This window comes from Nostoc favosum CHAB5714, assembly GCF_020829495.1.
Lineage (GTDB): Bacteria > Cyanobacteriota > Cyanobacteriia > Cyanobacteriales > Nostocaceae > Nostoc > Nostoc favosum.
In genome coordinates, this window is record NZ_JAIVFQ010000017.1 from 1 (window position 1) to 57671 (window position 57671).

The window sequence follows — 57671 nt, forward strand, 5'->3', positions numbered from 1 at the left end:
GTTTGCTCGTTTCCTCCATGTTCTCCTCTCTTGCCTACGGCATTGGTCGGAGAACTGTCGTCAACTCACTCGCATTCATCCCACACTCCTAAGAGTGAGATGTGGGACTTCTGCTCAAAGAGTTAAAAAACTAACCAAACTCTCGTTACGAAATCTGGGGTACAATACCGCCTTACAGTCTTTGAGATGATTATCCCAATTTCAAATATGCGTCTATTTCGAGAAAAAGAATGGTTATTTAGTTTACTGGTAATATCTCTAGTTCTATGGCTGATATTTTTAGGAAACTCCCCTTTACGAGATTGGGATGAAGGTACTGTGGCACAGGTTGCCCGTGAAATTTGGCGTGCCCCACTTGGTTCAATGCATTGGCTTTTCCCCACCTTGGGAGGTGAACCTTATCATAATAAGCCACCACTGATGCACTTACTAATTGCTTGGACTTACTCTATCGGAGGCGTGAATGAGTGGACAACACGTCTACCGAGTGCAGTGTTAACTGCTTTGGGAGTACCTTTACTTTACTTGGTGGGATGTTTGCTTTTTAAAGAAAGTTTATCAGCTTTGTTTGCCGCTTTAGTTTACTTAACGATGTTGCCTGTGGTGCGTCACGGAAGGCTAGCAATGCTAGATGGTACAACTATTACCTTTTTCTTGCTTTTGTTGTTTTGTTTGCTAAAAGCACGTCAGAATCGTCAGTATGCTCTAGGTGTGGGATTTTGTCTAGGGTTGATCGCTTTAACTAAAGGGATGATAGTTTTGCCGCTAGGGGCGATCGCTTGTTTATTCCTAATTGCAGATCGGCAGTTTGCTTTGTTAAAAAGCCCCTATTTATTAGTGGGAATGTTTTTAGGAAATGCGCCTGCGATCGCTTGGTTTGCTGCTCAATGGCAGCATTATGGCGAAAATTTCTTACAAGTTAATTTTCAAGCACAAACTTTTGATCGCCTTACACAATCTGTTGAAGGTCATAGTGGGCCTCTCTGGTACTATTTAATTGAGTTAATTAAGTATAGTTTTCCTTGGCTATTATTTTTTCCAGGTGGCTTTTATTTAGCTTGGAAAAAACGTCATACTACCTGGGGTAGCTTAATTATTATTGGCACAATTGTTTACTTAGTAACTATCTCTTTAATGAGAACTAAACTGCCGTGGTATATTATGCCTGTATATCCATTTTTAGCTTTGGCAATTGGTGCTAAACTTAGCGAAATTTGGCAGTATGGTCATTTTAAGGTGCGAATTTTGACAATATTTCTGGCTATTATTTCTATTGCTGGTTTAGGAGGTTGTGTTTACTTTTTTATTAAAAAAGAACCTATTTTAATAGTCATGAGTATTGTTTTGGCAATAAGTATGGGCATCGCAGCCTGGCTAGTTAAACAGCGCGATCGCAACTTTATTCCAGTGTTATTTTCTGGGATGTACTTAGTTTTAGCACTGTTGATGAGTTCGCAATCATGGATTTGGGAATTGAATGAAGCTTTTCCAGTTAAACCAGTAGCGGAATTAATCCGGGCAAATGTTTCACCAGGAACACAAATTTATACTTCTTTTGCTTATGGGCGTCCTAGTTTAGACTTTTATAGCGATTGCAAGGTAACTGCTGCAACTGTGCCAATTTTACAAAAAATGTTATCTAATAAATCTTATTTGCTGTTAGACAATAAGGCTTTAGAGCAAATCAATTTAACTGGTAGTAAAATTCTAGGAGCAGCTAATGGATTTACACTTATTAGCAAAAACTAACAAAACAGAATTCACCAGTAACTATGTTTGTTTACTACTTGTCATGGTGCTACAAGCCTTCATTTGTTACTTGAACAGTGGATTGACTAGATTGGGCTAGATAGATACCCACTAAAACTACAGCGAAAGTCATCCAGTCAAACAAACCTACTTGTTCTGAAAAAATGAACCAAGCGAAAATGGAAGCCAAGACTGGATTGAGGAGAAGGGTAACGGCGACGACGCCTGAGGAGAGTCTGCTGAGGCTATAAGTCAAAAGTCCCTGACCCAACACTTGGCAGAAGAGAGCTTGAAAAATGATGAAAAACCACCCCATCCAAGAATAGGGAAACAATCTCTCTTCGATGAATGGGAGAATAGGCAACAGAAACATTGTAGTCACACCACAACGCCAGAGCATTATGGTTGCGGTAGTAAATCGGGTTTGGAGTTGTTCTATCAGCAGCAAATAGGTGGCAATAAAAATTGCGGTTAGAAATGCTAGCGCATCACCAAGTATTTGGTCAGTTGCAAATTGCATCTTATGAAGTTCAAAGGCGATCGCTCCTAAAAGGGCTATGACCATACCAATAACAAATCTGTTATCGAAGCGCCGACCTAATAACAGATACCCAGCCGCAGCAACGAATAAGGGATTCAAATTAGACAGTAAAGCCACGTTAGCAACGCTAGTTTGACTCAGCGACCAAGCCCACAACAACAGGGAGGTCGTTGCAGCACTTCCCATTGCCAATAACAGCCACACGTCCTGTTTTGTAAAAGGCTTCTTTTCTATAGGTTGATGATCAGGTTGTTGGCGGCGCAAAGCCTCAAGTCCATTCCACAGCCCAAAGACGACTGCGGCGATCCAACTGCGATGAAATCCTACAGCATTTGCACCAATTTCTTGTTCGCACAATTTTGCCAGAGATGGTGCCAAAGATATGGGAATTAGGGCAACAAATAATGAGATAGCTCCTAATAAAGCTGGTGTTTCAAAGAATTGTTGCTTTAGTAATGACAGTTTGATCGTCATACTTTTAACGAAAGTGTTAACTATAGTTTTGACTGATTCCTGAAACGGCAAATTAACAGCAGCTTGGCTAGATATGGCTAAGTATAAACCCATTAAAACTACAGCAAAACCTACCCAATTTGAGAAAGTTAATTTTTCCGAAAATATTACAAGAGCGAAAATGCCACTAAATACTGGCTCTAATAGATGCACTAAGGAGACAACCACAGAGGAAAACTTGGCAAGGCTATAGGTCAAAAGCCCATGACCTAAAACTTGGCAGATCAGGGCTAGGGAAATCACCCAAAGCCACCCACTGACTGTAGAGGGGAAAACCTGATCTTGAGTGAACAAAAGTATGGGGAAGATGACTAAAGCCGCGATCGCACTGATCCACAACTGGATTGTGGCGGGAGAAAATTTGGTTCGTAATTTTTCTACAATTAGCAGGTATCCACTTAAGAAAACCGCAGAAACGATCGCAGCAAAGCCTCCTTGAACTTCGTCTGTGGCGATTTGCAGTTCCTCAAATTCAATAGCGATCGCTCCCCCAAGCGCAATGACCATCCCAATTAGGAATTGGCGCTTCATACCCTGACGAAATAACAGCCACACTCCTAAGCTAGTAAATATAGGGGCAAGGTTATGCAACACACTAGAAATCGCAACGCTAGTTTGAGTCAGCGACCAAGCCAAAAAGACTAAAGTGGCAGCCCAAAGAATACCAGCGCCTAGCAATAGGCATAGATCCTGACTGGTGTAGGTCTGCTGTTCTACAGGTTTTTCTAAGGAGAATTGCTGCCGTATTGCCTTGTATCCATGCCATACCAAGAAGACCACACTAGCAAGCCAAAAGCGATTAAATACAGTGGCACTGGGGCTGAGTTCAATTTCGCTCAATTTCATAAAAATAGAGCCAAAAGAAATGGCACCTACACCTACAAATAATGAAGCGATCGCTATCTTCGTTTGATTGGATACATTCATTAGGAAATTTAAATATATAGATCAAACCCTCTAACCAACCCAACGCTCTTGGGCAAATCCTACAGCTATTTTGGCTAGTAGTGTCACAAAAGCGCCCAATATTAAATATCCCTGACGAGGATGGCGAGATAGCAGCACACCAATGGCTATATTCAGAGGCACTATACCATAGGCGAGGCGGCTCAAGGAGATAGTACCTCCAGAAGCTAGGAGCAAACCAATACCGCAAAAGCCATAAATAACTGTAACTGCGGTCAATTTCGTGTGTAAGCGCCACAACACATAGCCACCACCTAAGACCATGAATAAGTTGAGCAAGTTATTGATCCACTCTTCACTTGCCAGAATCAACAACAATAAGACTAAAGCATAAAAGCCATAGAATAATTTCACAGAACTAAAACGTTGACGGAAACGCCATAAAAGATAACTACTAGCAACAATTACGCCAAACAACAACAGATACCAGGGATCTTGAATCCCGCCAGAGGGGTTTTGAACCCAACCATATTGCCAATTTTTTGTGCCAACTGCAATTTGCATCAGCATATTTAACCAACCTTGCCAATCAAACCCCAGAGTTGGTCGCCATCCGCGTTGTGCTTCGATAAAAGCTAAAGGGTTACCAAAATAAATCGCACAATACAAACTGAATAGAAGTATGCCAATGGCGGTAGTAAAACCAGCTATATAGGCAATGGGTGGTCGGCGTTCTTTCCACGCTGCGATCGCAAATGCTGGAATTAGTGCCATACCTGTAGGACGTGTTGCTGTCGCCATCGCGCCCCAAAGCGCAGTCCAGCCATACTGCTTTTGATCAAACGCCCGCAAAGCCGATGTACTCAAAAACAAATAAAGCCCCTCTGTGTAAATCACGCCCGTAAACATGGAAGATGGATACAAAGAAACTACAGCAGTCGTCCACTGCGCTGCATTGATCCCATAATTCTCTTTGATCCAAAAGTACAAACAGTAAAGGGCTGCGAAAAATGCCAAGTTGTTGACTAACGTACCGGCTAACTCAAACGGCAAGCCCAGTTTCATCAAAACCCAAATGCTTAAGGGAAACAGGGGAAAGAAGGCAAGATTGTGTTGCTTACCGTCATTCACAAATTCATATCCAGAAGTAGCGATCGCTCGGTAATGCATACTATCCCATGCATCAACAACCCCCCAGCCAAAACGGGGCAAAAATTCTTCTGCTGGTAACGGTAGCTTTGGCGCAACCAGCAACATAGCAGTGCAGATGAATATTCGACTGGCAAGCCATATTACTGCTGGAAAAAGGAAATCATTTTTCCATAAAACTTTTTTTATAACTATCTGAACTTTAACCATAAGCTTGAGTGCTTCAACAAACTCCTTTATATATTTTTTTACATATAGCTGCAACACAGCAATTTATGAGTAATATTTTGCATATTAAATCTTCCACCAACATCATTAACAAACTGGACAGATTATCAATTAATTAAAATTATTTCTTATTTGGTTACTTTTGACAATTTTTTCCTAATTTATCTTTAAAAAGATACTATTTATAAATACAATTTTTGTCTAGTTATATGAAAGTTGAGCAACTTTAGTACTTTATGGCTAGCAATTTATCGAGTTAAAATTAACGGATTGGGGCTAGCGCAGTGAGGAGGACACAGGTAAATTTTCCTTCTTTGCGTCCTTTCCTTGCGTCTCCCCCTCCCCGTCATCAGTGTATCGATTATAGTGATTCCTGTTATTAATGAGTCCCCGGCAATTTATAGTGGGAGTTGTCTGTAAATCCTTAAGCAATTGTGAAAGCGATTACTCTTGTTGGTTCCACTGGTTCTATTGGTACTCAGACTTTAGATATTGTCACTCAGTACCCAGATCAGTTTCGGATTGTGGGATTGGCAGCTGGGAACAATGTAGAGATGTTGGCTGCTCAAATTCGGCAGTTTCGACCGGAAATAGCAGCCATCTGCTCAGAAGATAAATTACCAGCGCTCAAAGAAGCTATCATTGACCTCGATCCCCAACCGATTCTACTGGCTGGTGAGGCGGGAGTGATAGAAGTCGCTCGCTACGGTGATGCTCAAACCGTTGTCACTGGGATCGTTGGTTGTGCTGGTTTGCTACCCACGATCGCAGCTATTGAAGCTGGTAAAGATATTGCCTTAGCGAACAAAGAAACCCTGATTGCTGGGGCCCCTGTGGTTCTACCCTTAGTTGAAAAACATGGTGTAAAACTACTCCCTGCCGATTCCGAACATTCCGCAATCTTTCAGTGCCTCCAAGGTGTGCCAAAGGCAGGCTTGCGGAAAATTTTGCTGACTGCATCAGGTGGGGCTTTCCGGGATTGGGATGTAGAAAAGTTAGCAGATGTAACCGTTGCTGACGCTCTTAAGCATCCTAATTGGTCGATGGGGCGTAAAATCACTGTAGACTCTGCTACTTTGATGAATAAAGGACTGGAAGTAATTGAGGCTCACTTTCTCTTTGGCTTAGATTATGACAATATCGAAATTGTCATTCATCCCCAGAGCATTATTCACTCGCTGATTGAACTGCAAGATACTTCAGTTTTAGCCCAACTTGGTTGGCCAGATATGCGCTTACCTTTACTGTATGCTCTATCTTGGCCCGATCGCATTTACACCAACTGGGAACGACTAGATTTAGTCAAAGCTGGAAACTTAACCTTCCGTGAACCAGATCACCAAAAGTATCCTTGTATGCAGTTAGCTTATGCTGTGGGTAAAGCTGGTGGTTCGATGCCAGCTGTGTTAAATGCCGCAAATGAGCAAGCTGTGGCTTTATTTTTATCAGAAAAAATTCGGTTTTTAGATATTCCCCGGTGTATCGAATGGGTGTGCGATCGCCATCAAAATGATAACCGTTCTAATCCCTCTTTAGATGACATTTTGACAGCAGATAAATGGGCAAGACAAGAAGTTTTAACAGTGACTGAAAAGTTAGAAACTCAGTCGCGGATAATTTCTCTGCGATAAAAACCTTTACCCAGATACCCAAAAGGCAGATTTTCTGGCTTTTGATTAATTCTTGTTTAGCCTTCAGCATTAGGCTGAAGGCTAACAGCTAAATTCATTTTTGTCCATCCTCTGCAATGCGTTGTTAGCCTCTTTCTCTGAGAGAGCTATTGATTAACTAAAGACATTTGTCTTTGGCTTTTGTAATAACAAAACAATTCCTAAAACCGGAAGAGTTAAAGCGATTAAATGTATTACTTGAAACAATGTTAAATTTGTTACAAATTGTGCTGAGAAATATACCCTGATGATTGTCTGAATAATATGAAAAATATACCAACTATAGATCGCAATTGTAATCCATTTTGCCCACACCTTTTCTTGAAATATTCCAACTATTGTGGCAACCGCCACTAAAGCAGCGATCGCTGGAAAAAATATTGCTGTCAAAGATATCTCGCTACCAGCAGTATTATTTCGAGCTATTAGAATCCAAATTATTGCATTAGCTACACAAGCTAGGGCAATCAACCCTAAATATACTATGCTGTATAACTTTCCAACTTTGGTATAAATTTTGGTTACCATACACTCTATTCTGAGCCTTTTGATTCTCACAAATCAAATAGCGTTACTGTATCGTTACAAAAATATAACTGTTTTATAATGTAATTATTTATACAAAAACATCAATAAAAAATCTTTTTAAGAATTCTGCCAAATTGCCAAATAAGTTGCCTCTTATCTGAATCATTGCCTCCTTTTCAGGTAATATGGCATTGGTACAGTTAAAAAATCTTACCTTTAGTATCTATTCCAAATTAGGTCTAATAGCTTTAGTACTAATAATTTTTACTTCAGATAAAAACTTCCCCTTTCTGAATAAACGCCTTGTCAGGTAAGGGCTATTGTTAAGGAATTTCTACATTATGATTGCTACGTTGATTGTAGCTTGGATTATCTTCATAATATTGTGGAAGTTGTTAAAAGCAACCGTGAGTAGTGCATTAACTATTGCCGCAATCCTGATTTTATTAAACATTAGTTTTGGCATTACCCCACAAGATATTTGGCATCACATAATGCAGTTTACGCAAACTATATCACAGTTTCAAAACGGCAAGTAAAAAATTAAAAATTCACCTTTATGAACGAAGGTGAATTACAAAAAATGAATAAATAAAATTTACAACATTGAAGTAAATTGCCTTTTTAAGCTTTGTTAGTCAATTTTTATTTAATGCTGAAATTTTAGCCAGTGCATCCTTAACACTCGTCGGCAACTGACGCATAATCTTCCCTCTTTCGCGATCTAAAGCTACTAAAGTCACCTTGGCAGTGACGTACAATTGTTGTCCATCAGTTGAGACAATGGCATAGTCCCAATTGATTCGGACACCAGTCACCTCAGCCATGCGCGTTTTTACCAGCACTGATATGCCCAATTGAATTGAACGGTGATAGCGCACCGACAGTTCTACTACTGGTAAATCGCAACCTATAGCGACTAAATCAGCAAATTCAATCCCTATAGATCGCAAGCATTCAATCCGCGCTTCTTCCATCCAAGCTAGATAGGAACCGTGCCAGACAAGACCGGCATAGTCAGTGTGGTGGGGTTGCACTCTGACAGGATATTCAAACCAATTCCCAAATTCATTAGTTGATGGATTGTCAAGGGCGCTGGTTGGTGTTAGTTTTGGTTGGCTGGGTTTTTCTTCTGACATCTTCAAATTTCTCAGTACCTATAAATTTTCCAAATTATTGAATAGCATAAAAATTAATTGCGTTGCCGGACTTATTGATTTAATATTTACCTTCCGAGTATAGGGAGTGTTTTGTTATGCAGCTTAATCTCCGGTATGTGAGTGTTGTTACTTTTACTCTACTTAGTTTACTAGGTTTTGGGATGGCATACCCAGACAATAACCAAGTAAGCAAAAATGCAAGGTTGAGGTACGACTCTGGAGAAAAAGCTCAAGCTTTATCCAAGAATAATCAACTCTCAGAAATTACAAGGCTCAACGAAGAAGCTATCAAAGAATCTCGGCAAGGTCAATCAAAAGAGGCGTTGCAGACATTACAAAAAGCATTAGCCATCAGTAGAGAACTTGGAGAGCGCTCTTGGGAATGGCGATCGCGTTAACTTTAGAAATGTCGCCACTTGGTCACTCCCCCATGTGGATTTAGTAGTGTTGAGCGCCTGTGAAACCGGCTTGGGACGCAAGTTAGGTAACGGTGAGGAAATTTTGGGCTTTGGCTATCAGATGCAACAAACCGGCGCAAAAGCTGCGATCGCCTCATTGTGGTCTGTAGATGATGGTGGTACACAGGCACTTATGAGCGTTTTTTATAATATCCTCTCTACTGATAAGTTGACTAAAACTGAAGCTTTACGCCAAGCTCAAGTCTCATTAATTACTGGGGACTCGAAGGTAAGAAGTCATAATGTCCCCGTTGCAGCAGTTAGTAATTTTAGTCACCCGTACTACTGGGCATCCTTTATTTTGATTGGCAATGGACTTTAACTGTTTGCCTGATGTGTCAGCGAGAAAATTCATTAAAAATTCATAATTCATAATTGATAATTCATAATTGCGTTATATTAAGTAGATTTAGATCCAAGCAAAACGGGGTTGCTTGCTTGATAGTTGCAGGTTAAAAAAACCTGCCTTTTAATTATGAATTATGAATTAGTAATTACTAATTATCTTGTGCGTTTTACCAACCTTCCAGCTAAAGGCTCAGAATCCGGCTCGTGAGGTTTTGGCAGATACAAAAAAATATGCGACGGCCCAGCCACGAGCCAATCACTTAATGGTAATGGAGAATAGGTAAGAGCGATCGCTAACTAACCCACCATTACCAATTACCAATAATCAATTTCTAATTTGCCATCGACCTTTGGAACCTTAATACTTCTTGGCAAGAGTTTTAGAGCCTGTATCGGTTTGCATAGATTGCTTGACAAGATCAGCCAGTTCATCTAACTGGCTAATTGCCTCTGCACCTTCTAGCTTCATTAATTCGCGGTCATCCCGCATTTCCGTCCAAGTAATCCCGTAATCGGACACCAAAAACCGAATCAGGTGGTTATCACCCAAGCTAACCATAAACGATGCACTATTCATTTGGTCGCCACAGGTGTAACAGGATGCAAGATACCCGCGCCGCTCTAATACAACCGCCAAGGCTTGCAGGTTCATTACCAAGTCTTGGACGAATTGTCGATGTTGATGTGCTAGTCTCAGAAACACTTTTGTCCTCCAGACACCACAGTAATTTGAGTTTCTTTTATATTTTCTTTAGATTTTCTCATCCACTGGTATTGTAAACTATTCAATACAATTACCAGACAGATGATATTGAGTCGTTAATTGACTACCTTGTTTAGGGTAGTAGATCAGGTTTTTGAGCGCCGTATCAAACTATTCAGTTTGCAAATTAAAAATCTCGGACAGAATTGCTAAATTTAACTATATCTTTATACACTTATGTCGGGGTAGATTCTTACAAGAAGCGATCCGCTTTAAGAGTAACTTAAATCTAGCACTAGTCAACTACAGAAAAGTTACATATTTCGCTTTTATTGGCGACGTGCAGCCTAAATGAGTGTTATTAGAAGCTATAACGTAGTTTTACATCGTTATAGTGTCTTTTTTAGATGTTTCCTCTGTTCTCTTTCTAACGTAGATTTTGGTATAGACAAAGAATTAAGTATACCAAATTCGCTCCTCCTGTATATATAAAGTTGAGCAGATAACAGTACAAATTTCATATTCAGTACTATAAGCAGGTTAGTTATAGTTCTTTATACAAACTTTACGTAATTAATAGACAAGTGTGTAGAATCCACAATGGATAAACTCAACACTGACAATACCTAAACTCAGCAGAGAAATGTTGCCATTTAGGCAATATTATTTTCAGCTATTTTTTCTACATACCAGCCATGTGCGCTTAACCTAATTACTTCTGCTCTTTCTCCCCTTGCTTGCTTGGGGGATGGTCATGATGGAGTGTGGAATCTGTTTGCAGAAATTGGCAGCACCGCACATCGGCAGGAAATTTTAGACTGGTATCACCTCAAAGAGAATCAATACATCGGTTGGTGGGTCGCTCAAACGCCTGAAAGCGGCAGAGATATTTCTTTGGCATTTTGGCATTTTCTCATTCCCTGGCTGATAACCAGAGAATAAGAAAATCCTAACTTGCAGCTAAATTGCCCCAACCAACGTAGGGTAATTTTGCAGCCGTTACCCGAACTTGGTCAGCATTGGCTACCAACTGACCGCAAGCGTCCCAAGTTCCAGAAATAAATGTGCTTCTTGTCCCTTCACCGATCGCAACTGGGGCGGTGTAATCACCAATTTGCACTTGCAAGGTTTCCAAATTCACTGTCACGGCGGCTTGGGGATTGGCAGCGACTAACTCTTGCAGTTGTTTAACAGTAACAGCATCGGCTGTCACACAAGGTATGCCCATTGCCACACAGTTACCAAAAAAGATTTCGGCGAAGCTTTCACCGATTAAAGCTTGGATTCCCCATTTTGCGATCGCTTGGGGTGCGTGTTCCCGTGATGAACCACAGCCAAAATTTCTATTGACTATTAAAATATTCGCCCCTTGGTACTGGGGTTGGTCAAAGGGATGTTCACCTTTAAGTGCTGTCCGGTCATCGATAAACGCACCTTCACCTAACCCATCAAAGGTAACGGCTTTCAAATATCGCGCGGGAATGATGCGATCGGTATCTATATCATTGCCCACTAAGGGTATGCCACGCCCTGAAACTGTTTTAACTTCACTCACCATAAACTTAAGTTCTTACTTGAATTATTGAAATTTCTCCATTCCCCTCCTTGCTTTTGGGGTGGGGTTACAGCAACTCGCGTACATCAGAGACTTCGCCTTTAATCGCAGCAGTGGCGACCATTGCCGGACTCATTAATAATGTCCGACCGGAAGAGGAACCCTGTCTTCCTTTAAAGTTGCGGTTGGAGGAAGAAGCGCTGATTTGTCTTCCTTGTAGCTTATCGGGGTTCATAGCTAGACACATAGAACATCCTGGTTCCCGCCACTCAAATCCGGCTTCCTGAAAGATTTTATCCAGTCCTTCAGCTTCCGCCTCTTCTTTCACCCGTTCAGAACCAGGGACAACAAAGGCTTTGATTCCTTCTGCAACGTGGCGACCTTTGGCTATTTTCGCCGCTTCTCGCAAATCAGTAATTCTGCCGTTGGTGCAACTCCCAATAAAGCAAACATCTATTTTAGTGCCCTTGATGGGTTGACCAGGATATAAATCCATGTAGCGGTAAGCTTCTTCAGCAATAAATCGGTCTTCTTCCAGCAGCTCTTCTGGTTGAGGCACTGACTGGTTAACACCGATACCTTGACCGGGAGTAATCCCCCAGGTGACAGTAGGAGAGATTTCCGCAGCGTTGAATAGCACTATATCATCGTACTGGGCATTAGCATCGCTCTTGATGGAATCCCACCAAGCCACTGCTTTATCCCAATCTGCATTTTTGGGTGCAAAATCTCTGCCTTTGAGGTAATCGTAGGTGACTTGATCGGGATTGACGTAGCCGCATCTAGCACCGCCTTCGATCGCCATATTGCAGACAGTCATCCTCTCTTCCATATTCATTTGTTCAAATGTCGTACCTGCAAATTCGTAAGCATAGCCCACGCCACCTTTAACACCAAGTGAGCGGATGATATGTAAAATTACATCTTTGGCGTAAACACCAGGGTTGAGAGTGCCGTTAACTGCGATTTTGCGGACTTTCAGTTTGGAGAGAGCAAGGGTTTGGGAAGCAAGAACATCCCGGACTTGGCTAGTACCAATACCAAATGCGATCGCACCAAATGCCCCATGACTGGAAGTGTGGCTATCTCCACAAGCGATCGTCATTCCTGGCTGAGTCAGCCCAAGTTCTGGAGCGATCACATGAACTATACCCTGACTACCAGAACCGATATTGTAAAAAGTTATGTTATTTTCTTGACAGTTACTTTCGAGCGCCTGAATCATTTCTTCTGCCAAGCTATCGGCAAAGGGACGCGCCTGGTTTTCTGTAGGCACAATATGATCGACTGTGGCGACGGTACGCTGTGGAAACAGGACTTTTAGACCCCTCTCGCGTAACATAGCAAAGGCTTGGGGACTGGTGACTTCATGAATTAGGTGAAGCCCGATAAATAGTTGCGTCAGTCCTGAGGGAAGTGTACCAACGGTGTGTAAGTCCCAAACTTTATCAAACAGGGTACCTTTGCTCATACGTCAATCAATATTTCAAGAGTCCGGTCTTAAATAGTATCAAAAAAAAGTCTCGGTTTTGGCAGATCACTTAATATTACTTACACCTTTGCCCTCTTATTTCTCTGTGCCGCGCCAGTTGCTACAACGGGGGGAACCCCCGCGTCGATATTGCTGATGTGCTGCTAGCGATCGCTCGTCGTGTGAGTCAAAGTCTGGATAAAATTACTTTGGAGTCACCCAACAAGTTTAATGAGTTGCTGCAAGGTGCTTGGAAGGTCTTAAACTCCGAGGTGACGGCGGGAAAACTTAAGGTTCCGGTGCTTGGTGATGTCAGTTTATCCGCAGATAAAATGTTAATCCGGTTTTGGCAGAGGCGAGAGAACTACAGTGAGAAATCAGGGAACCGAAAAACAATTAGATTATGAAACCAGAAACCAAAAATGTTTTGTTAAAAGCTTACGCACAATTGCACCAAATCACAGAAGAATTGTACTCAGCCTCAGATAAAGCTGTAGAAAACAACGATTTTGAGGACGCTAGCTTACTCGCTAGCAGAGCAGATAGACTTTATGAAGAGATAGAAAATTTAGAGATTGTAATTTCAGAACAGGAGGAAATATGAAAACAATCCAAGAGTTAAAGACTCGTATTCAAGAACTCAGTAAACAAGCTGTTGAATTTAGTAGAAAAGCATCTGAAGTGTGTTTAAGTGACCGTCAGCAAGCCAAGTATTTTAGACAGCAAGCAAGAGAAGCTAGCAAACGCGCTCAAGTATTGATACAGGAGTTAAAACGCCAGGAAGTTTAATTTTGCACTCTAGATTTACGTCAGCTTATGACAAACTCGCAACCACCAGAAGATAACCATGTAAACAGCGATGTCTACGACGGGCTATTCGGCGTCGCTCTCTGAAACAATTAGCTTGGCGATCAAATCCTCCGTGGGACAGTTTAAGCTGATTTTGGCACGGTGTAATTATGCTAGAGAGCGCGATCGCTTAATCTCCAGATTGCGGGAAATTTGTCAAGCTGAAATTCGTGTTTTGGCGGTACAGCAATCCAACAGGACTCTTTATACTGCCATTCAGGAAGAATTCGGCGAAAAAATACCAGCCTGTGTGATGGTTGTGGGTTTGGAATCAGTGCAGAATTTATCTGTGATGTTAACTTCTGCGAATCAGGTGCGGGAGGAGTTTCGCAAGAATTTTGCTTTTCCCTTAGTGTTGTGGATTGACGATGAAATCTACAAACAACTAATACAGCTTGCGCCAGATTTGGAAAGTTGGGCAACTACGAGAAATTTTGCCATATCAACACAGGAATTAGTAGATTTTATCATCCAAACCGCTAATCAATGGTTTAGTAATAACTTAAAATTTAGCGTAGATGAATATATTAAACTGGAAAATAAGTTAGAAGCAGCGCAAAAATATTTACTCAAAAAGCCAGATGTTTATAATTTAGAAATTCAAGCAAATTTAGAATCTTTGTTAGGTTTTATCAAACAGATAAATAATCAAAAAGATTCGGCGTTAGAGCATTATCATAAAGCTTACAAGCTTTGGCAGGAAAGTAATAATTTAGAACGGCAGGCAAAAATCCCTGACTTTTCAGGCCATGTGGAAAACCTAACCCCCCAGCTCCCTTTCCTATTAGGGAAGGGGGAGAATTCAAAGCCTCTCTCCTTGCAGGAGAGAGGTTTGGAGAGAGGTTTTCCAGATCCTCCTATGAAAAGGCAGGCAAAAATCCTCGCTGAAATAGGCTTTTAGGAAAAAGTGGGGAGTGGGGAGAGTTAGAACCTCAACGTTCAGCCTTTGAACTCGGAACTTCGACCTCTGAACTCGGAACTTCAGCCTTTGAACTCGGAACTTCGACCTCTGAACTCGGAACTTCAGCCTTTGAACTCGGAACTTCGACCTCTGAACTCGGAACTTCGACCTCTGAACTCGGAACTTCGACCTCTGAACTCGGAACTTCGACCTCAAAACCTCAACGTTCGACTTTTGAACTTGGAACTTCGACCTCAGAACCTCAAAATCCCCACTCTGTACAGACGCTATTAATCGCGTCTCTCCCCACTCCCCACTCTCTCCTCTCCCAACTCCGCAAAAACGAACAGCACAACCTCCGCACAGTACTAATTTTTGATCAATTTGAGGCTTCTGGCAGTGGTGACAACACCATCAAACTCTGGGATGTCAGACAGGCAAAGCCATCAAAACCCTGACTGGGCATAGCAGTAGGGTCAGTAGCGTCGGATTCAGCCCCGATGGCAAGACACTGGCTTCTGGCAGTGGTGACACCTTACCCTTTTCCCCACTTCTGCAAGAAGTCTAATATATGAAATAGACGAAATAGATAATCACAAGGTGGAAGGATGGCATACAGCGATTTTAGTCTCGCTAAGGTGAAAAAGAGTTTTGACTTAACACTTGATGAAACTCGTAATTTATTTGCTGATACAAAACCTGTTACACCATCAGAAACTCTCAGGACAATTTTAATAGATTACATTCCTTTAGCAACTGCAATTTCAACCGAAAAAGCTAGGTCAGAGTTTTTAATCGCACCAATACTGGCAGAGGTTAGACGCTTCTTAAATAATAAAATCTCACTGTTCTCTGGAAATGAATTTAATGTTGATGCAACTCAAGACTTGCAAGGCTTTTGCGATTACATTATCAGCAATTCCCAAGAGCAATTATTTATTTCTGCTCCGGTAATGTTTATTTTTGAAGCGAAAAAAGAAGATATTATCGGTGGTCTGGGTCAATGTGTAGCGGCAATGATTGCGGCGCAGTTGTTCAATCAAAATCAAGGTAATGAAGTTGGGCGAATTTATGGCTCGGTTACTAGTGGAACTAACTGGAAGTTTTTATTTTTAGAAGAGACGACTGTTTATATAGATTCGACTGAGTACTATATTAAAGAAGTTGATAAAATTTTGGGTATTTTGTTGCAACCTTTTCAGCCTGTTTTAACTGCTGTTTGAATGTATAGCAGGTGATGATATAACTTACCTGGTCACGGTTTAAAATTTGTTGAAAAATAAGAGAAGTTAGAAAACTCGTCCACCATTAACACTATTCAATTGATATGAGTCTATATTGTTTAGTTCACGGTGCCTTCCAAGCCACTTGGTGTTGGGATTTGCTAATTCACTACTTAGAAGCACAGGGTCACAAAACTGTAGCAGTGGATTTGCCAATTGAAAGTGCATCTGCTACTTTGTCCCAATTTGCAGATGTAGTAATTCAAGCGCTGCCAAAAACTGATGATGATATTGTCCTAGTCGGTCACTCAATGGCTGGTACTATAATTCCCCTGGTTGCAGAAGCGGTAAAAGTGCGTCAACTAGTGTTTGTGGCTGCGCTACTCCCCTATCCTGGAATCAGTACACTCGACCAATTTTCTCATCGTCTTGATTCTGATACGCTCAAATCATTTAATTACCAACCAAAAGAGCCAAGTATACTCGAACAATTCCACGATGAGCCTGATATGTATGAACCAGCTTCCGTAGGGAAAGATTATTCAGACGAAGCAGTATTAAGGAATTTTTTCTTTCATGATTGTCAACCAGATGTAGCACAGTGGGCAATCTCGAAAAGTCGTTCGCAACAATCTATGGCATATATGTTTGAAACGAATCCTCTAAAAGCTTTGCCGCATGTTGAGCGTAAATATATTGTTTGTACCAATGACCGAATAATATCTCCTACATGGTCACGCTATGCTGCACGCAAGCGCTTAGGAGTTGATGCCGTTGAGCTACCTTCTGGACATTGCCCACATCTGTCTCGTCCTGACCTTCTTGCTTCAGTATTACAGCAGTTTTCATGTATTTGAACCACATCTGTTGTAAGGGTAAAGCGCATTGCTAAACCCCTACCGCGTGGTCTATTTACCTGAAAATAGCTGTAACTAATGATTAATTGTTTGAGCAGTTTTCGCTTGGGTCAATTGTTGGCATGTGCAACGCCGATATTAGTAGCCGCTCAATTAGAGATTGTCAATCCATTTAAAAAAGGCTAGAAACCGCATCTAAGCTGTCTCTAGCCTTTATTTACTTAATGGGCAGTACCAGACTCGAACTGATGACATCCTGCTTGTAAGGCAGGCGCTCTACCAACTGAGCTAACCGCCCTTTTGTTCAATCCTTAACTAATATAGCAAAAGATTTCGCATCGCGCTAGTAGTTTTAAGAAAATCTTTTTTTCTCTTATACTGACTCAGTATTCAGTTACTCAGCACTGGCTCAACGCCCCGCTATCGCTAACAGGATTTAGGATGCCCTCTGGTCGGACGCACGATCGCATTACTATGTATGCTCTGCCATTCGTGGCGGGCGTTACTTTCTGGCAAACTCGCAGTAGCAATGCAACTTTGTTGGTTGCAGGCGGGTTTCTCTTTGGCGGGCTGATGTTTGGCCCGGATTTAGATATTTACTCTGTGCAATTTCAACGCTGGGGTTTCTTGCGCTGGATTTGGCTACCTTATCAAAAAAGTCTCCGGCATCGTTCTTTTTTATCCCACGGGCCGATTATTGGCACGATTGGGCGGATACTTTATCTGGGGTGTTTGCTTGCTATCTTGGCAATTTTCGTTTTGGCGATCGCCGAAAGGTTATGGAATCTAAGCTTTACTTGGCAAGATTTGGGTGGAACTGTGGGGCGATCGCTCGTGCAATACAATACTGAATATATCGCCCTCTTTTTGGGTTTAGAACTCGGTGCAATGAGTCATTCTCTGAGCGATTGGGGGGGTTCGGCTTATAAGCGTTTTAAAAAGCAGGGGGTTCGGGGGTTGCTTCCTAGTGGCAAAATTAAGAAGCGGAAAGTGAGGGGTGGTAGTCGTCGGGCGAGAGTGAAGAAATAATTTTTTTTAACGCAAAGGGACGCTAAGGGAAGCGCAGAGGTACGCAGAGGTATGGAAAAGGTAAATGAGAGTTTGGCGGCGTTGCAGGAGTTGATTGAGGTGGTGGCGAAGTTGCGATCGCCTGATGGTGGTTGTCCGTGGGATTTGGCTCAAACTGCCCAAACGCTGACGCCTTATGTGATTGAGGAAGCTTATGAGGTGGTGGACGCGATTAAGAGTGGGGATAAGGGTGCGATCGCACAGGAGTTAGGCGATTTATTATTACAGGTGGTATTGCAAGCCCAAATTGCTAGCGAATCTGGGCAATTTTCTCTCAAAGAAATAACTCAGGGGATTTCCCAAAAGTTGATTCGCCGTCATCCCCATGTGTTTGGTGATGTGTCGGTTGCCAGTGTGGATGAGGTGCGGCAAAATTGGGAACAAATCAAGGCTGCGGAAAAGGGCGAAGCATCTCCAGAGGCGCAAAAACTTAGTGCTAAACTCGGTCGTTATGGGCGCACTCTTCCCCCACTGACGGCAGCAATGAAGATTTCCCAAAAAACTGCGGCGATCGGGTTTGAATGGGAAAATATTCAGGGCGTCTGGGATAAGTTTTATGAGGAGTTGGGCGAGTTTCAACAGGCTTTAGCTGAGGAAACACCAGAACGGCAAGAAGCAGAATTAGGCGATTTACTGTTTGCAGTTATTCAGCTAGCCCGTTGGCATAATCTTGACCCCAGCACCGCTTTGCAAGGCACAAATCAACGATTTGTCCAGCGATTAGAAAAAATGGAGGCAGTTGTTGACCGTCCCCTTTCTGATTACAGTTTGGATGAGTTAGAAAACTTGTGGCAACAGGCAAAAGCTCAACTTGCTCAAAAAGGGAGTGGGGAGTAGGGAATGGGGAATGGGGCATGGGGCATGGGCATAGGTTATTCTCCTTGTCCTCTTATCTCCCCCAGTTTTTTTCTTCTCTACAAGACGCTGCGGGTACAATTTTGAATTTTGAATTTTGAATTTTGAATTTTGAATTGATTTCTCCCCACTCCCTTCTTCAAGATTTTTCAGCATCGAACCACTTATCATGTAGCGATTGATAAGTGCCATTTTCTTTGAGATTCAGCAACGCCTGATTAATTGGTTTGCGGTAGGGACTGTTGTTAGGCAGAATGATGCCGTAGCTTTCTTCACGCAAGATACTACCAACAATCTGTACTTTCCCTTTGCCTTCGTTGGCAGCATAGAACAGAAGTACAGGCGCATCAAACACCACAGCATCAGCTTTTTTGGTTTGCAGAGCATTGTAAGCTTGCTCAATTTTGGTAACTTCTAAAACTGAAATCTTATGTTCTCGCACATATGCGGCGGCTGTGCTACCCGCAGTTGTGGCCACTACCTTGCCGGATAAATCGTCTATACTCTTGATATCACCCTGAAGCTGTTGTATTGTCAATAAGGTAGTCGCGCTGGCTGTAAAGTAGGCGGCAAAAAGTACTCCGATGAACATCCAGACAATACCTACTAGGCGTCCCAGTACTCCTTTGGGCATTTCATCCGCTTGGGTTGCTAATGTGGCAGCTGCCCACCAACAAGCTTTGAAAATGCCGGGAAAGTATGATTGGGGAATCATCCCATCTTTATGATGGCGCTCAGATAACCAAATAATGTGGCCTGCTACGACAATTAACACTAGAGCAACGCCTATTACCTGCAAGAGCCTAGTAGAGAAAAATAATTGCAAAATATTTGGGAAGGCACTGTTGTTGGTTTCTGAGTTTCGTACCATAATTTGCAGCCCCCCAGTTAAAATGGGTAATGAGAAATCAAAATTCTGCTGGCGTTCGGCTGTAATGGAGATAGCTGCAATTCCCAAATTAGCTTTGTTGTCTTTGATAGCAGTAAGCAGTTCCGGCACAGAGGAATATTCAATAAATTTAGACTCTACACCTATTTGGTTGGCGATGCTACGCCAGAGGTCGATGCTGAATCCCGATAACTCACCTTTGTTTAGTATCACAAAGGGCGGTATAACTCGTGTAGCTACTAATAACGTTTGTTGGAGTTGTGGTTTTTGGGCTAGTCCTGGGGATGTCATTAACAATAATGCCAGAATCCCACCTACTAATCCTATGCAGGTATACAGTGCTAAGGAACGCCTGGTTTTGTTTTTACGGTCATATCTGCCAATCGGGCTTTTTCTCCCAGCTAGAATTTGGCGAAATCTAGTAGCGATCGCATTTCTCATTAGAATTTTCTAAAGGTTGTATGCTATATCTATTTATCATGCCCACCCCATATCAAATATGACATTTATCATCCCCCTAAAACCGATTTTTTTCAGATTTAGAGGGATGAACATGAGTGATATCGGAATGCCAGATGAAGATGGTTATGCGCTGATTCGCAAAGTGCGAATCAGCGAAGCAGCTCGAGGAAAAAAAATTCCAGTAGCACTGACAACCTTTGCTAGAGATGAAGAGTCCAAACTGGCTCTGCAAGCTGGATTCCACGTTCATCTATCCAAGCCAATCGAGCCAGATAAGTTGGTGACAGTAGTGGCGAACCTGGTTAAAGGCAGTAAATAAGTTTAACTCAATTCCGTGGGTTTAAGTCCCCCGGTTCAATAAAAAAGCAAGTTTTGTGTTGGGGTTAAATCCCCATTACAAAACAAAATTTACGAACTTGTACTGAGCCTGTCTTGAGCTTGTCCTGAGCGCAGTCGAAGAGCGTAGCCGAAGTATTACGAATTATTTAACGTACAGTCAACGTCCACTTTTTCCTTAAAGGTAGGCTCTACTTCTCTTTTTTACAAAATTTTTGCGTTTCTGTAAATCATATTTATGGTCTTAATGATATCATGTTCGCATAATTAGTTATGATTTCCACAGTCATTGCACCCCACCCCTTAATCCCCTCCCCGCTCTTCGGGAGGGGAGACGAAGCGTAGCTTTGGCAGGGTGGGGTTCTTCGGGTTTAATAAGTAATCAAGCGAACATGATATGATAAGTCTTTTACAGGACATGATATCATTCATCCCTGCCCATGAATTATCAATTAGAAGCTGCCTTTTCTGCTACAGTACGAATTATTTCCTCCAGCGTTTGGAGTAATTCTTGCTCGTTGTAAGGTTTAGAAAAGTAAGCCCTAGCACCCAATTGCATCGCCAATTGCCGATGTTTATTGCTACTACGAGAAGTCAGCATGGCAACTGGAATATTTTTTGTATCAACGTCTGAATTTACCTTACCTAAAAAGCCATAACCATCAAGGCGAGGCATTTCAATATCGCAAATTACTGCCTCAACTCTCAATCCACTATGGAGTTTTTCTAAGGCATCTTGACCGTCTTTAGCTTGCTCTACTTGATAACCTCCTTTTTCAAGGGTCAGCGCTAAAAAGCGGCGAACATTAATCGAATCATCTACGATTAAAATTGTGCCTTTCTGTTTAACAGACGCGGCTGATATTTTCTCTTCATCAAATATGAGGAATGGTGTTTTTAACCTTGCTGATGGTAATTGAGTACCTCTCTTAGTCCGCCGATTTGTAGCAATCCAATACAGCAACTCATTAATATTAACTAGTGGCACTACTCGACCATCACCGAGAATTGTGCAGTTGCTGAAGCCTTCAGGTAAAGGTATATTTCCCTCGACTTGGCGAATAGCAACTTCCTGTTCACCCCAGCAACGGTCTATTTGGATCGCTACTGACTGATTATTACCTTTGACTACTAAGACGCTGTTAGCATTAATTGCTGCCGGAGTCTCTAACTCTGAGCTATAGCGCAGGCAATTAAACTCTAAATAACGAGTCAGGCGAATCAGTGGCAGCATGGTTCCTTGCCAATTTAGGACTTCACTACCTGCCATTTGGAAAACTCGCTCGTCTTGGAGTAAAGATATTTCTGAAATGACATCTGTGGGAAATGCCAATAGCATTTTGTTGATTTCTACCAGCAGAACTCGCGCCACGGAAAGTGTAAATGGTACTGATAAGGTAAAAGTAGTACCAACCCCTGGTTCCGTATCAACTTTCACATCTCCTCGAATCAGTTTGAGGTTGTTGCGAACCACATCCATACCGACACCGCGACCAGATAATGCTGTGACTTGCTCGGAGGTGGTAAAACCTGGTTCAAAAATTAGTGATAACAGTTCTTCATCACTAGCATTAGCGAGTAGAGAAGCATCTAATCCCATAGCTAGGGCGCGGGTGCGAATTTTCTCTAGAGAAATGCCCCAACCATCATCACGGATAGTAATCAGGGTGCGATTGCTGCGGTGAGTAGCTGTAATTTCAATCAATCCTTGTTCTGGTTTACCCAGAAGGCGGCGGGTGCTAGAGTCTTCGATACCATGATCGAAAGCATTCCTTAAGAGATGCATTAAAGGTTCGTTTAATGCTTCTAAAATGCTGCGTTCAATTAAAGTGTTGCCACCTTCAATTTTTAACTGGACATTTTTCCCATACTCTACATTTAAATCGCGCAAGGCTCTGGGAAAACGTTCAATTAAATCGGACAGCGGCCGCATTCGGATGTGATTGAGCTTTGTTTGTAACTGTTTGGATGTTTTGTTCAGTTTCCGAGCAATTTGGTCTGTATCATCTACACTCAATTGAACATCAGTTGTGACTTCCTGTACCTGAACAATGGTTTCCATAACTTCCTGCGATCGCAGGTTTAAATCGTTATAGCGATCCATTTCTAAAGTATCAAATTCCCTCTCTGTACCTTGTGTTTGGTGGCTATTTTCAGCTTGCACCCGCACCCCAGCTTGAGTAGAAATTTTGTCATATACTATACGTAATTCCTGGTTTTCTCGGTCGAGAACTTGGACTCGCTGGTTCAGGTTACGAACGAGTTTGCGTAATCTTTCTAGTTGCGAGTTTAACCCATTTCGCTGGACAATCAGTTCGCCAAATAAATCATTAATTTGCTCTAGTTGTTTGCTGGGAACTCTGACGCTATTTTCATGAGTTTCCCGCTCTTTAGCAACGCCATTTGGCTCTGCTTTACCTTCGCCAAATCTGGCATCTAGAGGATTATTTTCTCTAGCAAATATTGTATTATGCTCAGTGACATTGACAGCATTAACATCATCGGCCAATTCTGCATCTACAAATGTAAAATTAGCAGCTATCGCTTCATGATTAGTCCAATTTTCTCTAGTATTTTCTAGTGGCCAAACAGATGTTGACACTACTTGTGTATCTGTGGCTATATGTGGTATTACTTCTGCTGGTAATAGTGGCTGGGATTGCGTATAACTACTATTTAAGTCAAGTTCTGTAGGCAAGTTATCTAGTTGATTAGTCAGCACCAACGCTTGCGATCGCCGCCATGCTTGCAATGCTAACCGGGCAATTTCTGGAATGCGCGAGCTGCTAACAGTTTCCAATTGCTGCGTTACTGACTCACAAAGCTTGGTAAAAGCTGCCAACTGGAGCATTTCACCCAAACCGCCCAATTCAGCTGCCATGATCACAACTTCTTCATGCAAACCAGGCTGTTCGCTATCTGCCAATATAAATTCTAGGCGTTGCAAACACTCTTCTACTTCTGTGCCAAATAGCAAAGGGATAACGTCTTGGCCATCTTCTGGGGATAGCATGGTTGAGGCATCCTCAGGGGTAGGATCGCCCAAGCGATCGTGCAACTCATCAAAAATTGGGTAACAAAAGGTTGCTAACCACGCATCTTCAACAAGATTGCCTTCTGCAAGCAATTCTACAATTTGACGCAGCCAATCAACTCCAGATAGCAATAAACTTTGCAACTGAGTATCAATTTCGAGAGAATTTTTTTTAGTTTTTAAAACTTTAAAGGAATCTTCCAGACGGTGAGCTAAATCACTTAGCGATCTAAATCCCATCATCCCCGCGCCACCTTTAATAGAATGAGCGGCCCGGAGTGCAGCATTGATTTTATCCAAATCGATGCGGTTAGTAGTATCAATTTCCAGCAATACCGTTTCTAAGGTATTCAAGTAATCAGTTGCTTCTTCCAGAAACTGCATCTGGATTTCTAGTTCTTTGTCTTGTAACATGGTTTTTGTCCTTGGTCAACATAATTCGTAATTGATAATTCGTAATTCGTAATTCAGAGCAACCGACTGAAGTCGCTTGCTCTGAATAAGGAATGAATTTATTGATTCCATTAATAAATTAAGTTGCTCTGTATCCTTAATGAATTAATTATTAATTTCTCCTTAATGAATTCAAAATTTACGAATTACGAATTACGAATTAGTAATTATTTGGTCATTGGTCATTAGTCATTAGTAATTGGTCATTAGTCACTTGTACTGAGCGTAGCCGAAGTATTAGTCATTGGTAAAATGACAAAGGACAAATGACAACCGACAAATAACAAAAGTCATTCGTCACTTGTACTGAGCGTAGTCGAAGTATTGATCACTAGCAAATAGCAAAGGACAAATGACAAATGACAAATGATAAACTTAACTAACTTTGAAAGCCTCGACAGTCTCTTGTAACTGATGAGAAATCTCCACGGTTTGTTGCAGAGATTCGGAAACTTGACGAGAAGAATCGCTGGTGCGTTGTGATACAGCAGCGATATCTTTCATCAATTGGCTAACACTTTGCGATGTTTCAACCTGAGATGCAGTTGCAGTGGAAATCGACTGCACTAAGGAGTCAATTTCACGCGATACATCCAAAATTTCACTCAGACTTTGTTTAGCCTCCTCCACAATTCGAGTTCCTTCTACCACTTGGGTAGTGCCTATTTCCATCGCTAGTACCACCTCACTGGTTTCTCGTTGGATATTTTCAACAATTTGTTCAATTTCTTGGGTTGCTGCGGCACTCCTGACTGCTAATTCGCCGACTTCTTCAGCCACTACGGCAAAACCTTGACCTTCTTCACCCGCACGCGCTGCTTCAATACCGGCGTTAATGGCTAATAAGTTAGTTTGAATAGCGATTTGGTTAATCAAGGAAACCACGCGAGAAATTTGTTGCGAAGATTCTCCCAAACGTTTCACTTTCTTAGCAGTTTCACCCACGGTTTCCCGCAAAGACAGGATGTTTTGTACCGTCAAATCCATTGCGTGTCCACTCTTGGTGGCGGTGTGAGCCGCATGATTGGCAACGAAAGCAGCTTTTTCGGCGCTTTCGGCTACAGCTTTCATGGATTGGGTCATTTGGTCAACAGCATCGAGGGTGCGGTTGATTTCGGCAGCTTGGGTCAGTGCTTCCTCTGCTAGGTGGCGAATGGCTCCTTCGTCAGAACCAATGGCAGTATTAACGTGGATAGCAGCTTGTTTAACTTGGGTAACAATATCTCGGAGGCTTTCTACAATGGAGTTGAAAAAGTCGGCAACAGTGCCTATTTCCCCAGGCGTCACGTCTGCACGCACTGTCAAGTCACCTCTGGCTGCACCTTCTACGTTGTTGAGTAGTTCTAAAAGTTGCTGTTGCAGTGTTTCGTTTTGACACCGTTCGTCGTCAGAACCGATTACTGCAACATTTCTAGATTGCTCTATCTTCTCTAATAACTTGGCTTGTTCTAAGGCATAGCCAATTTGAGTTGCTATCTGTTGAAACAAGTCAATTTCCGGCTGTTGCCAAACACGAGGAGTTTGGCACTGATGAGCAATTAATAAGCATAAAAGTTGCCCTTGGGCAAGAATCGGTACGATCAAATTACCTTTGACGGCAAATTTTTCCAAAAGTTGGATGTAACCGTCGGCATTTTTCAGACTTTGGTCTTGATGAATGTTAGTAACTGCAAGCACCCGTCCATCGTAATCAGTTTCTACATAACGTTCTCGAAAATAAAGATCGTCGATTTTAACTCCGATCATTTCCGGCCAATTACCAGTTACTGATTCAGCAACGACAACGCCATCCCTAGTATTTGGATTCACGCTATAAACGATTACCCTGTCTGTTTTTAGCGCTAGCTGAACTTCTTTTACTGCTGCGTGATAAATATCTTCAGTTTTGAGACTTCTCCGAATTTCTAGGGTAATATCTGTTAGTAATTTTGCCCCTTCAACGTCTAGTTCTTGTTCCTTAACTAAGACCTGCAATTGTTCGGCCATCTGGTTGATATTTGCACTCAATACCCCTAATTCGTCTTCTCTTTCGATTTCCAGACGGGTATTAAATTTACCTTGACCAAGCTTTGCTAATGCCGCAGTTGCATTTAAAATTGGCTGTGTAGTAAGTTTAGCTAACCGAGATGCGATCGCAGCTACAATCAATGCTGTCACTGCTGTACCAATGGCTATAATCCATAACAATTGTCTTTGCGGCTCAAATACAATTGCTGTGTCTGAAGATAAAAGTACTTGCCAGTTTAAATCTGGTAAGCCATCTAACTTACTGGCTGGTACGTAGCTGACTAGTTCTTCTTTTTTGCCAGTTTTGGGAACTTCTATAAAACTATCTACCTTTTTGGCTGCTATCAGTTTAGGTAAACTAGAATACTCTCCCTTTGCCTCTTTCCCTAATAATTCCTTTTGTGGACTCAAGAAAACTGTTCCCGAAGCATCGAGCAAATGGTATTGTTGTCCATTGGCTGCGTAGTTTTTGATTACTTCTTCTAAAGATTTTACGGGCATCCGCGCTCTTACCACACCAATCGTTTGGCCCGTCCTTATCTCTTTCACAGGTGCAGCTATATAAATACTCATTACACCAGTATTTTTTGCTGCTTCAGGTTTACTAATGACAGGAGTATCTTTTTGTAAAACCTCTTGAAAGTAGGTACGGTCTTTTTGGTTGTCTAGGGGTTCGCCTGTGGATTGGACAATCAACTTACCTTGGCGATCAAAAACAGCAACGCTGTCATAAACTTTGTAGGCTTCGATAACTCCATCTAGGATTGCTTGTTTATCTTGATTGGTGATACTTACACTAGCCTGGGGACTTGTCAAAAAAAGTAAACTTGATATTACCTGAATATCTCCGTAGCGTCCCAACATGAAACGGTTAACTTTATCACTTAAGCCAATAGCTTCAGCTTGTTGAGATTGGGTAATTTGCTTAGTAATCGATTTGTTGGCAAAGCTAAAAGCGATCGCGCCGATGCCCAATAGTGGTATTGTAGCAATTGCGATCGCTACAATAGTCGCTTTCTTAGCCAATCCGAGTTTTGTAAAAGAGGCAATAGCCTGATTTAGGAAAGAATTATTAGCCGTTTCACTAGTAGTTTTAGTTGGTAGCTTTATGACACTACCAGTTATTTTTTGGGATGAAATCAGTGATGCTCGATTTTGAGCGCCACTACCTTGATTCGCGTTGGTTTTATTAAACATAAAAGTAGTTCTCCTAACTATGTGAATAAGAACACTAAAAATCCTTTTTAGTAGTACACTCTAATCACTGCGGAGAATAGAAGACTGCACAATTGCCTGGGCATCTAATACCAGTAATATTTCTTCTTGTTGCACAAGGCACCCACATAAATAAGGAACTAAACTGGATGCCACTTGTCCTATAGGAGAATGAATATCATCAGGGATGAACTTAGTCGTACCTTTTATTTCTTGCACAACTAAACCCAACACCAATGATTCCACTTGGATAACGATCGCACTGTACTGTCGCAGTCGATAATCTAGGGATTCTAAATTGAGCATTCTTGGCAAATCAACAACCCAAATTATCCGACTCCGCCAATTCATTAATCCTAATATACAGGAGGGCATATTAGGCATTGAGGTTACAGACTCAATAGGTACAATAATTGCTTCTTGCGTCTGTTTCATTGATAAAACAGCAGCAGTCTGTTGATTTAGCTGAAACTTCAGATAACCGTCTGCTAAATTATTTTGGGTTTCTTTTGAAGGAAGTGTAATGTTTATACTAGTCATTGATTCAAATTCCCACTGATTTAATAGTACGTAGCAGAAGTTCGCGGGTGTAAGGTTTAGTTATGTAGGCATCAGCACCTTGTCTCATCGCCCATAAACGGTCAATTTCTTGATTTTTGGAACTACAAATTACAATTGGCACTTTTGCAGTAATCGGATTTCTTCTCAGATAACGACACAATTCAAATCCGCTCATTTCTGGCATTACTACATCAGTAACGATCACATCTGGTTTTTCTAATACAGCTTTTTCTAAGCCCTCTTTTGCACCACTTGCTTTAATTACGTTGTAACCACTTTCTTTCAGATAATGGCTCATTAATTCCAATTCACTGGGAGAATCTTCTACAATTAGAATTGTGCCAAGTAAAGTCAGACTCACTATTAAATCTCCTAAAAAACTCAATTCAACATATTTTGTTATTTTTATTTGCCTTGTTTAAATTAACCAAGATGTTTGAAAACCATTTTTAGCAATTCTGATTGTGTAAAAGGCTTAGTCAAATATCCTGAGGATCTGACTAGTTTTGCCTTTGCCCTGTCGATAAAGCCTGTTCTACCAGTCACCATAATAATAGGTGTATGTTTAAAAGCTGAATGTTTCCGTAATAAGGAACATAGCTCATAGCCATCTAAACTTGGCATCTCAACATCTAGCAATATCAGGTCGGGTTTACTCCGAATAATTTGCATTAAAGCCTTAACAGGGTCGTTAATCATCACAACTGAAAATGTGTTTTCATCCAAAAAGTGTTTAATGGAATTCAAAACTGTTTGGCTATCATCAATGCAGGCAATTGTATATAGTTTTTTACCAGCAGGTAGCTGAGTATTTTTCTTGTTTTCAGGAATATCAAAATTGATTGGTATCGGTAACTTTTGCCCAAGTTTTATTTGTAGTTGTGGCTGAACTTGAGACGGTTGTATTTTAGACAAAACTTGGGAACTCCCACCAGCCGGAATTGATGACTGGATATTTTGCCGATTTCGTAACTGTTTTTGACAGTGTTCAACAAGTAACCGCAAATCCAGCCGACAGAACTTTGGTAGTTCATCCAAAGAACTTTCCGGGCTGAATTCATAGCTACCTTCTTTTAAACACAGAAATGATTCCAGTACTTCTTTTGCTAATTCGTCTATCAGGCTTGCTGCTTGCACAGAAGTGATATAGTCCTGATTTACTAACCAACAAATAGCTTGGTAATCGGCATTGGGTATTGATTGGTGTTCATTCTTCGTCTCAAACATCAGCCGCATCTGCACGCGAGTGGCGCTGTTGAGAGCAGGAATTTGCTGGCTCAAGCGTCGCAAGTGACTGTCAAGCCGCTCAAACAGTTTATCTGAATAGGAGGCATAAGTAAGTTTACCGTCCTCTAGATAAATTGACCAAGAAACCATTCCAGTAAATATGTTTAAGCACCCTGTAGCACGCCGACTGGTTAATTGTGCCAACAGAGATAGCGGATGTAGTTTCTGGAACAACCTGTAGCTACCTATAGGAGTTGTGCTCATTTTGCTTTTACTTCAGCTAAATTCGATACATGTAAGCTAAATTCGTACAGAGTTATTCCACAATTTAAATCAAGTAAAAAGCATCAAACTTTTGCATTTTCAAGTACATCAGTTTATATCTAAACTTGGTGGTGAAACTCAACGAAAACAGCGTCATTTTCAAATGATCGAATCTCAGTAATAGGAAGTAAAATATTATTAATTTACTTCCTGTTACTGAGATTTACAGACTTTTTGGACAATAAGACATAAAAATGTCAAGACTAGATGAAGCCACTTTCCATTGAGTAACCCCAATCTGACCACAGGAATAATACTGATTTTGTAGATAGTAATATATTTGAACTTCTGTATTTACACTTAAGTAAACTCTATTTTTTAAGCAGATAGGACTAATGAAGCCACTTTGCATCGAGTAACTTCAACTTGACCACAGTAATAATACTGGTTTATTGATAATAATAAATTGATTTTTTTATATGTTTTAGTTTCATGAACAGAGATATAGGACTTACGCAAAATATCTCTTAAACTCTCATTTCTCCGTGTCGCGCCAGTTGCTAAAGAGCGGGAACGCTAAGAGCGAACAAGTCTCTTAACCGCAAGGGCGCACTGGCCTCTCTGCGCCTCTGCGGTAGCCTGCGGCAAGCCCTCCGGGTGACGCTCGTACCTTGCTAACGCTGCGCTAACAGCAGTCGCTCATGGGGAAAACCCCCATGCGCTAAAGCGTCTCCCCTTGGGAGAAGACCGCGCTGCTTCACCGCTTTGCGTCCAATACGGTTCGGTTAAGAATATTTGTAGGTTGGGTTGAACATTCGTGTTACCCAACAAACCCCACAATATGTTGGGTTTCGTTCCTCAACCCAACCTACACATTTTCATTTTTTGGGCTTAACCGAACCGTATTGGCTTTGCGTCTACGTTATTCCGTAAATCGTGCGTAAGTCCAAAGATAGTATGTCTTATTTCACTGTTCATACCTCGGTGGATACTGCGGAAGTCTTATCAGCAGAAAAAACTAAGAGTATCCGCAGCCCTGCCTGGAGGGGGACATGCGTAATATTTATGAAAAGTTGGGCATTGCTGTTGTTTTAGTAGGAACTGACCGTTTAAAAGCAGTAATTAAGCGAGATGAACAAGTTTATAACCGCTTTCGGGCTTGTCATCGTTTCGGGAAGTTGCCAGGGAAGAAGTTCCAGGATACTGTACAAACCTGGGAAATAAGGTTTTAAAGTTGCCATTGCCTTCTAATCTTATTAACAAAGATATTCTGCGGATTTTGACTTCGGCAACAGAAGGTTACATTGGTCAGCTATAGCAATCCTAAATGAGTCGTGAAAAATATAGATAAGGAAACGAACCGCCTTCGCGCAGCGTCTCGTTAGAGAAGAACGCCAAGGACGCAAAGATAAGAGAGAAAAAAGAGATATATAATTAATTTTCACAAATGATTTAGGATTGCTATATAAGCTATTCTAAAATTTAGGATATGGAGAACGAACAATTTTTCTTACCTTACCATCGCTCTTAGAGGTTACATAAATTTCCCCCTCTTCGTCTACCCCAAACCTGACATCAGAACGTTTACTACCAATGATTTCTAGAAAAGAACCTTCTTTTTGACCATCAAACAGTCTAAGTTCTTTAATCTTTGCCTGTTTACCATTCACAAGTTCATCTACAGGTACATGAAAAAAACGTCCATCGTTGGCAAAATCAGCAAAAATATACTGACCTACTAATTCAGGAATGGCTCTACCTCTATAAACATAACCACCTGCGATCGCAACCGAATAAAAACCCTGCCAATCAGCAGGTAAATCATGGTCATATTGAGCAACCGGATATGTGTAACCATACTTGGCATCATCTTGAGGTAAAGGAAATAGAACATTCTCATTCTTTTCATTTATCACCCACCTTCCCTCACGATTCCCCCATCCGTAGTTAGCGCCTTTTCTCCCAAGATTGATTTCTTCAATCAAAGCTTGACCGATATCAACAATTAACATCTTGCCTTGGCCACCTGTATCCCAACTAAAACGATGGGGATTACGTAACCCATAAGCCCAAATTTCCCCTAAAGTTTTGCGGTTGTTATCCTGAGCAAAAGGATTATTTTTAGGGATGCCGTACTTACCGTTAGCGCTGTTCTTACCAAAAGGATTTATACGCAGAATTTTTCCTAGAGGTGTACTCAGGTCTTGTCCATTATCTAGAGGATCTGTATTGCTGACAGGAAAGCCGTCACTTCCTCCGTCTGCTGTAGCAATGTACAACATTCCATAATCAACATCTCTAGGTTTAGCATTAGGATTGAAGCCCAATTGCCCGATATTATGGTCTGGATATGGCTGTTCAATCCGCAGAATTTCTCGAAAAGTTCCAGAAAAAATATTAGCAGCAGGATTAGTAGTTTTCCATTCTAGAACTACGTCATGGTGAGAACTTTCGATGATTTTACCTGCCCTATTAATAATTGTTTTTCTCACCGGAAAATCAGGAATGGAGTTATCTTTGTCTTCACTGTGTACAGTATAAAAAATTCCATTTTGCCTAAATTCTGGATGGAAAGCGAAATAAGAGAAACCTTGTTGAGTGCTTTTATCATTAAAGCTTAAGGATAGTAATCGCTTTAAATCCATGTAAACTGAGGCTTGATTATTATTAATTACATAGAGTTTGCCACGCATATCATTGACGAATAACCTGCCGCTACCATCACCTGTATTGGCTAACATATTCAATCTTGCGATTCTCTCTTGACTTGGCGCTATAACGCTTTTGGGTATTTGCACAACTTCTTGTATACCTACGGAAATCTGTGATTTTTCAATCTTTTCAAGAATGGGGTCTGTAATTTGAGCCGAAGAAATATTAGAAAACACTAAGTTGAAAACCAAGGCTATGCAGATACCAACTAAAATGTATAATTTTTTCATGATTCAGTTAGAAATAGGTTTTAGTTTATGCAATCTAGGTTTATTAAGAATATAACACTAGCCTCAAGTCCCATAACTATGGGAATCAGTATTATCTTGATGAGTATTTTGTACCCTTGTCAAGGGGAAAGAGCTAAGATTAAATCAGTATCATTAAACACAATTAATGCACGTATTAAAGATTCGCATCAGCAGAATACAAGTATAACTGTTACTGAATGGGGTAAAGCTGAAAATGGTCAATCAGTAAACCTTTTTACCTTGACTAATGCTAATGGACTAGTAGCTAAAATAACAAACTATGGCGCAATTATTACAGAATTAAAAGTTCCGGATCGTCAGGGTAAATTAGACGATGTAGTATTGGGATTCGATACTCTAGAGGCTTATAAACAGGTTAATCGCTATTCATATTTTGGTGCGATCGTTGGGCGAGTTGCCAACCGTATTGCCAATGGCAAGTTTACTCTTGATGGTAAAGAATATACTCTAGCTACTAATGCGGGTTTACATCATCTTCACGGTGGTAAAAAGGGTTTTGATCAAGTAGTTTGGCAAGCCGAACCAATCACAAGCCTGACTGGAGCAACATTGAAATTGACATATTTAAGTGTTGATGGAGAGGAAGGCTATCCTGGTAATTTAACAGTAACAGTAACTTATACGTTAACCAATAATAACGAATTTAAAATGGAGATGACTGCCACTACAGATAAGCCTACACCAGTCAATTTGACAAACCACTCTTACTGGAATTTGGCTGGTCATGCTTCTGGTAGTATACTAGGACATCAATTATTAATTAATGCAGATAAATATACACCAAATAATGCCCAAAAAATCCCTACAGGAGAGATTAAATTAGTTCAAAATACCCCCTATGACTTTACTCAACCCAAGTTAATTAATGATGGCATTAAACAACTTGAGGGCGATAAACCCAGTTATGACATCAACTATGTACTCAACGGGAAACCCGGACAAATAAAACTCGCTGCAAAAGTGGATGAACTATTCTCTGGTCGAGTCATGGAGGTTTATACAACTAAACCAGGAATGCAGCTTTACACTGGTTACTTGCAGAATTTGAAAACTCAGGGGAAAGGTGGAGTTAACTATCAGGGATATGCTGGCTTATGCCTAGAAACGCAATACTTTCCCAATTCAATTAATCAACCCAATTTTCCTTCTACTATCTTGCGTCCTGGTCAAATTTATCGTCATATTACCATACATAAGTTTTATACAAAACAGGATAATTTACAAAGCATTCTTGACAAGAATACTCAAGTTGAAAAAATTGCTAGAAATTTCAAATTTACAGAGGGGCCGCTTTGGCATCCAAATGGTTTTCTACTTTTAAGTGATATTCCTGCCAATACAATTTATCAATGACAACCTAATCAAAAATTGCAGATTTTCCGCCATCCTTCTGGTAATGCTAATGGCAACACCTTTGACCTTCAAGGGCATTTAATTACTGCTGAACACAGTAACCGTCGTGTATCTCGTACAGAAAAAAATGGCAAATTAGTCACACTTGTTAGCCATTACCAAGGAAAACGACTTAATAGCCCAAACGATTTAGTAGTGAAATCAGATGGAAGTATCTACTTCACAGATCCACCCTATGGTATTAAACCACAACAAAAAGAATTAGGTTTTTATGGTGTTTATCGTCTGACATCAGATGGGAAATTAACTCTATTAGCTAAAGATTTTGTCCGTCCCAATGGCATCGCCTTTTCTCCTGATGAAACCAAACTATATGTCAATGATTCTGAAACAGGCCATATCCGTGTCTTTGATGTTAATTCCGATGGTCTTTTGAAAAATGCACGTATTTTTGCCCAACAAAAATATCCTGGTAAGGAAGGAGTTCCAGATGGAATAAAAGTAGATATCAAAGGGAATGTTTATAGTACGGGGCCTGGAGGAGTGTGGGTTTTCTCACCTGCGGGCAATCTACTAGGTATTATTGAAGTCCCAGAAGTTCCAGCTAACTTGGCGTGGGGAGATAATGATTATAAAACTTTGTACATCACGGCGAGAAATAGCTTGTATCGTATCCGCCTTAAAAACCCAGGTGTTATACCAGGAAAGAGTTTTGCGCTGCGTAGTTGGTAAAATGAGCGTAGAAAATTGGCAAAATAAAGAATCTACAAAAATATAATTAAATAATTCGTAATTCGTAATGACGCTCGTTCCGACGCTCGTTCCTCGCTAACGCTGCGCTATCGCTACCGCTACGCTAACGTAATTCGTAATTAAGTTTTGTAATGGGGATTTAACCCCAACACAAAACTTGCTTTTTTATTGAACCGGGGGACTTAAACCCACGGAACTAGTTAAAAATTATCATAAACACATTATGTTTTGTAAAAAATAATGTGTTTATGATAATTTAATTTATCGCGTGATTAAGGTGTTTGTCTCAATGACAATAATCTGTCACCGACGAAAAACAATTAGTCACTGCACAGTATAACTACCAGCCTAGATAAGGCAATTCAATTTATTAAAAATGCGGATGAAAGGACTTGAACCTTCACTCCTTTCGGAACTAGAACCTAAATCTAGCGCGTCTGCCAATTCCGCCACATCCGCATCAGCTTCCTATCATACCATGAGAAATTATTTTTGGGAATAGGGAGTGGGGAGTGGGGAGATGAGGGAGCAGGGGGAGCAGGGGGAGCAGGGGAAGCAGGGGGAGAATAACTATTGATTTTTAACCAATGCCCAATGCCCAATGCCCAATGCCCAATGCCCAATGCCCAATGCCCAATGCCCCATGCCCCATGCCCAATTACATGACCGCAACACGAGGCAGACGATGCTTAAACCCACAAAGAATTTCCCAGGAAATAGTGTTTAGTTGTTCTGCCCAATCGTCTGCTGAAATTTGTTCTTTTCCCTGTTCCCCTAGCAAGGTGACTACTTCCCCTTCTTGGATATTGGGTATGGCACTCACATCCAGCATCAACTGATCCATTGTAATTGCCCCGATTTGCGAAACTCGCTGACCGCGAATTAACACCTGCATTTTGTTGGAAAGATTACGAGGCACACCGTCAGCATAGCCAATTCCTACAACGGCGAGGCAAAGTTCACGCGGGGCAATAAATTGATGCCCGTAGCTAACAGCTGTTCCTGCGGCAATTGTTTTAACTTGGGTAACTCTTGCCTTAAGTTGCAAAACCGGCTTGAGATTGATCGCATTTTGTAAATGCAGCGCTGGGTAGAGTCCGTAAACAGCTAAACCTACTCGCACAATGTCATAATGTAATCCCGGATCTGTCAGTGCAGCCGCAGAGTTTGCCAAGTGCAAGCAAGGTGGCTCAATTCCCATTGCTTTGATTTGAGCGATCGCTTCCTCAAATCGTCTATGCTGTTCTTCCATTGCCGTAGTATCAGGATCATCTGCTGTTGCCAAATGAGAATAAATACTGGCAATAGATAGATGTGGTAAGCGCTGTACTAATTGCACAAATTCACCAGCTTGCTGCCAATTAGTTCCCAACCTAGACATTCCCGTGTCTAATTTGATGTGTACGGGCACTGGAGAATCATGATTCATGGATTCTAGGATATCGGAAAATACTAAAGCTTGTTTAGGGCTACAGAGTGTGGGCTGAAGTTTCCAATGTGCGATCGCATGAATCTGCTCTGGTGTATGAGTTGCCCCTAAAATCAAAATTGGGGCTTGAATCCCGCCTTCACGCAATTCAATAGCTTCTGGAACTGTAGCGACTCCCAGCCAACTCGCTCCCGATTGGATTGCAGTTTGGGCGACTGTTACCGCTCCATGTCCATAGGCATCAGCTTTTACTACTGCCATCAACTCAGTATGCGGCGATAAAAACTGCACCAATTGCTGTATATTGTACGACAACGCTCCTAAATCAATTTCTACCCAAGCTCGTTGCGAAAACCACGCGTAGGTGTCGCACTGCTGATTAGGAACTACACCAGGGATTTGTTTGCGACTTAACATTTGTACTGACTCCTATCCCACCACGGCTAAACTTCCAAGTTATCTATACACGCTTACTAAAGCGAGATCAGATTAAATAGGAAGTGTAACCTTCAGATTGGAATTGATACAAGATGTTGCAGTAGTAAAGTAAAAGTTAAGATTTATAACTTGCGAGCAAAGCCAGAGACGCTCCTCACTTCTCAACTTCTAACTCATAACTTAATTGCCGAATTATCCCGAAAGTATAATTTATTCTCATCTCCCTAGCAGGATGTATTTGTGTTAACATTTATGTAAAGCTAATACCCTGAGCGCAGATAAATGGGGAAGGTTTTAGTCTTAAACGCCTCTTACGAACCTCTCAATATAACGAGTTGGCGTCGTGCTGTGGTTCTTTTAATTAAGGGCAAAGCAGAACGCGTGGAACACAACGGGAAATTCCTATACTCGGATTTTCCGTTACCGACCGTGATCAGGTTGCGTCATTACGTGCGTGTTCCTTATAAAGAAATTCCTCTGACTCGCCGAAATATATTGCACCGTGACGGTCATGCGTGTCAATACTGTGGTTATACAGGGGATGAGTTGACCCTAGACCATGTAATACCGCGATCGCGCGGCGGAGGTGATAACTGGGAGAACATTGTGACCGCTTGTGTGCGTTGCAATGTCAAAAAAGGCAGTCGGACTCCCCATGAAGCTCACATGCCCTTACGTCATCCTCCTCGCCAACCTTATAGCAGCCTCTATTTCGAGGTCAGCAAACATCTTAAGAGTGGACTGCATACAGAGTGGCAAAAGTATGTTATAGGTCTTTGAGCAAAAAAGCAGAGGAGCAAAGGAAAAAGAAGAAACATCTTTTTGTTTTGGGACAGTGCCAATAACTTTAGTTATCGATTGTTGAAAAATTGGTGGCTATATTGCTTGCAACGAATGCGATCGCGTCTCCTAAACAGGCGCAATGCGCCAACGCTCAAGCCTCTACATTTGTGTATGGGGCTTGCTCTTTCCTCCCTGGCTTCTCCCAAGGGGAGACGCTAAAAGCGATCTGATATCATGTCCGACTTAATACTTATGTCATTGCGAGCGGAGCGTGGCAATCCCAAACCTTTGCGATTGCTTCATTTCACTTCGTTGCATTCGCAATGACATATCGTAAGTGATTTGCCGAACTTGATATGACTTCTTGCACTAGTACAGCGCGGCGTAAATCAAGCTACCATTTTAAAAGTTGCAAAAGCCTTGATATACAAAACTTTTGACACTTCGACTCCTTTCGACTGCGCTCAAGGCAAGTCGCTCAGTGTTAACTTTTGACTTTCGCCTTGCGGTACTAGGTTTCGCTCTAAATTATCAGAATTTTTAAAGGGAATAAAAAACACGCATTGTTCAATAAAAATAATTGTTAACATTTTTGAGGGGTCTAAGTCCCTCGCTTCTAACAAGCGACAAGTTTTGCGGTGGGGTTAAAATCCCCATTGCAAAACAAAATTTACGAATTACGAATTACGAATTACGAATTATTTTAATTGCTCAATAGTCACAATAATGAGATTATTGAGCATAAGACTATTTCAAATATCAAGGACTAACCCGAAAGTATAAGATAGAAGGTATACCCTAAGTCAGATTAAAATTCCGCTAATTGAATTTACGGAAGAGAAAAAAAGCTCCTCAAGCAGATTTATGTTATCAAATACAGCCCTATATGCTAGACTTCCTTGTTTCCAGCACCTATACGCGTAAGAGTGGAATTTAGTTCATTGTTGACCATTGTTGAGCGCTGATGTGACTGACAAAAATATACTTAGATGTATAGTGCAATGTCTTGATATTTTTGCGAAGATCAAAATAATGTGGCTGAATTCAGTGAATTGCTGATTGTAGTATTTCTGAATTAAAGGAGCCTCACACTTTAAAAAAAGTTCCCTATGTACTTGAATTCTCCCGTTACTCAGTTTGAGAGTTTGTCATCGACCACAGAGCCAAACCCAGAGGAACCTGAAATAGAAAAAGCGCCAGTGGAAGTTTCATTTAAAACTCCGTCATTACCGCCATCGGTAGGTGAAGGAGCTATATATCTCAGTCAGCGTGGTAATTCCCTGGCACAACAAAAGTCAGAAGAACTGCAAAGAACCCTTCTGGCACACCGACACGATCGCCAACTGGTAATTCTGCAAGATTTTCCTGACCCTGATGCCCTTTCCTGTGCCTGGGCTTATCAGTTAATTGCCCAGCAATATGATATCAAATGTGAAATCATTTATGCTGGCGCATTGAGCCATCAAGAAAATATTGCCTTGGTGAGGCTGACTAATTTACCAATCCAACGCTGGACACCGCAAACCTTGAAAACAAAAGATTTGTCATCTTATCAAGGTTTTGTATTAATTGATAACCAGGGAACCACTTCACAGCTACTGTCGGCGGTGCAACAGGCTAAAATTCCCCTAGTAGTCCTCATTGACCATCACAGTATCCAAGGTGATCTGCAATCAGAGTTTGAGGATATCCGTCCCTATGTAAGAGCGACGGCAACAATTTTTACCCAATACCTGCAAACGGGATTATTGGCATTAGATAGCAGCATAAATCAACACGTCAAATGCGCTACTGCCTTGATGCACGGCTTGCGATCGGATACAAATCGGCTAATGCAAGCGCAAGAAGAAGATTTTATGGCAGCTGCGTATTTAAGCCGATTTTATGACGCTCAACTGCTAAACGCAATTTTACAGGCGAATCGTTCCAAGCGGGTAATGGATGTGATCGAGCGATCGCTAAAAAATCGCATCGTCCAAAATAACTTTTCCATCGCTGGTGTTGGTTACTTACGCTACGAAGACCGTGACGCCATCCCCCAAGCGGCTGATTTTCTCGTCACCGAAGAAAACGTCCATACAGCCGTAGTTTACGGCATTGTTCACGATGAAGACGATGAACTGGAAATAGTCATTGGCTCCCTGAGAACTAGCAAACTGACCCTTGACCCCGATGAATTCATCAAAGAAGCCTTTGGACAAGATAGTGCAGGGCGCTTTTTCGGCGGTGGAAGGACAAGCGCAGGCGGCTTTGAAATTCCAATGGGCTTCTTATCTGGCAGCAACGAAAATTCCGCATACGCGAAAATGAAATGGGAAGTATTCGACGCTCAAATTAAGCAAAAACTGCTGAGGTTAGTTAATCCCAGAGACAACCCGATTCAGTCCGAGTAGAGGGAACTCAAGGAGATGCGGAGAACTGCTAACTAATGCAGCAGTCAAAGTGTTTGGTCAAATAGCATCCCTTCCCGATTTTTGATAAAAGTCGGGAATTTGGGTTTTATGACCTAAATCAAACTTAACTTGCGCCTACCTATTTATTTGCCAAGGAGAAGCGCTATGAAGATTATAGAACTGCAAATGTTACAAACTCTGTATGAGCAAGATTTTTATGCTTGGGTAGAGCAGACAGCAGAGCTTTTGCGATGTCTACGACGGGCTACGCCTACGCACCAGTGGGACACGCTAGATTTAGAACACTTAATTGAGGAAGTGGTGGACTTGGGTAAAAGCCAACAACGGGCGTTGCAAAGTGCGTTGCGGTTGGTGTTGTCGCATTTGTTGAAGTGGAAGTATCAACTAGAACGTCGTAGCCACAGTTGGCAAGTGACCATTACCCGTGAGCGACTGAATATAGATGAATTGCTGCAAGAAAGTCCTAGCTTGCGGCATTTTTTAAATGATGCTGAGTGGATAAATACTACCTATCAAAGAGCGCAGCGAGAGGCAATGGTAGAAAGGGGTTTATCAGAGGAGAACTTTGCGATCGCTATTGTAAAAAGTTTAGAACTCGCTATTAGTCAACTTTCACCAGAGGATCTAGCTGCTTTTCGTACCTGGTTTGCAGAATTCGATGCAGCAGCTTGGGATAAACAGATTGAAATTGAACCTGCCTCCCAGTCACCAGATTTTGACTTGATGAATGATAACTTTATTGGGATGTGGAGCGATCGCCAAGATTTAGCTGATAGCACTGCTTGGGTGCGTGGTGTTCGAGAAAATGAGTGGTCAAAGTCACATGACTAACTCAACCATCGTTGATACTGATATTCTAATTGATGCAGGTAGCGGTGTTCTCGAAGCAGTAAAGTGTTTGCAAAATCTGAAAGCGAGTTCTGGCTTGGCAATTAGCATAATCACACAAATGGAACTAATGGTTAGTTGTCGTAACAAAGCAGAGCTACAAACACTCTTAAATTTCCTCAAGCAGTTTTACATCATTAAGATTGACCAGGCTGTATCTGACACAGCAGTTGATTTATTGCGGTCTTATCGGCTCAGTGATAATTTGGCCATTCCTGATAGTCTCATTGCAGCTACAGCAATAGTGTGGAATTACCCGTTTATCACAAAAAACCAACGGGATTACAGATTTATTCAAGGTTTAAACCTGTTGCCATATCCGTAACACGTTAGAACACCTAACGCCGCGTTGCACCGGACAGATCGCATATCAACGAATACGTAATAATGATTAAGATTAGGATAGGTTAATTGACAGCAGACGTAAATCCTAACTAAGCACGGGCTACGCCCCGCTATGCTAACAGAACTCAAAGTATGGAACTATATTTAATTCGTCATGGCATCGCCGAAGATAAAGGATTAGGCATCAAAGATGAGGAACGCAGCCTTACCAAAGAAGGACGGCAAAAAACTGAGAAAGTCGCTCAGAAACTTGTTAAATTGGGATTAAACTTTGATTTGATTCTCACCAGCCCCTTAGTGCGGGCCCGCCAAACGGCTGATATCCTCATAGCAGAAAAACTAAGCTCCCAATTAGAGGAATCTAGCCACCTCGCCCACGATGGTCAAATTTCTAGTTGGCTAAAAGACTGGTTAAAGCCAAGAAATTATTCCCAAAATACCCAATTGGCACTGGTTGGACACGAACCTGATTTGACCAATTGGGCAGAAATTCTCCTATGGGGAGAAGTCAAAGCAAGCTTAGTCTTGAAAAAAGCAGGTATGATTGGGATAAAACTACCAGAAACAGGTTCTCCTCTGGGTCGGAGTCAGATGTTTTGGTTGACACCACCCAAGTACCTGCTATAACAGTTTTTCAACATTTCCAATTGTTGTTAGAAGGGCTACTGTTATAGCGACAATAATTTCTGGTAAGTTAGCTTGATCAGATATTTCACAAAGCGAATGGTGGTGCCATGATGGTGTGCGAATACAAGCCTGGTTTAGAAGGCATTCCCGCCGCCCAATCAAGTATCAGCTATGTTGATGGGCAAAAGGGAATACTAGAATATCGTGGCATCCGGATTGAGGAACTAGCAGAAAAAAGTACATTCCTAGAAACTGCTTATCTCTTAATCTGGGGCGAACTGCCAAGCAACGAAGAATTGAAAGCATTTGAGCATGAAGTTCGTTATCACCGGCGGATAAAATACCGCATTCGGGACATGATGAAATGCTTTCCAGAAAGCGGTCACCCAATGGATGCGCTGCAAGCCTCTGCTGCTGCTTTAGGGTTATTTTATTCGCTTCGGGATTTACATAATCCTGCCTACATTCGGGATTCAGTGGTGCGCCTGATAGCAACCATTCCCACGATGGTAGCAGCGTTCCAACTGATGCGAAAAGGCAATGACCCGATACGTCCCCGTGATGACTTAGACTACTCCGCCAACTTTCTATACATGCTCGATGAGAAAGAACCCGATCCTCTGATGGCGCGGATTTTTGATATCTGCTTGATACTTCAAGTTGAGCATACAATGAATGCTTCTACTTTCAGTGCCAGGGTGACAGCTTCCACCTTAACTGATCCTTACGCTGTGGTTGCTAGTGCAGTGGGAACTTTGGGAGGGCCCTTGCATGGCGGAGCCAATGAAGAAGTAATTCAGATGTTGGAAAAAATTGGCTCTGTGGAAAATGTCCGTCCCTACATAGAGGATTGTCTGCAAACTAAATCTAAGATTATGGGCTTTGGACATCGTGTGTATAAAGTGAAAGACCCACGAGCCACAATCTTACAAGGTCTAGCAGAACAGCTGTTTGAAAAGTTTGGGCATGACAAGTTCTATGATATTGCCCTAGAGATGGAACGCGTGGTAGAGGAAAAACTCGGTAGCAAAGGGATTTATCCCAATATTGACTTTTACTCAGGTTTGGTGTATAGGAAGATGGGGATTCCTACAGACTTGTTTACGCCAATATTTGCGATCGCTCGCGTTGCCGGTTGGTTAGCCCACTGGAAAGAACAACTAGCAGAAAACCGGATTTTCCGTCCTACCCAGGTTTACAACGGTCTGCACGAAGTTACTTATACCCCAATTGACAAACGGTAAATGGGCATGGGGCATGGGGCATGGGGCATGGGGCATGGGGCATGGGGCATTGAAAAGAAGCAGAGGGGCAGGGTGCAGGGGGCAGGGGGCAGAGGGGAAAACTCTTCTCCCTTATCTTCCCCTGCTTCCCCTGCTTCCCCTGCTCCCTCTGCTCCCTCTGCTCCCCCTGCTTCCTCATGCCCCCGTCTCCTCAATAGCAATCTCAATGCCAACCATAAGTAGAAGTTCTCATCTCGCTTCAGAGGGCTAAAACCATCCAAGGATATACTAGGCATGGGAATTAGCAACAAATCTTCAATCAAGCGTCATCTGGGCAAAAATTAAAAATGGGTGAATTTACAGGTATTAATTCAACTAATAGTTGTAATTCACCATGACTCGATGTCTTAAAGAGTGGAAACATGAACTCAGGAATTGACCTCCAAGGAACTTTTATTGAATCCCTCCGGGATTTAGGTATACCACCAGGAACAGCCAAAGCAATTTGGATGCCACTGCCAATGATACTGATGCTGATTGGGGCAACAGTGGGGGTATTAGTTGCTACTTGGCTAGAACGAAAAATTTCCGCCGCCGCACAGCAGCGAATTGGGCCAGAATACCAGGGGCCTTTTGGGTTGCTGGTACCTGTAGCGGATGGTTTGAAGTTGGTATTTAAAGAAGATATAGTACCAGCTAAATCTGACCCTTGGCTGTTTACCCTTGGGCCAATTATTGTTGTGATTCCGGTGTTTCTGTCATTCCTGATCGTCCCCTTTGGGCAGAACATCGTAATTAGCAATGTGGGCATGGGCGTATTCTTGTGGATTGCCTTGTCAAGCATTCAACCCATTGGTTTGTTAATGGCTGGCTACGCATCTAATAATAAATACTCCCTTTTAGGGGGGTTGCGGGCAGCAGCGCAATCTATTAGTTATGAAATTCCTTTGGCGCTGGCGGTGTTAGCGATCGCTATGATGTCTAATAGCCTCGACACCGTTGATATTGTCAATCAACAGTCTGGCTACGGCATTCTGGGCTGGAACATTTGGCGACAACCAATCGGTTTCCTAATCTTTTGGATAGCCGCCCTAGCTGAATGCGAACGATTACCCTTTGACTTACCTGAAGCGGAAGAAGAAATCGTCGCAGGCTATCAGACTGAATACTCAGGTATGAAATTCGGTCTTTTCTACCTGGGTTCTTACGTTAACTTGATTCTTTCTTCCTTACTAGTAGCAATTCTCTACCTGGGCGGTTGGGACTTTCCCATTCCCCTCAACCTCATCGCTGGTTGGCTGGGAGTCAGTGAACTAAATCCCGTGTTCCAGATAGTAACTGCTGCTTTGGGGATCACCATGACCGTGTTCAAAGCCTATTTACTAGTGTTTGTCGCCATCCTGTTGCGCTGGACAGTGCCACGGGTACGGATTGACCAGCTGTTAGATTTAGGATGGAAGTTTTTGTTGCCAGTTGGCTTGGTTAATCTCCTATTAACCGCCGCTCTGAAACTAGCCTTTCCCTTCGCCTTCGGCGGGTAATGAGAGAGTTAAGAGTTAAGAGTTAGGAGTTATAAGTTATGAGTTATGAGTTATGAGTTTTTAATTAACTCCTCATTCCTCACTCCTAACTCCTCACTCCTCACTCCTCACTCCTAACTTTTATCCCCTTAAAAGAGAGACAAAAAATGCTAAAGTTCCTGAAACAAGTTGGTGATTACGCCAAAGAAACAGTACAAGCTGCGCGTTACATTGGTCAGGGGCTTTCTGTCACCTTCGATCACATGCGGCGGCGTCCGATTACCGTACAGTACCCTTACGAGAAACTGATTCCTGGCGAACGGTTTCGCGGTAGAATTCACTTTGAATTTGATAAGTGTATCGCCTGCGAAGTCTGTGTTCGCGTTTGTCCAATTAACCTGCCTGTAGTAGATTGGGAATACGACAAAGCCAGCAAAAAGAAAAAACTCAACCACTACAGCATTGACTTTGGAGTTTGTATCTTTTGCGGTAATTGTGTGGAATTTTGCCCCACTAACTGTCTATCTATGACAGAAGAGTATGAGCTTTCCACTTACGATCGCCATGAATTGAACTATGACAGCGTAGCGCTAGGTCGTCTGCCCTACAAGGTAACAGATGATCCAATGGTTACACCACTGCGCGAACTAGTTTACCTACCCAAGGGCGTCCTCGAACCACATGGACTGCCCGCAGATGCACCGCGTGCTGGTGCGCGTCCAGAAAACCTGGTAGAACAAACAGAAAAATAAATGTCATTAGTCATTTGTCCTTTCCTAATGACCAATGACCAATGACTAATGACTAAATCCAATGACTAAGGACAAAAAACAGTGAATCTAGCGGAAGGAGTACAGTTTGTATCGCTTGGCATACTAGGCGTGATGATGATTGGGGCAGCCATTGGTGTAGTGCTGTTCTCCAACATCGTCTATTCTGCCTTTTTGCTGGGGGGTGTGTTCATCAGCATAGCGGGAATCTACCTGTTGCTAAATGCTGATTTTGTTGCAGCTGCACAAATACTGATTTACGTTGGGGCGGTTAACGTGTTGATTTTGTTTGCCATTATGTTGGTGAACAAGCGGGAGGATTTTGTAGCATTTCCCAACTCTTGGGTGCGGAAAGTACTAACGGGTATAGTCAGTGTAGGATTGTTCGGTCTTTTAAGTACGATGGTGCTGGCTACTCCTTGGGCTTACTCACCTGCTCCTGTGGCGGGTGGTGAAAGTTCTATAGTTTTAATTGGAGAACATTTCTTCACTGACTTTTTACTGCCTTTTGAACTGGCTTCCATTTTGCTGCTGATAGCAATGGTAGGAGCAATTATTTTGGCACGCCGCGAGTATTTGCCAGACCTGTTGACACCATCCAAACTGGGGCAAACTGTTTTGACTTTGCAAGAACGCCCCAGAGAACTAGTATCAACAACCAGCGAAATAAAAGAGTAATATTTGCGACTTCATTCGCAGATAAATAGTCAGATTTTTTCAGGAGGGATATTCAGATTCATGCAACTCCAGTACTTTCTATTACTAGCAGCAGCTTTATTCTGTATCGGCATCTACGGTTTAATTACCAGCCGCAACGCTGTGCGGGTGCTGATGTCAATTGAGTTACTGCTCAATGCTGTTAATCTGAATTTAATGGCATTTTCCAACTTCCTCGACTCAACATTAATTAAGGGTCAGGTTTTCACAGTATTTGTGATTACCGTGGCCGCAGCCGAGGCGGCGGTGGGTTTAGCGATCGTGCTTGCCATTTATCGCAACCGCGATACCGTCGATATGGAGCAGTTTAATCTCCTGAAGTGGTAATTGTGCGTGCAACTCAAGCAGGTAATCATTGCTTATAAAGCGCGGGATGCCCGGAGTAAACAATGGGCAGAAATCTGTGCTAAACAACTAGAAAGTCGCGAGTGCCAGGTGTTGATGGGGCCTAGCGGCCCGAAAGACAACCCCTATCCTGTCTTTTTGGCTTCGGCGGCTCAACCAATCGATCTCGCCTTGGTACTCGGTGGCGATGGTACTGTTTTAACTGGTGCCAGACATTTAGCCCCAGCGGGCATCCCTATTCTGGGAGTGAATGTGGGAGGTCATCTGGGGTTTTTAACTGAGTCAGTGGAAGAATTTCAGGATACTGAAAAAGTTTGGGATCGACTGTTTGAGGATCGCTATGCTATCCAACGACGGATGATGTTACAAGCTGCTGTGTATGAGGGTCACGGGTCTAATTTAGAACCAGTGAGTGAGCATTATCTGGCTCTGAATGAGTTTTGTGTCAAACCCGCCTCCGCAGACCGGATGATTACTTCAATTCTGGAAATGGAAATTGACGGTGAGGTAGTCGATCAGTACGTCGGGGACGGGTTGATTATTTCCACCCCCACAGGTTCCACTGGTTACACTGTTTCTGCTAATGGGCCAATTATGCATGATGGTATGGAGGCGATTACGATCACTCCTATTTGTGCAATGAGCCTTTCTAGTCGCCCCCTCGTTTTACCCCCTGGTTCTGTGGTGAGTATTTGGCCTTTGGGGGATTATGATTTGAGTACAAAATTGTGGACAGATGGGGTTTTGGGAACTTCTATATGGCCGGGACACCGCGTTGATGTGCGGATGGCAGATTGTCGGGCTAAATTTATTATTTTGCGCGAGAACAATTCCTACTATCAAACGCTGCGGGAGAAGTTGCTTTGGGCAGGTACAAGGGTTCACTACAGCAATAATCACCGTAATTAATTTAGTATTTTAGAGTGCATTTACCGCAGATTGCAATGGCGTAGGCGATCGCTACGCTCACCGCAGCCATCGCAACCAAAATTATCCAAGCCCCTGGATTTATCCGGGGGCTTTGACTTTCTTTGCTGATACCATTTCACTTTAATAATGATACAAATACGCTAGTCAATACGGTTCGGTTAAGGTGCATAGGCCTTAAAGATCCCCCTTAGTCCCCCGATAAATTGGGGAAATAGAGCCATTTTTAGCCCCCCTTTTTAAGGGGGGTTGGGGGGATCGAGTCTTATCCGAACCGTATTGATACGCTAGTAGGGGCAAGTCTTTGCCCATTGGTGTCAACTTAAGCTCAAACGCTTATCCCACAGGCGTTTTACCCCACACGCTATCCGGCTCCACGCAGGTGAACCCCAAGACCGCACTGGCTCCCCTTAATCCCCTCCTGCTTGCGGGGAGGGGAAGTTTTGGCTTTAGACAAAACTGGGGTGGGGTGACGCGTCGAGTGATGGGTAAGTGAGTGAACTCAATATCAGGTCTTTACAAGGGTTTCACGTTAAGTTGACACCTATGGTCTTTGCCATGCCCCTACAATAAATCTATATGTATCAAGGTTTTGAAAATTGGTATGACTTGCATTTATAGCCTATATCAAAGCAAAATTTTGTATCTTATTGCCAGATTTTTTAGGAATTAATCTCCATAATAAAAGCACTCTACCTCTAATCCAAGAGAGTAAAAAAGCTCTCTAGAAGTTCTTTTATCAAAAACTGTCTCAATCACGTTTCGACACATTAAAGCATAATGTGAGCTATTTGTATAGTGCCTAAATACTAGTAGAATATTTTCTCAAATCTAAGTACGAAGATAGATGGAAGTTTCTGGACGCAACATCAATTACCCACTGAATCCTCCTGCCCCTCTTGAAGATTTTCCCGTCCTTCAAACTGAAAAATATATCCTACGGCTGGCGTCAACTAAAGAAGAATTAGAATCAATTTTTCGGTTGCGCTTTGAAGTTTTTAATCTTGAACTAGGCTTGGGATTTTCTGCTTCTAACTTTACCCAAATGGATATAGATAAGTTTGATGCGGTTTGCCATCATTTAATCCTAATCTCCAAAAAAACGGGTAAAACCATTGGAACTTATCGGATGCAAACTTATACAATGGCATCTCAAAGACTAGGCTTTGATGCTGCCGATATATTTAATCTTAATGCGATTCCCAATTCTGTGCTTCAGGCATCAGTTGAAGTTGGACGTGCATGTATAGTTAAAGAATACCGCAATATTCAGGCACTTTTACTATTATGGAAAGGGCTAGCAAATTATCTCATCTGGAGTAGAAATCAATATTTCTTTGGCTGTGCATCATTACTAACACAATGTCCTTTAAAAGCTACTTGCACTTATGATTATTTTCAGCAGAATGGCTTGATGCATCCAAGTATTTTGGTTTATCCAAATTCACAATTTTGTCTAAAAATGCCGCATAAATGCCCAGATTCATCCAATGTCGAAATACCTAAAATTTTGCAAGCATACTTAAATATTGGAGTTAAAATATGCAGTATTCCAGCTATTGATAGGCAGTTTAAGACTATTGATTTTTTAACTATATCTAATACCAAAGACTTTGCTAGATGGCGTTAGCAAATATTGTAAAAATTCTCTAACTTGAATTCCCCTTATTGTCTTGTAGGGAACTCAGGACTTCCATAAAATTTGGGCTAAACCCAAATTTTATGGAGATTAGAGTCGAAGGGCTAGCTTTCAAGGGTAGGTATTTAAAAAAGGCATAGATAATAGGACTAGTACCGCAAGGTGGAAGTCAAAAGTCAAAACAATTGTATTCCAATCCTTTGCGCCATTTGAAATGGTATGTTTAGTTTCAATTATTTACCTTTTAACATTTTTGTCTTCCAATGCTCTTACTTTCTCTGACAATGCTAAAATTGTTTTTTGCTGTTCCTGAACAACTTTGGTTAGTACCCCTACGATATCCATAGAACTGAGTCCTTTTCTATCAGGGGTTGCTACAAGCTCTGGAACATCTTCTGCAATGAATCCAATGTGGTGTGTTTTTTCTGTATCAGCTTTGTATTTGAACTTGACAGGGTTCAGGTCTTTTAGTGTCTCAAGTGCCTCTTTACTTGAAAGCTCGGTAATATTTTCCTTCAACTTCTTAGATGAACCCTGGATTAACGCACCACTAATTGAAACATTCCCATTGGGGTTCAAACTCATTACATTATTATTTGTAAGGTTTGAAAAGAAATTCATTACGCTGTTATTACCAGGACCAACTGCGATATCCCAAAAGTTAAAATTAGCCACATTGAATCGCAATCGGGCAAAATCACCCTCCTGTGTCTGCCTGATCTGAATCTGAGGAAAGTCAAAACCAAGATTATTACTGACAAAAATCCTTTGGCTCTGTTGTGCTTGTGCTGGTTCATCGCTAAGGATTTTTGTGGCTGCTGCTCCAGCAATGAAAGCGCTAGTTGCCCTTAAAATTTGATTCCGAGAGAAGTTATTAGACATGTGCTTATAACCAAATGGAATGTAAGGATAAACTAAGTACCTCTGGTAGTTAATCAAGTATAGGACTGACGCAAAAGTACATGCTGTAGGGACAATTCATGAATTGCCCCTACCTGAAAATAAGGGTTTCGGTTATTGTTTGCGTAAGTCCTGAAGTAGACTGACTCTTAAGCATAATATCAATGTACGCGTTAATAGAAGAGAGGTATTTATAAAACTTACCATAGTACATAAGTAATACACGCAATTTGGGTATTTTAGCCATGTTTAGCATTCAGCGATCGCAACTTTCAGCTTTCATCCTCTTTGCACAATACCTACTATGCTGCCGTCGCAATCTAGTACTGGAAAGTAACTTAATAACAAGTTGATAAATAGCAAATAACTGCTGTATTATTGCTATGACCTCTTTTTGGAAATCTAAGTACATCTTTTAATCCAAAAACAACCTGGCACTCAATACTTAACTTTGAGTTAAACAAATAGATTGTTTTTCATAGCCAAATGGCTTGAGAAAAATTCAGAGTTTGTTTTAAAAGTGATTGACTGTAATTTTAGGTACTTATTTACCCCGCCTATCCCCCCTTTTGAAAGTGGAAACCGGAATCAAACCCCCAAATTTATCGCGGGATTTAGGGGTATCTAGAATGTTTTGCTACCGAGAAAATAACTTTTAAAACATCCTTTCAATTTCTTTGTTTCTCATATCTTTGGGATAATGCTCCAATTGAATTTAGTCTCTATTTGCAATTAAGGACAATGTTCATGAGTTCTATCCGAAAAATCTTGCAGACACTATGTTTGATTGTTTTTCTTGCATTCTGCCTTCCTTCAGGAATCGCTCATAGTGTAGAAGTTACATCTTTGGTAGGAAGTCCTACGCAATTAACAGTTGCCACTTTCAATGTCGAAAACCTTGATCCTAAAAAGGAAAACGTCTCTAAGGTTGATAAAAATACGACTAGAAACGTCGATGATGATGTGAAAAGCGGTAAGTTTACAGCTTTGGCAAACCAGATTGTTACTAATCTTGAAGCACCAGACATTATTGCTTTGCAAGAAATACAAGACAATGATGGAGCTGAATTGAGTTCAGTAGTTGATGCTAGTCTGACTGCTGAGACTCTGATCAGTTCTATCGAATCTGCGGGAGGCCCAGCCTATGAGTATCAAGAAATTCCTCCTCAGAATGGACTGGATGGAGGCCAACCAGGTGGCAACATCCGAGTAGGCTTTTTGTTCAATCCTCAACGAGTTAAGCTACAGAAACTTGAACGCTTTGCGGATGACCCGGCTTTTTTAGAAAGTCGTAAACCTTTAGTGGGTGAATTTACTTTCAACAATATTCCCATCACCCTGATAAACAACCACTTTGCTTCTAAAAGCGGGGGAGCGGCTTCCAACCCAAAACGGATAAAGCAGGCAACAATTGTTAATGAATTTGTTGTAGATCGCTTAACTACTGACCCAAATGCAAATATCGTTGTTCTTGGCGATCTGAATGATACTCCAGACTCTCAGCCGATAAAAGTTCTTGAAGGAAATAAGCTAGAAAATTTGGTAAACAAAATTCCATCGGCAGACCGCTTTTCTTATGTCTTCCGAGGGAGTAAAGAACAAATTGACCAGATCCTGATTACCCCAAACTTGCTTAACAATGGAAATCCTGAAATAAATGCTGTTCATGTCAACGCAGGTATTTCTAGGTCAGCCAGCGATCACGACCCTGTGATTGCTCGATTTACTCTATTATCTCTTGGTGAGTCTACTCCTATTTCATCAGCCCCAGTTAGCAGTTCTGAACCAGCAGTTACACCAAGCACGATTGTTGCTGGTATTACAGGAGACGATTTACTGAAAAAACTGGATAGCCTTTACTCTCCTCGTGCTAGCCTCGGATATGGTAGCGCCCGCGATCTGCTCTACACCCAAATAGATAACCAAGGCGGTATAGTAACAGACATCTACGCTGGTTACAGTGTTCCGATCAACCAAAATTCAAATAAACCCAGAGAGGAAGCTGCACAACACAGAATCAATGCAGAACACGTCTGGCCGCAGAGCATGGGAGCTGAAGGCCCAGCAAAAAGCGATTTGCATAACCTCTTTGCTTCACGGATGGAAGTTAACAGCGATCGCGCCAACTTTCCATTTGGAGATATTCCTGATAATCAAACTACATCTTGGTATCTCGATGATGAAGAATTGAGTTTCAAACCGAGTCCACAGGATATTGACAAGTACAGTGAATTTAAACGGGGATTCTTTGAACCACGGGAGGCAAAAAAAGGGGATATAGCTCGGATAATTTTCTATTTCCGCACAGTCTACCCAGAACTAGCAAATGCAAACTTCTTTCAGACACAAAAAGATACTCTTTGTAAGTGGCAAGCAGACGATCCAATTGATGCTGGTGAGCTAGCACGTAGTAATGCGATCGCTAAAACTTCCCAAGGTAATGATAATCCCTTTGTGTTAGATCCTACTCTGCCACAACGAACCTACTGTAATTAAAAAGTAGGGTAGCACACAATACGGTTCAGTTAAGGCTAAAATCCTTTGTTAAATTCAATTTTTTAACGTAGACGCAAAGCGGCTTGCCGCAGGCTACCTTATTAGGCGCAGAGGACACCGAGAGAAGAAAGAAATGCTTAACTGAACTGTATTGGGGTAGCACACCTGTGCTACCATACGATGGGATGTTTTTTTACTGGAAGTATCTAAGACGCGTTAAACCATATAAATAAGGACGCAAAGAAATTAGGAGTTACGCATCAAGTACGAAATGTAGGGGCAATACCCTGCGGGAAGCCCTCCGGGTTCGGGGGTTCGCAAGACGCTCGAAGACTCGCTAACGCTGCGCTAACGACGGGAACCGCCAAGACTGCGACCCCCTCACCGCTTTGCGTCTACATGAATTGCCCTTACGGTAAATCAAGGCTTTCACTGCCTTTTTGCGTAAGTCTTGGAAATAAAGAAGTTGTTTATGCAATATTATCTACAAGCGATCGCGAATTGTTTTGAGTTGATCTTGAGTCTTAATTGGCTCTCGCGGTGCTGGTAATTCGGTATTAGGCCAGTTAGGTAAATCATTGCACGGGCATAACAACGCCGGCATCCCGACGTTTCGCGCGGCTACTGGCATACTGCAACGGCTGCAAGGTAGCATCTCCCAGGCTGGTGTCAAAAGTTCAGCAATGGTTTCATGTGTACCCTCTAGGTAACAATCACCCGATTCCGGTGAGAGAATTTTTTGCCAGCATTCTTCAAATTCTTCACTATAGCGATCGCCATTTAGCACCGATAGCGGAGCGTTAGCGAGTCCGCGAGCGTCTTGGGGCAAAAAGCTTGCCTTACCGTTGCTCGTAATCACTTTCTTACCCAACTGAAACCAGTAGGCAAGGTATCCTCTAACTTCTTGTTTGGTTGCCATATTACAATTTTAGATTTTAGATTTTAGATTTTGGATTAATTTGAATCAATAGTTAAGAATCTTGACCCCTGAATGTTCCAGAATCCCCTCTATTTGGCAATGGGTAACCAAGGATGCTGAGATTGAGAACATGACCACCAGTAACTAAATAAACAGTATTGCTGAGTACACCTAGCTGGCGCACTAAAGAACCCAAGCGATCGCGGAACGCCCTCCCAAGGGGATAAGCTGGTATCACACCCCAACCTACCTCTTCTGCTACAAACACTATATCAGCAGCAACCAGATCCACTGTCTCTAATAACTCTGCAACGATGCTTTCCCAGCTAGATTCTTCCTCTTCTAAGAGATTAGCAACCCAAGTTCCTAAAGAATCAACTAAAAGACAGGTATAGGGTTTGGCATCGGCGAGGGTAGCAGACAGTTCCACAGGTACAGATAGAGTTACCCAGTCTTGGGGGCGACGTTGTTGGTGTTCTAAAATGCGTTGATGCCATTCTTGGTCATCTGGGTTATCGGTGGCTGTTGCTACGTAAACAACTGCTTTTCCTGACTGCATGGCCAGAGTTTCCGCCCATTCACTTTTACCAGATCGTGCTGGCCCTGTTACTAAGATGATTTTACCCAAAGTTGTTTCCTAATATTTTAACAATATGCCTACGATTGCAATTTATCACCGCAGTTTTTTACTTTATCGGCAAAATTTTTAGTTTCAAATAACTTTTAAGGGATAAAATTAGCACCAGCATCATTCAAAATTTATAATTCTGTTTCCAGTCGTGATGAAACCCCATCGCAAACGGGACTACCGTCATTAATCGGGTAAAACCCCTTTTTAATTACGAATTACGTTAGCGTAGCGGGGCGTAGCCCATTATGAATTACGAATTAGATTGATGTCACAATTGGCAAAAGCCGAAAATCCCAACAACCCCATTCTTAATTATTCAACACCATTGGGGACAGCAAACTTTAGGATGTCTTTATGAACGCAGGCTTAAAACGCATAGAAGCAACTCTACACGATTTAGGGAATCGCGGCACTGCCTCTGCCGCCGAAGCTGGTGATTCGACGACAAAACGGCCTTTCTCCTTTAGAATCAGTGTCGGAGCCAACGAACCCACAGAAAGTACACAAACTCCATCTTCTCAGGAAGAACAAACAGTTGACTTGGGCAAAGATACTGAGAGTGATTATCCTTCTGAACAAAATTTCTTTCCTCACCATGACTCTGTTCAGACCTTTCAAGCAGAAGAGAATGGGAGCAAAACACCCAGCCTACCCAAGTTGAAAACTCCGACCTTTAGTAGCCATCGCCACGGAGCAAATCCAGCATTGGCGATGAATCTATTGCAAGAAATTCAGGAAACTGTCGCCGGTTGGCAAATAGAGCTGCAAAATATTTTGAAGCAAATTCAGGATATTTACTTAGAAGGGCCAATTGTCAATGGCTGGTTAGAATCCAATCCTAAGGAACCAGAATCAGGAGGAACTGCAACATTACGCCATGCAGAAGTTGACCGCCTGATGAACTACGTAGAAGAAATTTGCGCCACTGGTGGGAAAGTATCTTATCAATCATCTATTACTGGCTACCGTCTCTGTGGTGTAGACGATACTGGTAAAGTCTGGTCGCGTCCATGTCCAGCAGATCAGGTTCCCAATGTTAGCATGGCGATCGCCCGTTACCAAAAGTTACGTCAACTGTTAGGGCGCAAGCAATCTTTGGAAACCCGTTTGAGTCAACTGGCCCAAACACTTGTAGTTTTACACAGTCATATTCAACAAACGTAAAGTTTTAAAGATTATTTTCAAAGAAACTCGGTTGGTGGGTCGGTAATTTTTAGTTTAGATTAACTCTCAGCAGGTGTGCGTTGGATTTAAGATTTTAATCTAAAATCGTTCGATGGTTCCTGAGCGAAGTCGTTCGCGTAGCGTCCCGCAGGGAAGGACTGAGCCAAGCCGTACCCCTCCGGGGAAGCAAGCTACGCGTAGCGTTCCGCAGGAAAGTCCCAAATCTCAAATCCAAAATAAAATCTATGCCAGACACCCAAATCTCTGCCATTATCTGTACCCACAATCGAGATACCTATTTAGGGGCTGCAATTGATAGTCTTTTAGCGCAGGATTTTGCTGCTGACTTTGAAATTGTGGTAGTTGATAATGGATCTAGCGATCGCACTCGTGAGGTTGTAGAACAAAGGGCCCACAATCCGCGCCTGAAGTATGTATTTGAACCCACCATTGGTTTGTCTGTCGCCCGTAACACAGGTGCAAAAGTAGCTAGTGGTGATATTCTTGCTTATTTAGATGACGATGCCGTTGCGAGCAAGGGCTGGCTACAAGTTTTATATTTTGCCTATTACAATAATTCTAAACTAGCGATCGCAGGTGGCAAAGTCACTCTCATCTGGCCCCAAGGAATCGAGCAACCACGGTGGCTATCTCCAGGGCTAGCTGCAAATTTGGGTGCATACGATTTGGGTGACAGTATCATCTACATCGAGCAATCTGGCTTAACACCCAGAGGCTTAAATTACTCCATCCGCCGCAGTTTCCTAGAAGAAATTGGCGGTTTTGATCCTCATCTCGGTCGAGTGGGGAAAAATCTATTATCAAATGAAGAACTGCAAATGACCGAATTTGCCCTACAGCGTAATTGGCAAGTTGCTTATCTTCCCGAAGCGCTGGTTGCTCATCATGTTGCCCCAGAACGCCTCCAACGCTCCTGGTTTTTAAACCGGGGCTGGTGGCAAGGTATCAGTGAATGCTATCGAGAACAACTCGCTGGTAAAGCTGGAATCGCTCAATTGCAGCGAGGTGGCGAACGGTTTGTGCGCGGCTTGTATAAGGCATTGCAATATTTTTCTGATCCAGCAGAACGGTTTGACAAACTTGTATATGCTTACGGTCAGATTGGTTACTTAAATGCTGCTATTCAAGGTCTTTTATCCCCATCAAATAAGAAATAAAGAAGAATGGAGAATTTAGAATTCAGAATTCAGAATGCTTTTCTCTTGAGAATACAATCCGCAATCATATTCAAGTCCATTCTAACAGACGCGATTAATCGCGTCTCTTGTACAGACGCGATTAATCGCGTCTCTTGTACAGACGCGATTAATCGCGTCTCTTGTACAGACGCGATTAATCGCGTCTCTCCTAACTCCTAACTCCCAAATATATGTCATCAAAAATACCAGTTTCTGTATTAATTCCGGCAAAAAACGAACAAGCCAACTTGCCTGCTTGCCTTGCTAGCCTCAGCAGAGCAGATGAAATATTTGTAGTAGATTCTCAAAGTACTGATAACAGCATTGAAATTGCTAAAAGTCACGGTGTAAATGTCGTACAATTCAACTTCAATGGACGCTGGCCTAAAAAGAAAAATTGGTCTTTAGATAATCTACCTTTTCGTAACGAATGGGTGCTAATTGTAGATTGCGATGAGCGCATCCCTCCCGAACTGTGGGAAGAAATTGACCAAGCAATTCAAAACAAGGAATATACAGGTTATTATCTCAACCGCCGCGTATTTTTCTTAGGAAAATGGATTCGTTATGGTGGAAAATATCCCGATTGGAATCTACGTTTATTTCAACATAAAAAAGGTCGTTACGAAAACCTACATACAGAAGATATTCCCAATACTGGTGATAACGAAGTTCACGAACATGTGATTTTGCAGGGCAAAGTTGGGTATCTCAAAAATGATATGCTCCACGAGGACTTCCGCGACCTTTATCACTGGTTAGAACGACACAACCGCTATTCAAACTGGGAAGCCAGCGTTTATTTTAATATTCTCACAGGTAAAGATGATAGCGGCACTATCGGCGCGAATCTATTTGGTGATGCAGTGCAACGCAAGCGCTTTTTGAAAAAAGTGTGGGTACATCTGCCATTTAAACCCATTTTACGATTTGTTTTATTTTATATTATTCAACGCGGTTTTTTGGATGGCAAAGCCGGATATATCTATGCACGCTTGCTGAGTCAATATGAATATCAAATTGGCGTTAAACTCTACGAATTACGCAACTGTGGTGGTCACTTAAATACTGCAACTACCCCGAAAGAAGGAGCAGAGGGAGAGCTATTGACTATTGACTCCTAACTAATAACTAATAACTAATGACTAATGACTAATGACTAATGACTAATGACCCTTTCGTAGATTTACGCAAATATGACCAATCTTGGTTTGATCGGGGACGTCCAGCTTGGTATATTTTATTATGGTGGCTTGTACAAGCGATCGCCTTTCCCCTGACTCCTCAACCGTTAAATATTCTGCGTTGTGCTTTGCTACGATTATTTGGCGCTCGTATCGGTAAAGGCGTATTAATTAGGCCCACCGCCCGCTTCACCTACCCTTGGAAAGTTACCATCGGCAACCACAGTTGGATTGGAGATAACGTAGTTTTATATAGCCTCGATCAGATCAGCATCGGTGAACACTGTGTAATTTCGCAAAAAAGCTACCTGTGTACTGGTAGTCATGATATCCAAGACCCAGCCTTTGGGTTGAAAACAGCAAGTATCACCATTGAGAATGGTGCATGGGTAGCAACAGATTGTTTTGTTGGGCCGGGAGTGCAAATCGGCGCAAATGCTGTGATTGGCGCTCGTAGTAGTGTTTTTACTAACATGCCTTCTGGGCAAATTTGTTGGGGAAGCCCCTGTCGTCCCAAGACGGTTCGGATAAAACTTGATCCCCCCACAAACCCGTGATTTGAGTGCGTTGCGGGGGTAAATAAGCGATCGTACAGAAAGTTCCGCGCTTGGCTGAAAACTTTACTAAATGTGGTAGGTGTTGGAATCACATTAGCTTATAACGCTAGTGGTCTTACTGTACCAGCAGGTGGAATTAAGCTTTCACGAGCTAGTTACTGTGGGATTTTGAACGGTAGCATCACAAATTGGAATAATGCCAGCATTAGTGCAGATAACGGCCGCCAAATAGCACTTAATCTACCCATCAAAGTTGTACGTCGTAGTGACTCAAGTGGTAGCACTT

General features: G+C 42.0%; 56 protein-coding genes, 2 tRNA genes and 4 pseudogenes (1 of these 62 running past the window's edge). 40 read left to right on the plus strand and 22 right to left on the minus strand.

What is annotated here, in order from left to right; genetic code table 11:
• Nucleotides 1-190: hypothetical protein (locus tag LC586_RS13840; RefSeq protein WP_229485374.1), on the plus strand; the 190-nt coding region annotated here is incomplete at its 5' end.
• 17 nt (nucleotides 191-207) lie between these two features.
• A complete protein-coding gene (locus LC586_RS13845; protein WP_229485375.1) occupies nucleotides 208-1749 on the plus strand; it encodes an ArnT family glycosyltransferase in 1542 nt (513 codons plus the stop codon).
• 49 nt (nucleotides 1750-1798) lie between these two features.
• On the opposite strand, the gene LC586_RS13850 is transcribed toward LC586_RS13845, so the two are convergent.
• Together LC586_RS13850 and LC586_RS13855 are read right to left on the minus strand one after the other, a co-directional pair.
• Nucleotides 1799-3730: a DMT family transporter gene (locus LC586_RS13850; RefSeq protein ID WP_229485376.1), complete on the minus strand. Its 1932-nt coding sequence runs from the start codon at nucleotides 3728-3730 to the stop codon at nucleotides 1799-1801.
• Nucleotides 3731-3760: 30 nt separating this feature from the next.
• A complete protein-coding gene (locus LC586_RS13855; RefSeq protein WP_229485377.1) occupies nucleotides 3761-5068 on the minus strand; it encodes a mannosyltransferase family protein in 1308 nt (435 codons plus the stop codon).
• Between the two features lie 452 nt (nucleotides 5069-5520).
• Between LC586_RS13855 and LC586_RS13860 the strand changes: the two genes are divergently transcribed.
• The gene (locus tag LC586_RS13860; protein WP_229485378.1) at nucleotides 5521-6717 is read left to right on the plus strand and encodes a 1-deoxy-D-xylulose-5-phosphate reductoisomerase; all 1197 of its coding nucleotides are present in this window, start codon (nucleotides 5521-5523) and stop codon (nucleotides 6715-6717) included.
• Nucleotides 6718-6870: 153 nt separating this feature from the next.
• On the opposite strand, the gene LC586_RS13865 is transcribed toward LC586_RS13860, so the two are convergent.
• Nucleotides 6871-7284 (minus strand): hypothetical protein, encoded by a 414-nt coding sequence (locus LC586_RS13865; protein WP_229485379.1) that lies wholly within the window; start codon nucleotides 7282-7284, stop codon nucleotides 6871-6873.
• Between the two features lie 341 nt (nucleotides 7285-7625).
• On the opposite strand from LC586_RS13865, the gene LC586_RS13870 reads away from it, so the two are divergent.
• Nucleotides 7626-7823 (plus strand): hypothetical protein, encoded by a 198-nt coding sequence (locus LC586_RS13870; RefSeq protein WP_229485380.1) that lies wholly within the window; start codon nucleotides 7626-7628, stop codon nucleotides 7821-7823.
• A gap of 99 nt (nucleotides 7824-7922) precedes the next feature.
• Here the strand turns inward: LC586_RS13870 and LC586_RS13875 are convergent, their stop codons facing one another.
• On the minus strand, nucleotides 7923-8423 hold the full coding sequence (locus tag LC586_RS13875) for an acyl-CoA thioesterase (protein ID WP_229485381.1): 501 nt from the start codon (nucleotides 8421-8423) through the stop codon (nucleotides 7923-7925).
• A 116-nt stretch (nucleotides 8424-8539) separates the two neighbouring features.
• On the opposite strand from LC586_RS13875, the gene LC586_RS13880 reads away from it, so the two are divergent.
• A complete protein-coding gene (locus LC586_RS13880) occupies nucleotides 8540-8842 on the plus strand; it encodes a hypothetical protein (RefSeq protein ID WP_229485382.1) in 303 nt (100 codons plus the stop codon).
• Nucleotides 8823-9224, plus strand: a pseudogene (locus LC586_RS13885) (CHAT domain-containing protein); the annotation flags it as partial. The gene LC586_RS13880 and the pseudogene LC586_RS13885, both read left to right, overlap by 20 nt.
• A gap of 384 nt (nucleotides 9225-9608) precedes the next feature.
• On the opposite strand, the gene LC586_RS13890 reads toward LC586_RS13885, so the two are convergent.
• Entirely contained in the window at nucleotides 9609-9953 is a 345-nt protein-coding gene (locus LC586_RS13890) for a DUF1815 family protein (protein WP_196527888.1), read from the minus strand.
• Nucleotides 9954-10679: 726 nt separating this feature from the next.
• Between LC586_RS13890 and LC586_RS13895 the strand changes: the two are divergent.
• Nucleotides 10680-10851: pseudogene (locus LC586_RS13895) on the plus strand (ISKra4 family transposase); the annotation flags it as partial.
• Between the two features lie 51 nt (nucleotides 10852-10902).
• On the opposite strand, the gene leuD reads toward LC586_RS13895, so the two are convergent.
• The gene (gene leuD, locus LC586_RS13900; protein ID WP_229485383.1) at nucleotides 10903-11511 is read right to left on the minus strand and encodes a 3-isopropylmalate dehydratase small subunit; all 609 of its coding nucleotides are present in this window, start codon (nucleotides 11509-11511) and stop codon (nucleotides 10903-10905) included.
• A 64-nt stretch (nucleotides 11512-11575) separates the two neighbouring features.
• Nucleotides 11576-12979 carry a 3-isopropylmalate dehydratase large subunit gene (leuC, locus tag LC586_RS13905; protein ID WP_229485384.1) on the minus strand — a complete coding sequence of 468 codons (1404 nt, stop codon included), beginning with the start codon at nucleotides 12977-12979 and terminating at the stop codon, nucleotides 11576-11578.
• Between the two features lie 143 nt (nucleotides 12980-13122).
• Between leuC and LC586_RS13910 the strand changes: the two are divergent.
• The 8 genes and pseudogenes from LC586_RS13910 to LC586_RS13945 all read left to right on the plus strand — a co-directional run.
• Nucleotides 13123-13311: pseudogene (locus LC586_RS13910) on the plus strand (ATP-binding protein); the annotation flags it as partial.
• Between the two features lie 71 nt (nucleotides 13312-13382).
• Nucleotides 13383-13583 (plus strand): hypothetical protein, encoded by a 201-nt coding sequence (locus LC586_RS13915; RefSeq protein ID WP_229485385.1) that lies wholly within the window; start codon nucleotides 13383-13385, stop codon nucleotides 13581-13583.
• Nucleotides 13580-13768: a hypothetical protein gene (locus LC586_RS13920; protein ID WP_229485386.1), complete on the plus strand. Its 189-nt coding sequence runs from the start codon at nucleotides 13580-13582 to the stop codon at nucleotides 13766-13768. Before LC586_RS13915 ends, LC586_RS13920 begins: the two co-directional genes overlap by 4 nt.
• Before the next feature lie 70 nt (nucleotides 13769-13838).
• Nucleotides 13839-14729 carry a hypothetical protein gene (locus tag LC586_RS13925; protein ID WP_229485387.1) on the plus strand — a complete coding sequence of 297 codons (891 nt, stop codon included), beginning with the start codon at nucleotides 13839-13841 and terminating at the stop codon, nucleotides 14727-14729.
• 45 nt (nucleotides 14730-14774) lie between these two features.
• Entirely contained in the window at nucleotides 14775-15023 is a 249-nt protein-coding gene (locus LC586_RS13930) for a hypothetical protein (protein ID WP_229485388.1), read from the plus strand.
• Nucleotides 15024-15118: 95 nt separating this feature from the next.
• Nucleotides 15119-15297 (plus strand): annotated as a pseudogene (locus tag LC586_RS42610) (WD40 repeat domain-containing protein); the annotation flags it as partial.
• A 40-nt stretch (nucleotides 15298-15337) separates the two neighbouring features.
• A complete protein-coding gene (locus LC586_RS13940; RefSeq protein WP_229485389.1) occupies nucleotides 15338-15952 on the plus strand; it encodes a hypothetical protein in 615 nt (204 codons plus the stop codon).
• A gap of 104 nt (nucleotides 15953-16056) precedes the next feature.
• The gene (locus tag LC586_RS13945; protein ID WP_229485390.1) at nucleotides 16057-16809 is read left to right on the plus strand and encodes an alpha/beta fold hydrolase; all 753 of its coding nucleotides are present in this window, start codon (nucleotides 16057-16059) and stop codon (nucleotides 16807-16809) included.
• Between the two features lie 225 nt (nucleotides 16810-17034).
• Here LC586_RS13945 and LC586_RS13950 read toward each other — a convergent pair.
• Nucleotides 17035-17107 (minus strand) — tRNA-Val (locus LC586_RS13950).
• A gap of 143 nt (nucleotides 17108-17250) precedes the next feature.
• On the opposite strand from LC586_RS13950, the gene LC586_RS13955 reads away from it, so the two are divergent.
• Both LC586_RS13955 and mazG read left to right on the plus strand, forming a co-directional pair.
• Nucleotides 17251-17838: a metal-binding protein gene (locus tag LC586_RS13955; protein WP_229485391.1), complete on the plus strand. Its 588-nt coding sequence runs from the start codon at nucleotides 17251-17253 to the stop codon at nucleotides 17836-17838.
• Between the two features lie 51 nt (nucleotides 17839-17889).
• The gene (gene mazG, locus LC586_RS13960) at nucleotides 17890-18714 is read left to right on the plus strand and encodes a nucleoside triphosphate pyrophosphohydrolase (RefSeq protein ID WP_229485392.1); all 825 of its coding nucleotides are present in this window, start codon (nucleotides 17890-17892) and stop codon (nucleotides 18712-18714) included.
• 157 nt (nucleotides 18715-18871) lie between these two features.
• Here mazG and LC586_RS13965 read toward each other — a convergent pair whose 3' ends face one another.
• Complete coding sequence (locus LC586_RS13965; RefSeq protein ID WP_229485393.1) at nucleotides 18872-20062, minus strand: transporter substrate-binding domain-containing protein; 1191 nt, start codon at nucleotides 20060-20062, stop codon at nucleotides 18872-18874.
• 112 nt (nucleotides 20063-20174) lie between these two features.
• Here LC586_RS13965 and LC586_RS13970 point away from each other — a divergent pair, with 112 nt between their 5' ends.
• Nucleotides 20175-20402 carry a response regulator gene (locus LC586_RS13970; protein ID WP_229485394.1) on the plus strand — a complete coding sequence of 76 codons (228 nt, stop codon included), beginning with the start codon at nucleotides 20175-20177 and terminating at the stop codon, nucleotides 20400-20402.
• 465 nt (nucleotides 20403-20867) lie between these two features.
• Here LC586_RS13970 and LC586_RS13975 read toward each other — a convergent pair whose 3' ends face one another.
• The 5 genes from LC586_RS13975 to LC586_RS13995 form a co-directional block, all read right to left on the minus strand.
• Complete coding sequence (locus LC586_RS13975) at nucleotides 20868-23867, minus strand: hybrid sensor histidine kinase/response regulator (RefSeq protein ID WP_229485395.1); 3000 nt, start codon at nucleotides 23865-23867, stop codon at nucleotides 20868-20870.
• 414 nt (nucleotides 23868-24281) lie between these two features.
• The gene (locus tag LC586_RS13980) at nucleotides 24282-27110 is read right to left on the minus strand and encodes a methyl-accepting chemotaxis protein (RefSeq protein WP_229485396.1); all 2829 of its coding nucleotides are present in this window, start codon (nucleotides 27108-27110) and stop codon (nucleotides 24282-24284) included.
• A gap of 60 nt (nucleotides 27111-27170) precedes the next feature.
• A complete protein-coding gene (locus LC586_RS13985; protein ID WP_229485397.1) occupies nucleotides 27171-27668 on the minus strand; it encodes a chemotaxis protein CheW in 498 nt (165 codons plus the stop codon).
• Between the two features lie 4 nt (nucleotides 27669-27672).
• Nucleotides 27673-28050 (minus strand): response regulator, encoded by a 378-nt coding sequence (locus LC586_RS13990; RefSeq protein WP_229468659.1) that lies wholly within the window; start codon nucleotides 28048-28050, stop codon nucleotides 27673-27675.
• 62 nt (nucleotides 28051-28112) lie between these two features.
• The gene (locus LC586_RS13995) at nucleotides 28113-29180 is read right to left on the minus strand and encodes a response regulator (RefSeq protein WP_229485398.1); all 1068 of its coding nucleotides are present in this window, start codon (nucleotides 29178-29180) and stop codon (nucleotides 28113-28115) included.
• Between the two features lie 1052 nt (nucleotides 29181-30232).
• Between LC586_RS13995 and LC586_RS14000 the strand changes: the two genes are divergently transcribed.
• Entirely contained in the window at nucleotides 30233-30412 is a 180-nt protein-coding gene (locus tag LC586_RS14000; protein WP_229485399.1) for a TniB family NTP-binding protein, read from the plus strand.
• Nucleotides 30413-30655: 243 nt separating this feature from the next.
• On the opposite strand, the gene LC586_RS14005 is transcribed toward LC586_RS14000, so the two are convergent.
• Nucleotides 30656-32122 carry a PQQ-dependent sugar dehydrogenase gene (locus LC586_RS14005; protein WP_229485400.1) on the minus strand — a complete coding sequence of 489 codons (1467 nt, stop codon included), beginning with the start codon at nucleotides 32120-32122 and terminating at the stop codon, nucleotides 30656-30658.
• Nucleotides 32123-32221: 99 nt separating this feature from the next.
• On the opposite strand from LC586_RS14005, the gene LC586_RS14010 reads away from it, so the two are divergent.
• Complete coding sequence (locus tag LC586_RS14010; RefSeq protein ID WP_229485401.1) at nucleotides 32222-33517, plus strand: aldose epimerase family protein; 1296 nt, start codon at nucleotides 32222-32224, stop codon at nucleotides 33515-33517.
• Nucleotides 33518-33532: 15 nt separating this feature from the next.
• Nucleotides 33533-34249, plus strand: coding sequence for an SMP-30/gluconolactonase/LRE family protein (locus LC586_RS14015; protein WP_229485402.1), 717 nt, complete (start codon nucleotides 33533-33535; stop codon nucleotides 34247-34249).
• A 398-nt stretch (nucleotides 34250-34647) separates the two neighbouring features.
• Here the strand turns inward: LC586_RS14015 and LC586_RS14020 are convergent.
• Nucleotides 34648-34729 (minus strand) — tRNA-Leu (locus LC586_RS14020).
• Nucleotides 34730-34928: 199 nt separating this feature from the next.
• Nucleotides 34929-36116, minus strand: a complete 1188-nt coding sequence (gene alr, locus LC586_RS14025; protein WP_229485403.1) for an alanine racemase — start codon at nucleotides 36114-36116, stop codon at nucleotides 34929-34931.
• 303 nt (nucleotides 36117-36419) lie between these two features.
• Between alr and LC586_RS14030 the strand changes: the two genes are divergently transcribed.
• The 7 genes from LC586_RS14030 (at nucleotide 36420) to LC586_RS14060 (ending at nucleotide 42438) form a co-directional block, all read left to right on the plus strand.
• Nucleotides 36420-36917, plus strand: a complete 498-nt coding sequence (locus LC586_RS14030; protein WP_229485404.1) for an HNH endonuclease — start codon at nucleotides 36420-36422, stop codon at nucleotides 36915-36917.
• Between the two features lie 92 nt (nucleotides 36918-37009).
• Complete coding sequence (locus LC586_RS14035; RefSeq protein ID WP_229485405.1) at nucleotides 37010-37150, plus strand: hypothetical protein; 141 nt, start codon at nucleotides 37010-37012, stop codon at nucleotides 37148-37150.
• Nucleotides 37151-38029: 879 nt separating this feature from the next.
• The gene (locus tag LC586_RS14040) at nucleotides 38030-39313 is read left to right on the plus strand and encodes a DHH family phosphoesterase (protein ID WP_229485406.1); all 1284 of its coding nucleotides are present in this window, start codon (nucleotides 38030-38032) and stop codon (nucleotides 39311-39313) included.
• Nucleotides 39314-39478: 165 nt separating this feature from the next.
• The gene (locus LC586_RS14045) at nucleotides 39479-40165 is read left to right on the plus strand and encodes a DUF29 domain-containing protein (protein WP_229485407.1); all 687 of its coding nucleotides are present in this window, start codon (nucleotides 39479-39481) and stop codon (nucleotides 40163-40165) included.
• Nucleotides 40158-40547, plus strand: a complete 390-nt coding sequence (locus LC586_RS14050) for a type II toxin-antitoxin system VapC family toxin (RefSeq protein WP_229485408.1) — start codon at nucleotides 40158-40160, stop codon at nucleotides 40545-40547. Before LC586_RS14045 ends, LC586_RS14050 begins: the two co-directional genes overlap by 8 nt.
• Nucleotides 40548-40699: 152 nt before the next feature.
• The gene (gene sixA / locus LC586_RS14055; protein WP_229485409.1) at nucleotides 40700-41194 is read left to right on the plus strand and encodes a phosphohistidine phosphatase SixA; all 495 of its coding nucleotides are present in this window, start codon (nucleotides 40700-40702) and stop codon (nucleotides 41192-41194) included.
• A gap of 107 nt (nucleotides 41195-41301) precedes the next feature.
• A complete protein-coding gene (locus LC586_RS14060; RefSeq protein ID WP_229485410.1) occupies nucleotides 41302-42438 on the plus strand; it encodes a citrate synthase in 1137 nt (378 codons plus the stop codon).
• Here the strand turns inward: LC586_RS14060 and LC586_RS14065 are convergent.
• Nucleotides 42414-42713, minus strand: a complete 300-nt coding sequence (locus tag LC586_RS14065; RefSeq protein ID WP_229485411.1) for a hypothetical protein — start codon at nucleotides 42711-42713, stop codon at nucleotides 42414-42416. The two genes, LC586_RS14060 and LC586_RS14065, sit on opposite strands and share 25 nt — an antisense overlap.
• Nucleotides 42714-42839: 126 nt before the next feature.
• On the opposite strand from LC586_RS14065, the gene nuoH reads away from it, so the two are divergent.
• The 6 genes from nuoH to LC586_RS14095 all read left to right on the plus strand — a co-directional run bounded on the left by nuoH (nucleotide 42840) and on the right by LC586_RS14095 (nucleotide 48326).
• On the plus strand, nucleotides 42840-43958 hold the full coding sequence (nuoH, locus tag LC586_RS14070; protein WP_229485412.1) for an NADH-quinone oxidoreductase subunit NuoH: 1119 nt from the start codon (nucleotides 42840-42842) through the stop codon (nucleotides 43956-43958).
• Between the two features lie 146 nt (nucleotides 43959-44104).
• Complete coding sequence (gene ndhI, locus LC586_RS14075) at nucleotides 44105-44689, plus strand: NAD(P)H-quinone oxidoreductase subunit I (RefSeq protein ID WP_229485413.1); 585 nt, start codon at nucleotides 44105-44107, stop codon at nucleotides 44687-44689.
• An 81-nt stretch (nucleotides 44690-44770) separates the two neighbouring features.
• Nucleotides 44771-45385, plus strand: a complete 615-nt coding sequence (locus tag LC586_RS14080) for an NADH-quinone oxidoreductase subunit J (protein WP_309143377.1) — start codon at nucleotides 44771-44773, stop codon at nucleotides 45383-45385.
• Nucleotides 45386-45445: 60 nt separating this feature from the next.
• Entirely contained in the window at nucleotides 45446-45751 is a 306-nt protein-coding gene (nuoK, locus tag LC586_RS14085) for an NADH-quinone oxidoreductase subunit NuoK (protein ID WP_006199065.1), read from the plus strand.
• Between the two features lie 6 nt (nucleotides 45752-45757).
• Entirely contained in the window at nucleotides 45758-46678 is a 921-nt protein-coding gene (locus tag LC586_RS14090; RefSeq protein WP_100898810.1) for an NAD(+) kinase, read from the plus strand.
• A gap of 865 nt (nucleotides 46679-47543) precedes the next feature.
• Nucleotides 47544-48326: a GNAT family N-acetyltransferase gene (locus LC586_RS14095; protein WP_229485414.1), complete on the plus strand. Its 783-nt coding sequence runs from the start codon at nucleotides 47544-47546 to the stop codon at nucleotides 48324-48326.
• Between the two features lie 246 nt (nucleotides 48327-48572).
• Here LC586_RS14095 and LC586_RS14100 read toward each other — a convergent pair whose 3' ends face one another.
• The gene (locus tag LC586_RS14100) at nucleotides 48573-49217 is read right to left on the minus strand and encodes a tail fiber domain-containing protein (protein ID WP_229485415.1); all 645 of its coding nucleotides are present in this window, start codon (nucleotides 49215-49217) and stop codon (nucleotides 48573-48575) included.
• Nucleotides 49218-49982: 765 nt separating this feature from the next.
• On the opposite strand from LC586_RS14100, the gene LC586_RS14105 reads away from it, so the two are divergent.
• Nucleotides 49983-51731 (plus strand): endonuclease, encoded by a 1749-nt coding sequence (locus LC586_RS14105; RefSeq protein ID WP_229485416.1) that lies wholly within the window; start codon nucleotides 49983-49985, stop codon nucleotides 51729-51731.
• A 484-nt stretch (nucleotides 51732-52215) separates the two neighbouring features.
• On the opposite strand, the gene LC586_RS14110 is transcribed toward LC586_RS14105, so the two are convergent.
• Complete coding sequence (locus LC586_RS14110; protein WP_229485417.1) at nucleotides 52216-52650, minus strand: hypothetical protein; 435 nt, start codon at nucleotides 52648-52650, stop codon at nucleotides 52216-52218.
• A 52-nt stretch (nucleotides 52651-52702) separates the two neighbouring features.
• The gene (gene cobU, locus LC586_RS14115; RefSeq protein ID WP_229485418.1) at nucleotides 52703-53278 is read right to left on the minus strand and encodes a bifunctional adenosylcobinamide kinase/adenosylcobinamide-phosphate guanylyltransferase; all 576 of its coding nucleotides are present in this window, start codon (nucleotides 53276-53278) and stop codon (nucleotides 52703-52705) included.
• A 357-nt stretch (nucleotides 53279-53635) separates the two neighbouring features.
• Here cobU and LC586_RS14120 point away from each other — a divergent pair, with 357 nt between their 5' ends.
• Together LC586_RS14120 and LC586_RS14125 are read left to right on the plus strand one after the other, a co-directional pair.
• Complete coding sequence (locus tag LC586_RS14120) at nucleotides 53636-54445, plus strand: hypothetical protein (protein WP_229485419.1); 810 nt, start codon at nucleotides 53636-53638, stop codon at nucleotides 54443-54445.
• A gap of 245 nt (nucleotides 54446-54690) precedes the next feature.
• Entirely contained in the window at nucleotides 54691-55623 is a 933-nt protein-coding gene (locus LC586_RS14125) for a glycosyltransferase family 2 protein (RefSeq protein WP_229485420.1), read from the plus strand.
• Nucleotides 55624-55704: 81 nt separating this feature from the next.
• On the opposite strand, the gene LC586_RS14130 is transcribed toward LC586_RS14125, so the two are convergent.
• Nucleotides 55705-55842: a hypothetical protein gene (locus LC586_RS14130; protein ID WP_229485421.1), complete on the minus strand. Its 138-nt coding sequence runs from the start codon at nucleotides 55840-55842 to the stop codon at nucleotides 55705-55707.
• Here LC586_RS14130 and LC586_RS14135 point away from each other — a divergent pair.
• The 3 genes from LC586_RS14135 to LC586_RS14145 all read left to right on the plus strand — a co-directional run.
• Nucleotides 55836-56768: a glycosyltransferase family 2 protein gene (locus LC586_RS14135; protein WP_229485422.1), complete on the plus strand. Its 933-nt coding sequence runs from the start codon at nucleotides 55836-55838 to the stop codon at nucleotides 56766-56768. The genes LC586_RS14130 and LC586_RS14135 overlap by 7 nt on opposite strands.
• Nucleotides 56769-56806: 38 nt before the next feature.
• A complete protein-coding gene (gene hpsU / locus LC586_RS14140) occupies nucleotides 56807-57385 on the plus strand; it encodes a hormogonium polysaccharide biosynthesis acetyltransferase HpsU (RefSeq protein ID WP_229485423.1) in 579 nt (192 codons plus the stop codon).
• A gap of 72 nt (nucleotides 57386-57457) precedes the next feature.
• Nucleotides 57458-57671: the 5' portion of a substrate-binding domain-containing protein gene (locus LC586_RS14145; RefSeq protein WP_229485424.1), read on the plus strand. It continues 602 nt past the right edge of the window; only the first 214 of its 816 coding nucleotides appear in the window; the start codon lies at nucleotides 57458-57460; its stop codon lies off the right edge, out of view.

Bases quoted from the DNA above. Each gene is read 5' to 3' on its own strand.
- LC586_RS13845 (WP_229485375.1), top strand. From the start codon at position 208: ATGCGTCTATTTCGAGAAAAAGAATGGTTATTTAGTTTACTGGTAATA.
- LC586_RS13850 (WP_229485376.1), bottom strand. From the start codon at position 3,730: ATGAATGTATCCAATCAAACGAAGATAGCGATCGCTTCATTATTTGTA.
- LC586_RS13855 (WP_229485377.1), bottom strand. From the start codon at position 5,068: ATGGTTAAAGTTCAGATAGTTATAAAAAAAGTTTTATGGAAAAATGAT.
- LC586_RS13865 (WP_229485379.1), bottom strand. From the start codon at position 7,284: ATGGTAACCAAAATTTATACCAAAGTTGGAAAGTTATACAGCATAGTA.
- LC586_RS13870 (WP_229485380.1), top strand. From the start codon at position 7,626: ATGATTGCTACGTTGATTGTAGCTTGGATTATCTTCATAATATTGTGG.
- LC586_RS13875 (WP_229485381.1), bottom strand. From the start codon at position 8,423: ATGTCAGAAGAAAAACCCAGCCAACCAAAACTAACACCAACCAGCGCC.
- LC586_RS13880 (WP_229485382.1), top strand. From the start codon at position 8,540: ATGCAGCTTAATCTCCGGTATGTGAGTGTTGTTACTTTTACTCTACTT.
- leuD (WP_229485383.1), bottom strand. From the start codon at position 11,511: ATGGTGAGTGAAGTTAAAACAGTTTCAGGGCGTGGCATACCCTTAGTG.
- leuC (WP_229485384.1), bottom strand. From the start codon at position 12,979: ATGAGCAAAGGTACCCTGTTTGATAAAGTTTGGGACTTACACACCGTT.
- LC586_RS13915 (WP_229485385.1), top strand. From the start codon at position 13,383: ATGAAACCAGAAACCAAAAATGTTTTGTTAAAAGCTTACGCACAATTG.
- LC586_RS13920 (WP_229485386.1), top strand. From the start codon at position 13,580: ATGAAAACAATCCAAGAGTTAAAGACTCGTATTCAAGAACTCAGTAAA.
- LC586_RS13925 (WP_229485387.1), top strand. From the start codon at position 13,839: ATGTCTACGACGGGCTATTCGGCGTCGCTCTCTGAAACAATTAGCTTG.
- LC586_RS13940 (WP_229485389.1), top strand. From the start codon at position 15,338: ATGGCATACAGCGATTTTAGTCTCGCTAAGGTGAAAAAGAGTTTTGAC.
- LC586_RS13945 (WP_229485390.1), top strand. From the start codon at position 16,057: ATGAGTCTATATTGTTTAGTTCACGGTGCCTTCCAAGCCACTTGGTGT.
- LC586_RS13955 (WP_229485391.1), top strand. From the start codon at position 17,251: ATGCCCTCTGGTCGGACGCACGATCGCATTACTATGTATGCTCTGCCA.
- mazG (WP_229485392.1), top strand. From the start codon at position 17,890: ATGGAAAAGGTAAATGAGAGTTTGGCGGCGTTGCAGGAGTTGATTGAG.
- LC586_RS13965 (WP_229485393.1), bottom strand. From the start codon at position 20,062: ATGAGAAATGCGATCGCTACTAGATTTCGCCAAATTCTAGCTGGGAGA.
- LC586_RS13970 (WP_229485394.1), top strand. From the start codon at position 20,175: ATGAGTGATATCGGAATGCCAGATGAAGATGGTTATGCGCTGATTCGC.
- LC586_RS13975 (WP_229485395.1), bottom strand. From the start codon at position 23,867: ATGTTACAAGACAAAGAACTAGAAATCCAGATGCAGTTTCTGGAAGAA.
- LC586_RS13980 (WP_229485396.1), bottom strand. From the start codon at position 27,110: ATGTTTAATAAAACCAACGCGAATCAAGGTAGTGGCGCTCAAAATCGA.
- LC586_RS13985 (WP_229485397.1), bottom strand. From the start codon at position 27,668: ATGACTAGTATAAACATTACACTTCCTTCAAAAGAAACCCAAAATAAT.
- LC586_RS13995 (WP_229485398.1), bottom strand. From the start codon at position 29,180: ATGAGCACAACTCCTATAGGTAGCTACAGGTTGTTCCAGAAACTACAT.
- LC586_RS14000 (WP_229485399.1), top strand. From the start codon at position 30,233: ATGCGTAATATTTATGAAAAGTTGGGCATTGCTGTTGTTTTAGTAGGA.
- LC586_RS14005 (WP_229485400.1), bottom strand. From the start codon at position 32,122: ATGAAAAAATTATACATTTTAGTTGGTATCTGCATAGCCTTGGTTTTC.
- LC586_RS14010 (WP_229485401.1), top strand. From the start codon at position 32,222: ATGAGTATTTTGTACCCTTGTCAAGGGGAAAGAGCTAAGATTAAATCA.
- alr (WP_229485403.1), bottom strand. From the start codon at position 36,116: ATGTTAAGTCGCAAACAAATCCCTGGTGTAGTTCCTAATCAGCAGTGC.
- LC586_RS14030 (WP_229485404.1), top strand. From the start codon at position 36,420: ATGGGGAAGGTTTTAGTCTTAAACGCCTCTTACGAACCTCTCAATATA.
- LC586_RS14040 (WP_229485406.1), top strand. From the start codon at position 38,030: ATGTACTTGAATTCTCCCGTTACTCAGTTTGAGAGTTTGTCATCGACC.
- LC586_RS14045 (WP_229485407.1), top strand. From the start codon at position 39,479: ATGAAGATTATAGAACTGCAAATGTTACAAACTCTGTATGAGCAAGAT.
- LC586_RS14050 (WP_229485408.1), top strand. From the start codon at position 40,158: ATGACTAACTCAACCATCGTTGATACTGATATTCTAATTGATGCAGGT.
- sixA (WP_229485409.1), top strand. From the start codon at position 40,700: ATGGAACTATATTTAATTCGTCATGGCATCGCCGAAGATAAAGGATTA.
- LC586_RS14060 (WP_229485410.1), top strand. From the start codon at position 41,302: ATGATGGTGTGCGAATACAAGCCTGGTTTAGAAGGCATTCCCGCCGCC.
- LC586_RS14065 (WP_229485411.1), bottom strand. From the start codon at position 42,713: ATGCCTAGTATATCCTTGGATGGTTTTAGCCCTCTGAAGCGAGATGAG.
- nuoH (WP_229485412.1), top strand. From the start codon at position 42,840: ATGAACTCAGGAATTGACCTCCAAGGAACTTTTATTGAATCCCTCCGG.
- ndhI (WP_229485413.1), top strand. From the start codon at position 44,105: ATGCTAAAGTTCCTGAAACAAGTTGGTGATTACGCCAAAGAAACAGTA.
- nuoK (WP_006199065.1), top strand. From the start codon at position 45,446: ATGCAACTCCAGTACTTTCTATTACTAGCAGCAGCTTTATTCTGTATC.
- LC586_RS14095 (WP_229485414.1), top strand. From the start codon at position 47,544: ATGGAAGTTTCTGGACGCAACATCAATTACCCACTGAATCCTCCTGCC.
- LC586_RS14100 (WP_229485415.1), bottom strand. From the start codon at position 49,217: ATGTCTAATAACTTCTCTCGGAATCAAATTTTAAGGGCAACTAGCGCT.
- LC586_RS14105 (WP_229485416.1), top strand. From the start codon at position 49,983: ATGAGTTCTATCCGAAAAATCTTGCAGACACTATGTTTGATTGTTTTT.
- LC586_RS14110 (WP_229485417.1), bottom strand. From the start codon at position 52,650: ATGGCAACCAAACAAGAAGTTAGAGGATACCTTGCCTACTGGTTTCAG.
- LC586_RS14120 (WP_229485419.1), top strand. From the start codon at position 53,636: ATGAACGCAGGCTTAAAACGCATAGAAGCAACTCTACACGATTTAGGG.
- LC586_RS14125 (WP_229485420.1), top strand. From the start codon at position 54,691: ATGCCAGACACCCAAATCTCTGCCATTATCTGTACCCACAATCGAGAT.
- LC586_RS14135 (WP_229485422.1), top strand. From the start codon at position 55,836: ATGTCATCAAAAATACCAGTTTCTGTATTAATTCCGGCAAAAAACGAA.
- LC586_RS14130 (WP_229485421.1), bottom strand. From the start codon at position 55,842: ATGACATATATTTGGGAGTTAGGAGTTAGGAGAGACGCGATTAATCGC.
- hpsU (WP_229485423.1), top strand. From the start codon at position 56,807: ATGACTAATGACCCTTTCGTAGATTTACGCAAATATGACCAATCTTGG.